The sequence below is a fragment of the Chryseobacterium sp. DZ-32 genome (assembly GCF_059587025.1).
This window is the reverse complement of sequence record NZ_JCAIOM010000027.1, coordinates 1-57671: the sequence shown is the minus strand read 5'-3', so window position 1 is coordinate 57671 and position 57671 is coordinate 1. Positions and strand designations below refer to the sequence as shown.

Below are 57671 nucleotides of genomic sequence, written 5' to 3'. Positions count from 1 at the left end.
TGAATAATTTTCATTCTGAACACGCCAGGGTTCAACTTTACATCCGATACATAAATTGATAGCAATAATTGAAATAACCCAAATTAATACTCTTTTTTTCTTCATAACTTGTAATGCGACATTTTAATGTATTATTCTTAACCTTATATACTACAAAATAGCAATTACAAAAATATTACAATTCTTTTTTTTAAATACCAAAAATCTTGTAGTTTTTCATAAGTAGATTGTAAAATTTTCACTACTTATCTGGTTAAGGATTTAAGTGTTTGCAGATTGATAAACCAATTTAAAAACTGCTTATTACGCTCTAAGTCTGCATAAGAAAAAATAGTTTCTTTGTCACCAGCCCACAGCACTTTACAACGGTCATAAACTCCCTGCATTGCTATAGGTTTATGTGAAATTCCATAATTTAATTCCAGATAATATGAAAGAGACAGGAGAAATTCTACGTCTCCCTGCATTGAATATGAAGTAAAAAGATACTGATTTTTTTCAAGCAAGTCAAGCAAGCGATGTTTCCGTACTGTTGTTAATGCATTGATGCTGAACTGATCAAACAAATCAGCTTTATTAAGCTTTTTGGGAATAAAAGTTTTGGAATGACATGTCTTACAGCCAGGAATTAAGCTGTCTTTATAAAGATTTATCTTTTGCTTTTTCTGAATAATGATGGATTCCAACTGCTCCATTAACACCGTCTACCTTCTGATTTTTTAAAAGTTCTCATTCAGCATCAAAACGATTAGGAAGGTCATAATTACTCACGTCTAAAATCGCCCGAAGCATTTTCAATTCCCAAATTTAAACTAAAGACATTTTCCATATTCCTACATTGATTATGCTGAAAAAGCTTTATCTGGACTTGCAAATAAAAACGACAGTATCAGTAAGCAGTTTTTTTGAGATATTTTTTCAGTTATTAAATTGCTCTATTGTAAGGTTCCCCGTATAGAATGACAACGTTCTTTATTATACCAGATTTCTATATATTCGAATAAGTCTGTTTTCATTTGTTTCTTTGAAATCAATTTGTTACCGTAAATTTGTTCAGATTTTAATGTTTTAAATAAACTCTCAGCAATAATTGATAATATTTACAAAAAAGTTTCTAAGAAAATAAGATTCCCTTTTCATCACTGGAGGGGATTTTTAAAAACCCTGACACCAGCTTAGAAATTTTTTCATTATTGAATTTTGATAATCATGGGATGCAATATAACACCGAAGATGTTCCAATACAACAAAAAAGAAAAAAAATAAAGAGGTCACAATAGAGCTGGCAAAAATTCATAAAAGAAAACAAAGTTATTGTTTCAGATTATTTAAAAGGCAAGTTCAGGTCCAAAGGATATACTAAAAAATCTCCATCTTGCAGGTCGTATTTTTCATCATAAACTTGCTTTTAAAATCTTCTACAATAGATATTAAGCTTTCTTTTTTCTTTTAAAAAATAAATTCTATTCAAAATATCAGGATTCAAGCAATTTTTGATATAGAATAAAAACAATTATAACACGACAATATTTGTCACTTATATAATATAGCTTTGTTCGATATATATTAAAGAAAAATGATAATGAACAAACAACAATTTTTACGTAGATTAAATGTATGTGTTTACAGATTAAATAAGAAGTATATACCCATTGATGATAAGCCATTAACAAAAATTGCAGAACTAACGGCAATACTTCCTGCTTTAGGATTGTTTTTCTTATGGCATTATTTCGAATCTTTTGGAATCAATTATTTTCTCTATTTCAATATTACTGATGCTATTGCTGTTCTATATGAAAATATGATGTTGGTTGTTTTTATTGGTGTACTCCTTTCACCGGGATTGATTGCACTGTTACTTCCTGATTTCTTGAAGAAGAATAAAGGTTTGACTAAGTTGTCAATCATTATTCTAGGTATAATAATAATCAGTGGAATTGGAGTATTTATCGATTTGTACAAATTTGCTACTATTATAAAATTAATTTTTTTAACAATTGCAGCTGTATCATGCTATGTCTACTTTTTTGAAAGTAGAAACCTTGGATTTTGGATGTTATTATCTCTTGCCTTTATTTATATGTATGCTATTGCTACACAAGAAGCAAAATATAAAATGAGCGAAAAGCCAAAATTTACTATTGTTCTTAAGCAACATTCTGATAAGCCGATATTGACATCAAATGATACTACTAAATATTATTTATTTAAAACGTCAAATTATTACTTCATTAAGGATGATAATCTGAACTTAATTTATGCTTATTCAATTTCTACTGATGAAATGACGAGTTTTACTCCTGAAAAATAATGAGATTAAAAGCTGATTTTAATCTTTTGGTAAGAATATTTAGATTTAAAATAATATGAAGAGTTTCTTTGTGTTATTTTATAGTTTCAGAAACAAAATTCATGCATCCTAAAGGCCCTAAATAAGTAGAAATCCTAATGTCGATTAGGATTTTCGCTTGTTTTTATTTTTAAATTCTTTTTTATAAACGGTTAATTTCCGTTTCGATTTCTTTAATTCCTTATTTTCTAGTTTAGTAAAAAGCTTCAATATATCAATATCAAGAAAGTTACAAAGCTTTACAATATTTTCCATTGCAGGATTGGTAAAACCTCTCAATTGACGATCAATAAGAAATTTCAAAGTAAAAAAATCCTAACTATATTCAGTTAGGATTTCTTATCTAAAATATTTTTTTGAAATTCTAAGATACGCTCATCTTTTATATTACAATATTGCTCACCAAAGTCTATCATTGTAAATCCCATTGATTCAACGATAAGAATAATAGTTAACATTGATGATCTTTTCTTACCACTAAACGCATTTGTTACTGTTGCTTTTCTTATATCTGCATTAGAATTGATTGCAATTTTTTCATAACTATCGATGATATCTATTTTGTCATTTTGGTCATAACTTTTGTTACGGCTAAGTAATAGTCGTAAAGCAATCGCAGTTTTGATCATTATAGTTTTCTCAGAATCATTAAACATACTTGCAATTAAAAACTATTAAAATTTTTATTCGGTACGCTTTTGTTTACCGAGTAAATTTTATTATATTTGTAGAATAGGTTACAATAAATGTAACTTTGCGATACTTCAACGAATAATAGAAGCTATTGCTTAGAATCTCGCTATTGAAAACTGGTACTTTTTAACACACGAGGCGATAAGCAGGAAGCTCACGACCTAGGCGTGGGTTTCTCTCTTGTCTGTGTGTACGGTATACCAGTGCCTCAATAGCAGATATTGTAGAGTTTCCCATGCCGTTTTTTTCAATGCAGTTCGCTTTATTTCTACATCATAATCTAAGCCCGCTTTCAAAAATAGTATCAGACTACACGATACAATAGGCCTGTACAACCTATTGCGGCTTTAAAAGCTTACACGGGACACAGATTCACTCATATTAAATTCTTTCCGGTGCCTTGCAGTCACTGTTTAGAACCTCACCAGTCTTTTTCACACCAAAGGGCATCAGGAAAGTCTTTATCTAAAAAATGAATCAAAAAACTACTCAACTTAAAATCAGAAGAAAGAAAAAGCCCCTTCCCATAGAGTTTGCAGACCAACGGGAAAGAGCGTAGTTCAGTAATTAATCTTTAAAAAATTAAAAACCTTTACAAATCTATGAAAAATTCCTATTACAATATAGGAGGCATTTTCTTTGGGCTCATGTTTACCGCTATAAGCATTACTCTAAAAGCCCAGACACGCACCATTTCCGGTACCGTTACCTCATCAGGTAAACCTCTTTCAGGAGTTGTCATCTCCCAAGAGGGAAATGATCAGGTAACTACGACCGGCAACAACGGAACCTATACTTTACAGGTTTCAGCAGAAAATCCCATCCTATTGTTCAGACATCCTGATTATGCAGAAGAAAAAATCACTCTCTCTAATCAGACCGTTATTAATATCAGCTTAGAACAAAAAGTAAAGGGAATCGAAGAAGTTATTCTCAACGCAGGCTACTACAAGGTCAAAGACAAAGAAAGAACGGGTAGTATTGCTAAGATCTCAGCAAAAGATATCGAAAATCAGCCTGTCACTAATGTCCTTTCCACCGCGCAGGGCACGATGGCAGGGGTGAGCATTACCCAGAATTCAGGAGTTCCGGGAGGCGGCTTTGACATCCAGATCCGCGGTAAAAACAGTCTCCGCCGTGAAGGAAATGAACCATTGTATATTGTGGATGGAGTACCTTTGAGCTCAGAAACATCATCCTTGTTTGCCGTCACCATACTGCCGTGGTCTTCGATGAGTCCACTCAATAGTATCAATCCAGATGACATAGAAAGCTTTGAAGTATTAAAAGATGCTGATGCCACTGCTATTTACGGTTCCAGAGGCGCTAACGGAGTGATCCTTGTTACTACCAAAAAAGGAAAGAAAGGAAAAACGGAGTTCAAGCTGGGAACTTCTTATTCCTTAAGCACTGTAGCCAACAGGTTAAAGATGATGAATACGGAGCAGTATTTAGATATGCGCCGGCAGGCCTATCAGAATGACGGCATATCCAGTATTCCTGCTTCAGACTATGATCTTATAACATGGGATGAGTTCCGGTATACAGACTGGCAGAAAACCTTGATCGGTAATACCGCCGATGCTTCTTCGGTGCAGCTTTCTCTAAGCGGAGGCTCTGAGAATTTATCCTATCTACTCAGCTATGGACATCAGGAGCAGGCTACGGTCTTTCCTGCTGATTTCAGGTATACAACCAATAACCTTACCGGAAACTTTACTTTCAGAAGCCCTGATAAGCGTATTGAAGTGAATATGAACAATACATTCTCCTTTCAGAAAAACAATGTCCAGAATGATGATTTGACTAAGAAAAGCCTTCAGCTGAGTCCCAATGCTCCGGCATTGTATGACAGCTCAGGAAATCTTAACTGGGAAAACGATACCTTCAATAATCCCCTGGCCTTACTTAACAGTGAGTATTTAAATTCTACTGTTATGATCAATAACGGAACGAATATTTCCTACAGGCTGTTTCCTTTTCTTTCTTTGAAACTCAATGGAGGAATTACTTATCAGGATTTTGAAGAACAGAGCCTTAAGCCTCATACGATCTACAATCCTGCTTTTGGACTGACCAGTGCTTATTCCAGTTCATCTCAAAACAATCAAACGGTTTTTTCTTACCTCTTAGAGCCTCAGATCTCAACGGATTTCGGATGGAAAGACCATCGTTTCAATGTACTGATCGGTACTACCTTACAGCAATCTGAAACAAAACAAGGCTCGATACAGGGGATTGGTTTTGAAAGCAATGCCCTGATCCGTAATATAGGGGCTGCTGCCACTAAAATAGTTTCAGACCAGATCCGTAGCCAGTACTATTATACTGCTGCTTTTACCAGACTAAACTATCAGTATAAGAAAAGATATATCCTGAATATAACAGGAAGGCGAGACGGCTCGAGCCGCTTCGGACCGGATAACAGGTTCGGAAACTTCGGAGCTGTAGGGACAGCATGGATTATTTCTGAGGAACCATGGATGAAAAAGCTGTCATGGCTTAGTCTTGCCAAATTAAGAGGAAGTATAGGAACCACAGGAAATGATAAAATAGGAGATTATCAGTACCTGAACACCTACAGTGTAACAACAGGTATATACAATGGTACGGTTGGTCTTTCCCCATCCAGACTGTACAATCCTGATTTTAGTTGGGAGAAAACCATAAAGAGGGAAGCTGCTTTGGAATTAGGAATGCTTAAAAACAGATTAAACGTTTCGGCTGCCTATTACCAAAATACTTCTTCCAACCAGCTGGTAGGGATTCCTCTTCCTGCTACAACAGGTTTTCCAACAATTCAGTCTAATCTTAATGCTAGGGTTCAGAATACAGGCTGGGAATTTGAAGTCTCTGCACGGCCTTTCAAATCGACTCAGTTTAAATACGAAACTTCATTTAACCTTTCCATCCCAAGAAGCAAGCTATTGGAATTTCCAAATCTGGAAGGCTCGACCTATGCCAACCAGTATATGATCGGCTACCCGACGTCCCTAGTTAAGGTCTATCAGTTTGAAGGAGTAGACCCTGCAACAGGTTTGTACCGCTTTAAGGATTTCAACGCTGACGGAAAGATTTCCTCACCTGATGACAACAAGGTCATTGAAAAAATGGGGGTACAGTTCTTTGGTGGGTGGAGTAACAATTTCCACTATAAAGGATGGTCTGCGTCTTTCCTGTTCCAGTTTGTTAAGCAGAGGAACTGGAACTATAACCGGAGCATGCTTATTCCGGGATCAATGAACAATCAGCCTGTAGAAGTGCTGGATGCATGGTCACCTTCCAACCCTTCAGGAACCTACATGCAGTATAGCGCCGGAACCAATGCTCAGAAGAATACTCTGCATTCTTACTTCCAGAACTCAACAGCAGCGATAGGAGACGCTTCATTTATACGGCTTAAAAATGTACAGCTGAGCTACAGTATTCCGGTAAAAAACCTCGGAATCCGCGAAGCGATGATTTATTTTCAGGGGCAGAACCTCTTAACCATTACACGTTATTTCGGGATTGACCCCGAGTTTTTAAGCGTAGGCTATCTCCCTCCTTTAAAGACCTATTCTGTAGGATTTCAACTGAGCTTTTAGTATTCAACTTTTAAACCTTCAACCTTAAACTCCATCTAAAAACATGAAAAATTCAATCAAACAACTAATAAAGACAATTCTTTCATTCTTATCATTAACTGCCATATCCTGTGAAAAGTGGATAGAAACCGATTTTCCCACCAATCAGCTTCCTACAGAACTGGTCTTTGAGGATGAGCAGACTGCGGATGCCACACTGGCTGGTCTGTATGCTAATCTCTGGAACAATTCCTTGATATCAGGAGGACAAGACGGTATGGGACTTCTTATGGGATTATATACGGATGATATTGCTACGGTAATACCGGCTGGAAGTAACGGCATTGTTGATCTGTATTATAATCAGCAGATCCCTACCAACCTGATGGTTCTTACAGTCTGGACCAATGCGTACCAGCATATCTATGCTGCCAACAGTATTTTGGAAGGAGTGGGGAATTCAAAATCATTATCACAGGTTGTAAAGGACCGCATCACAGGAGAAGCCCTTTTCATAAGATCGTTGCTATATTTATACCTTCATCAGATCTACGGTGATATCCCATTTGCAGATACCACCGATTATAAGGTAAATAGTAAACTTTCAAAGCTCTCAGGAAATGATATCCTCAACCGTTTGGAGAAAGATCTTTCAGAGGCGGTAGGACTGCTGCCTTCTGCGTACCGGAGTACGGAAAGAATATATTCCAATAAGTCTGCCGGGTATATCCTTTTAGCCAAAGTCAAGATGCTTCTTGGAAAGTGGACTCAGGCGGAAGTATTATTAGGTGCTGTGATGCAGTCTTCTGACTATTCATTCCAGCATGATATTACCAAGGTATTTCAGAAAAACGGAAGCCATATCATCTGGCAGTTAAAACCTAAAAATGAAGGGGATGCCACCAAAGAAGCTTCACTCTATAACTTCTCAGGAATTCCCACCACGTATATGCTTAGTACAGACCTAGTGAATAGTTTTGCTGATTCCGATCTGAGAAAACAGGCTTATCTCTCAAAAGAAACAGCACAGGGACAGGTTAATTATAAATCGGTTAAGTATAAGAACCTTCAAGGCAGCAATACGACTGAATACTCTGTGATCTACAGGTTAGAAGAAGTGTATTTGATGTATGCGGAAACACTGATCCACCAGAACAGGGTAGTGGAAGCAATTCCTTACCTCAATAAGACAAGAGTAAGAGCCGGACTTGATCCTCTTGCGCAGACCATAAACCAGCCCATAGCAATGAATGAACTGATGGAGGAAAAAAGAAGGGAGTTTTTCATTGAGCACGGCATCCGCTTTTTCGACTTAAAAAGATGGGGAATGCTAGGTGAGCTGATGACGGTAAAACCTAACTGGAAGGCTCATTATGAGAGATGGCCTCTGCCTCAGCAGGAAATGCTCCTTAACTCCAACCTTAACCCTCAGAATCAAGGATATTAGAATACCAAATATCATCTATAAAAGAAGAAGGTTATGAAGATAATTGATAAAATACTACAGATCATAATTTTAATTCTGATGTTTATTGCTCAGCAGTTACCCGCGCAGGTTGATCTTCAGAAACTTGAGGAGGCTACAGAGCATTCTGAAGAGATCCGTTTTCTTTCCACTTCGCGAAATGGAAGTTGGAAAGTATGGCAGTCCTCTTATGAAACTAAACCTCCGCAATTGAAAATAGCGGACAGTCATCATCCTGAAACACTCTTTACACAAGAAGAAGTAGGAGCATGGAAGCAGGTTGGGGATAAAGGTCTTCTGATGAAACAAGGAGAGGATCTGAAGTACAGAATTCTGGGAACAAACAAAGAAACTGTTCATCATCATGTCAAAGAATTCGGATATCAGGAATCTCAGGATTTCTTCTGGATTCTTCATAATAAAAAGCTCAGTAAGGCTTTAAAAATCTATAATCACGATTCAAAATTGATTAACATCATATCTGATGTAGAAAGGATATTTGCACTTAAAAACGAACTGATACTATTAATTAAAAAGAATGAAAATAACGAACTATATTGTTATAACGGCAGCAACCTGAAGCTAATCTGGTCAGGCACTGCTGAACTATACCGGATTTATGAATCAGGCCTGGTGACTAAAGGGTATACCTTAATCCTACAGGAAACCAAAGGCTTAACCACGTATTATGTGAATGAAAATGCTCACCTGACAGCACTCTCATTAGATGAAGGGGAGTATTTTGATGATGTCAGTCAGTATCCCTCCGCGGATGTCAAGGCTGTTTATTTGCGGCTGAGCCATAAAAAGGAAAAAGAAATAGAAAAGAGTATGGTAGACATTTGGTATGGAAAGGATTTTGATCTGGAGCAGCACTTCCATGAAAAGCCTTTCCATAGGTATGTTCTCTGGTATCCACTAGAAAACAGAATCGTATCTGCTGACCGCAAACGGTTTGGTAAAATGACAGCTGTAGGAAAGTCAGGGTTATTTCTAACCAAAGAAATTGATTCTACATTGGTAGATCCTCATGATAAGAAAGGGAAGGATTATCCAGAGCGGTTCTTTATTTATAATCCTGAAATTAACAGCCATCTTTTTGTAGACGAAATCTCTCAGGGAATACACATAAGCCCATCTGGAAAATGGTTGTTGTATAGAAAAGACAGCAGGTGGAATGTATACAACACTCTAACCAACCAAAGAAAAGAAATTGATCTGCCTGAGTATTCAACACCATACTACTGTTCATCCGATAAAGTTCTTTGGGTCAGAGGTAATGAAATATGGCTTCAGAATCTTAGGAACTTTGCAAAGTCCAAACAAGGTACTTTTACGGGAACTATTGAAATCCTTAATGCGGAAAAGCAAACATCAGAACTAGGATACAGCATTATATACCCGACTGTGGGTCTTAAGCATGAGCTTCTGTTAAAGATAAAGGAAGACTATTCTGTCAGATCTTCTGTAGTCAGCTGGAAAAACGGACGGTCTTTGTATCTTATCCTTAATACAGACGACCGGATTACCGAGGTTTCCTACAACCAAATTTCAAAATCCTATACCTGGATCAGAGAGAACTATAACAAGGCTCCTGAAATTATCATAAAGAAACCTAATGAACAAGCACGGACGCTCTATGCATCACAGCAGCCAGCTTCTACAAAAATGATAACTATGAAGCGCCTCCATTATAAAGGCCCGAACAATGAAGATTTGAGTGCAATTCTGTATTTTCCTCCTAATTTCAAGGAAGATAAAAAATATCCTGTTGTTCTTTCTATATACGAAATGCAAAGTCAGAATGCCAATAAATATCTTCCTCCTACTTTTAAAAACTCCAGAGGTTTTAATGAAAGATTTTTTTTGGAATCAGGGTATATGATCTTGCTTCCGGATATCAGTCCAGGAGATAAAGAACCTGGATACTCAGCGCTACATTGCGTCAACAATGCCCTCGACCAGCTTGCAACAATACAACAGGCAGATATGAAAAGGGTAGGTCTTGTAGGACAGTCTTTTGGCGGGTATCAGACCAATTTCATTGCTACTCAATCTGACCGGTTTGCTGCCTATATCTCAGGGGCATCCATTTCAGATGTGATAAATACTTCCTTTGCATTTAACTATAATCATTTTTCTGCTGATTACTGGAGGTATGAAGATGGGCAGTTCAGGTTTGGAGATTTTGTGACCCATAAACAAAGGTATATGGATAATAACCCGCTGTATTATGCTCATCAGGTTAATGCTCCCATGCTGTTATGGACAGGGACAGCAGATAAAAATGTCAATCCGGAACAAACCCGGACAATGTATAATGTGCTCCGGAAACATAAAAAGACCGTTATTGCCCTTTTCTATCAGGACGAATTACACGCCTTAACAAGAAATTCTTCCCGTAAAGATCTTAGCATTAAGATGCTGGAGTGGTTTGGATATTTTCTCAAGGATCATCAAGATGTTCCATGGATCAATAAACAAATAAAGAAACACTCAGATCGAGTAGCTTTCAGAATCTCAGAAAAATTCAGTTATTGACTTGTTATTATCAGTCCGGTATTTTGCCGGGCTGATTTCTTGTTTTAGTTTATAGTGGTGAAGTTAAGTTTGAGTTATTCAAAAAGAAATGATGTAATTAGAAGTATATATCATTATTTCTTCCAATTAATTTGTTTTTCAAATGTTGATAATTTTCTAAATTCAGAATTGAGATATAGTAATTATTTTACGTGTATTTCTGTATAAATCTACATTTTCACATGTCTATCTATGAAGTAGAAATTTTAAATTTACAACCTATAAAATAGAGCTTCAAATGTTTTATTATATCTTATTCATAAGAATAAAGACATTAAAATCCCATCAATCTGAATAAAATGTAGAATAAAATTTGACTTAACAGAAAACGTAAAAAAAAGGAAATTTTATTAATAAAACACATCTATTATAACTAATAATTAATCTTTTTAAAAAGCATGTACTGGGCACAACTTTCAGAAAGAATGATAAAAGACAAAGTATTTAAGGCTTTAAATAGTAATTTTAATTATTCGACCGATCTAATATTAGGAATTCCCGGTTCTTATTTAAATCAGAAACAATTTTATAGTACCTCATTTATAAAAGAATCACCTTTTCTTTCTGTTCTGATGCACAATCCCAATCATATTGGATGTCATACCTATAATAAAGGGGAAAAGTATTTTTTAGGGACACAACAGCTGGAAATTGAACTATTACAGATCTGTGCTGAAGAGATTTTAGAGGCAAAAAAAGGAGAGTATGATGGATATGTAGCTACTGGAGGTACTGAAGCAAATATTCAGGCCCAATGGATCTATAGAAACTATTTTATGAAAGAAAAAGGAGCTCTGATCTCTGAAATAGGAATTGTTTTTACTGAAGATGCTCATTATTCTGTGTATAAAGGTGCTAACCTGTTAGGAATATCTCCGATTTGTGTTAAAGTAGATGCTGATAACAGAAGAGTGATTCAGGATGATTTGAAGAATCAATTGAAAAAATCATCTGCTCAAGGTATTAAATACATTATTGTACACCTTTCTATGGGAACAACAATGTTTGGCAGTATTGATGATGCTGATCTTTTTTTAGATATTGTCAGAAAGGATTTTTGTAATTATTTTGTGCACGTTGATGCTGCTTTTGGAGGATTTATCTATCCTTTTTCTTCTTCTAAAAAGGATCTGTACTTTCAAAATCCTGAGATTAGTTCAATTACAATTGATGCGCATAAAATGCTTCAGTCTCCTTATGGCACTGGAATTTTCTTATGCAGAAAAGGGCTGATTGATCAGTCTCAGACTTCGGAAGCTGCCTATGTATATGGTTCAGACTTCACGTTATGTGGGAGCAGGTCCGGCGCCAATGCAGTAGCAATATGGATGATTTTAAAGAGTTACGGTTCTACGGGATGGACCGATGCAATAGCGCAACTGATAAGCCGCACAGACTTTATATGTCATAAACTTGTTAAAATGAAAGTAAAATTCTACAGAAATCCTCATATGAATATTGTTTCCATAAAAGCACCATTTATTTCCAAAGAGCTTGCAGAAAAATACAATTTGGTTGCTGATAACTATCATTCGCCCAAATGGTGGAAGATTGTGGTGATGCCTCATGTCACCACAGCGCTGCTTTCTGAATTTATAAATGATTTGGATAAATTTAATAAGTGTGAGTGTAATTAATGATATTCTTATGATCATTTCAAAAAAATATTTAGAAAGACATTCTAAAGCAATTTGATTATGCAATTCTACTTAATTTCATAAAGTTTAATACTTGATATTAAGTTTATTGCAGGATTTTCTATTACAAATTATTTACATAAATTTGTTTTCACTAACCAATTGTAATATTACTATGTTGTTTTTCCATAAAAGTGCTAAAGTAGATGAAGAAAAGTATAAAGATTTTTTTATGCTTACAACAAACGTGTTTATATATATATCAAAAAAAGTAAAAGACAGAGATACTGTACGGGAGATCATGCAAAATGTATTTATAAGTCTTTGACAATATCGTCCTAAACTTTTAAATCCACAATTGAATGAAAGTATTATTTTCAATATATGTGATCAGGAAATACACAAATTTGATATGTCTTTGTAAATACTTTCTTCGAAACCATTGGGTTTAATAATGATGGCTCTGGAAATTATACCTTCCATTGCTTCAATGATAGTAGTGTCCTTGAAAATCTGGACTATACTCTAAGTTAGGATAATAATTTTATAATAGTGATTAAACTTATTCTTTTCATAAATTGAATTATCTATCAAAATTGTTTTAACTCTATAAATTCAATTTTCTAGTAATACCAGAGCGGATAAACCAATCTTATCTTTACTAATCCATTTGTATGATACTATCTGAATTAATAACTTTTGCAATTTAAATAAAGAAAATAGAAAACGATTACTCAAAAAAAATTAAATTTCTATGATAAGGGAGGATTACTTGTTTTGGATGAAAATTCATTTTAACTAAAAAATATATTTAATAAAATCCAACCGGGACACAAAATCAGACAAGGATAATAAAAACTACTTTGAGTTTGAGAAAAATAGTAAAATAGATCTACAGACAATAAACCTCTGATATTTATCAGAGGTTTATTGTTAGACAGTTGAAACACTTAATTTCTATTACTGCCTTTTTATATAGGTTTTATTTCCGTTTTTATTGATATAATATTTACCGCCTCTAGGGCCTGTCAATATTTCTTCACCATTAGGCCCCTTTAAAGTTCGATCTAAGGTAGGTGTATATACCTTTGTAGTGTTTATGTTTGGAATATTTGGTCTGTTAACAGATTGAGCCTGTGTTGGTGTGGTTTCTGTTTTTTCTTTTGCTGTACTGTAACGTTTATCAGGTGTACCATCCTTTTTTAACTTAATACCACCTGTATTTGAAGTTGCATTTGGAGCGGCAGTTACTTTGTCAGAAATAGCTGTTGAGGTTTTAGTATAGCGTTTATCCGGTGTGCCATCTTTTTTTAGTTTAACAGCATCTGCTGTTTCCTTTTTAGCTTTTGATTCAATGGATTTTGTTGTTGTAATTGTTTGTGCAATACTTACATTGACACAGAAAGTCATAATGCCTAACAATAATAATAATTTTTTCATATGCTTGGTTTTATAGATTAGATTATTGAAGAGGTTAGTTATAGCAGTTTGAATAGCTTTGCAGTCTCTGTTGACTAAGTAAATAAGATCTGATACATAAAATGTAATATCTTTCATTTTCTTAATTGCATGATAAATTAAGTGTTCTTAAAAAGATACAGTTCAAATTTAAAAAAGATATTTTTCATATTTCATTTAACAACAGTAGTGTTATTGCTAATTGATTGTAGTTTTATTACTAATGTTTGCTGTTTTTTATGGCAGCAGCAGCTAAGAAATGTCAATCCGCAACAAACTCGGCCAATGTTTAATGCCCTTCTTAAACATAAAGACCGTTATATCATTTTTTTTTATCAGGATCAATTACACACCTTAACTAGAAATCTGTCCCGTAAAGATCTTAGCATTAAGATGCTGGGAATGCTTTGGTATTTCTCCATAATTATCTAGATGTATAACTAAACAGATGAAGAAGACGAAATAGAGTCATGGAAATTAATTTGTCAGGTTTCAAAAGACTATTCTAAAATTGTAATAAGAAGAGAATAACTTTTTATAGATATATTAATTAACATGTTGAAATCCAAAAAAATAGCCGATTAAATTGTATCATTATAAAAAAGTGATAATGTTGATGTAATGTATCTGTGTGCTCAATATTCAAAAGGTATAAGTGATGTAATTATTATTTTACATTGAAGTCTAAATAAAACTATATTGTTTTATTGGGTATTGCGATATATATGCTTTATGTTTGTAATATACAATCAAGAGGATGTATTTCGGGTTTTAACATTATGTAATTTCTAAGAAAATTGTCTGACAAGAATTGAGTGTACTATTCCAACATTATGTCACTTTAAGTAATGTCCATATATGATGGCAACAAAATTCCTAAATATAGCTGCTAGATTATTTTCGATCAATTGTGATTTCAAATACAACAAAAATCACGTTTAATTTCACTGCTTTTCTGCTTTTATTATCACTTATGAGAGGAAATATGGTTTATAAAATATTTTTTTCTTCTTACAAATACAGTACAATATGAAAAAGAAAAAATTGCCTGTGCTTCTATATGCATTTTTATTATTTTTGTCTAATAATTTGTTTTCTCAGAATAATGAAGATCTGATAAGAAGTTATATTTCAAGTAATAAGCTTGAAGAGTTTAAAAAAAAGGATCTTACCAACTTTATAATTGAGAATGTAGACCGATCAAAATCATTGAATGGAAGTGTTGTTAAATTCCAGCAAGTCTACAATGGAATTCCCATATACAGCTCTGTTGGAACAGCTTTTATAAGAGATAATAATATTCTTTATTATACGGATAATTTTATTAAAGATTATCAAGGAACGATCTCTGAACCCAAAAAAATCATTAATAAGAAAAGTATATTACAAATATTAGCAGATAGCTTTAAAAAACCAGCAATCAGAAATTATACCCTGCTTGGTTTTTATGACTCAAGCCCTGGAAACAGTAGTATAGTAAGAGAAAGGCAGGTATATGCAATACACAATAATGTACTCATCGAGTGCCATGAATTATTAATATCTGAGCCAGGAACTTCTAATTACTGGAATATATTAGTGGATACAGAGAAAGGTACTGTCATTAGTAAGATTAATTTGGCATCTTACTGTAACTTCAGCGCTGATGCATATTCCCATGATTTTGCAGGCAGTAAAAATAAACCTTCTGTTTTTATTGGACCACAACATCAACGGCCTAGTTTTTTATTGTCACCAGATCATGCTTCCTATAATGTATTTAAATTACCTGTAGAAGCTCCTACTTTTGGTAGCAGGATGCTGGTCAATAATCCATGGATTCTCATCGCCTCTCCCGAAGGATGGCATTCTGACGGTACCAATCATTATACGATTACTAGGGGAAACAACGTGTATGCTTATGTTCGCAATGAAATTGCTGATTATTCGCCGGATGGAGGGACTTCAAGAATCTTTGACTACCCATTTAATGTTAATGGGGCTTCTTTGGATAATCGCGATGCTGCCATTACTAATTTATTTTACATCAATAATAAAGTTCACGATATTTTTTATCAGTTTGGCTTTACGGAGTCGGCAAGAAATTTTCAGCAAAATAATTTTAGCAATGGAGGAATCGGAAATGATTATGTATTGGCAGAAGCACAAAGTAATGAAAGTATGAACAATGCTGTTTTTTTTCCTACCCCTGATGGAATTAATCCCACTATGAAAATGTTTTTATGGTCTCCCATTAAAAAATTATACTATAACACACCGCCTCAAGCAACAACAAGGGTGCCGATAGCCAAAGCAGCGTCTTTTGGCCCTGTTTTAAATACTATAGGAGTTACCGGGGATATTCAGTTAGTCCCTGTATCCAATGGTTGCACGGCACTATCAGCCGGCTCGCTTACTAATAAAATTGCATTAGTAAAGGGGTTGACGATGTCAGAAATTCAGCAAAACCCTCCCTGTACATTTACCACCAAAGTAAAGAATATACAAAATGCAGGTGCTATAGGTGCCATAATATATGAAGATCCCGCTTTCGAGAACATAGGCTTTTTTGGAGAGGATAATACAATAACGATACCTTCAGTGTTGATAAAAAACTCTGAAGGAGAATATATTAAAAACTTGTTGCAAGCTGGAACAACAGTAAATATAACTTTAAAAAGCGGTACAGGCGATACTGCTCCGGATGGCAGCTTTGACAGTGGAATCATGAGCCATGAATTTGGCCATGGAGTTTCAAACAGGTTAACTGGTACAGGATATAATTGTTTAGAAACAAGTGAAAGTCAGGAGCAAATGGGTGAAGGATGGTCAGACTTTTTTGCATTGATGTTAACCAATACACAGAATAGCAGTGCGTCAGTTCCAAGAGGCTTAGGTACTTATATAATCGGAGAGCCAACCACCGGCAATGGAGGCCGACCCGCCAAATATTCTCCGGATTTCACCATTAATAATTATACTTATGGAAATACTAATGGCATGGTGGATGGACATTCTATAGGCTTTATCTGGGCTACAATGCTATGGGATCTTCATTGGAAATATGTTGAAAAATACGGATATTCAGCCGATCTGACAGCCAACACTACTAACGGCAGTACAAGAGCTATGCAGCTTGTCATGGATGCTCTGAAACTTCAGGCTTGTAACCCGACATTTATTGACGGAAGAAATGCAATTCTTGCTGCTGAACAAGCAACCACCGGTGGAATAGATAAGTGTATGATCTGGAAAGTTTTTGCTAAAAGAGGATTAGGGGTTAATGCTTCTGCGGGGAGTAAAACAGATATTAATGATCAAACAGAGGATTTTACTGTTCCCTCCGTATGTAATTCTTTGGAATCTGAAGAATTAAATATAAATAGAACTGTAGTTACAATTTATCCAAATCCTGCAAAGAATGAATTCTTTATCAATTTTCCAGATCATGCATTAGGAAAGGTCAATATTGAAATTTATGATATGTCAGGCAAATTGTTGTATTCAGAAAATAAAGTATTAACGGATACAAAAAAAGTAATACCTACAATAGGTTGGGCCAATGGTACTTATATGGTTAATATAAAAGGATTTGGTTTAAAAAGTGTGCATAAGGTTATAGTGAACAAGTAAATGCTATTAGAATATTTTAAATATAAGTAAGGAAAAATACTTCATTGTCAAGTAAAATATTATAACTGCTATCACAATCTAACCAAGTAAAAAATGGAGAATGAATATCAATTTCGAACTCCTTTTTGTTATTGGACCATCCGTACTAAACCCTGTGATGTGCTATTATATATCTTTTCTGATACTCATTTTTACAATTACTATCGAATCAGAAATGTGAATAGACGAGTTCTTTCGTTTAAGGGTTGTAGTAGATAATTTATGAAACTTCAAATCTTTGTATTGAATTCGATTAATTGTAGTTATTGTAATATACGTTTTGCTATATAAAACTACATTGTTTTTGTTTTCTACAATAATTTTGGATATTATTTTTGTAAAAATTTGATTTTTTGAAGCTAGAGGAGCATTGTTATATGATCTGAAAGGAATTGGGAGAGCAGCAATTTACCTTTAAAAAGATACAATCTTTTTTTGAATTAATGAAGTTGCTTTAAATACACGATAAATATGAAAAAAAAAGATGAGTACCAACATTATATGGGTATGAGTAAGCTGCAAATATTCATAGAGATGAATGATCAAGCCAATTACTATATGGCCAACAAATGGGAATATCATATTAATACAAATTTGTTTGGGAAAAAAACTATTCTGATCCTTTTTTTCAGGAAAGATATTGTTTATAAAATAAGGATAAAAAAAACGTACAAAAAAATAGTACCCCAAACACTATATTACGTTTAACTACAGCAATAATAAGAGGTATTTAAAGAAATATATGAGGCATAAGTTGAAATTATGTAAATGTTTTAAATTCAATCAAAATTAGCTCATTATAATCTCGATAAATACTCCTGTTTTATTCCGATATTTAAACAACTTACTACAGTGTTCTGTTTAATTAGGAAAAAACTATAGTGGTATTAGTGATAAAATTACCATAAATAAGAAATTTCATGAACGATAATATCATTTACCTTATTCTCTTATAGGAGGAACTGAAGTTAAAAAATGAATAGAATGCATACTTTGGCTATCCCACAAAATAATATTATAAAAATATATAGCGTAACCCGGACGATCTAAAAGCTGTTTTATTCATGTGTAGGGAAAATATTGAAGTCAAGTACTTTTATGGGTAACTGTTTTAAATATAATTGTTCTAACATTATTTCTAACCTCTTATTTTATATATACAAGATTATTGAGCACACTGTTACTTCAATATTGTTCAATCGTTATTCTGAAACAGCCTTATACCAAAGTAATAGCTGACTTGGTGTTTGAACTGTAAAGGTCATCATTTTGATCAATCTGGAGCATCTGTAAGATAATAAATGTAATCTATAGTTTTTCACTCCAAAATTATGTTGAATAAATATATCATCATTTATGAAAAAAGAACAATTTTTATGGCTCTTTCTTTTTTTTCTTATTTACAGTTGTTCTCAGGAGACAATAAGTGAGCAAGAAAATAAGAAAATATGTAATGGACTATGTTTTAATACTGATTTTGAATCTGGAAGTATAGGGAAAATATCCAAACTTTCTCAGGATGTATGGTCTCTTGAACTTAAAAATGATAATGATAATTCTTCTTTACCAGATTCATATCGTACTTGGTGGAATGTAAAGGTAGAGTACATTCCAAGCTCAGGTGTTAAATTAAGGTTTACCAAACTGGGATTTCCCTATTTTTTTGTTCCGGTATTCTCTATCAATGGTAAAGATTGGAAACACTTTCCAGAATCCGCTGTAAAGCAAATTGATCCAACCACCATTGAAGTGTCTTTATCCGGAGAGCAATCCTCATTATGGATTGCCAGAACTTTTCCTTATACGACTAAAGATTATACGGAGTATCGAAATTCTATCACTACAAATCCAAATGTAAAAATCAGCTCTTTAGGAAATAGCCCTTTCAAAAATACTTCAATTGAATTATTAACAATAACAAATGCCAATCAAAATCCTGATAAGAAAACAATTTGGATTCATGCCAGAACACATGCTGCAGAAGTAGGAAGCTCTTATGTATTGGAAGGTCTTATCAATACTATTCTTTCTGACGGTAGTTTAGGAACTGATCTTCGCCAAAAATATATATTTAAAATAGTACCGATGCATAATCCTGATGGTATTATTCTGGGAAACTATAGAACCAATAGTGCCAGTATCAATTTAGAAAGTCAATGGCTATTTGATAGAACTATCCTTCATCCTATATATCTTCAGGATACTGCACCTGTAGAGAATAAGTTTCTGAATAAAAATGCAATGTCAACAGTAATTGAAGATGAGGTACATCCGGTTGTATTAGCACTAAATCTGCATTCGAGTAATAGCGATATTAATACACCTGCTTTCTTCTTTCCGCATTTTGGACCTGGAAATAATTATGATAGCCAGCAACAAAATCTCTGGAATAAGCAGATTAACTTTATTCAAACTGTAGCCAGCTTTTATGATGGCAGAATAGAAGCTCCGCCAGCAGACGGAGGAAATGGCTTCCTTAATACCTACTTTCCTGAAACTTGGTTTTGGTATAATAAAAAGGATGTAGTCAATGCCATTACTTTAGAAACAACTTACAGTAAAGCTGGGTATGATTATTGGGTAACCCCTAAAGAATGGAAACAACTGGGAGTTGCATTAGCCCATGCCATCAATAATAGCAATTTTAATAAGCCAAATATGATGAAGGATAGTGAGGATAGATCAATGTTTAAATTACCTTCTACAATGACAAAAGAGCAGTTGCAAAAAATGGAGATTAATCATTAATGGTTATTTTCTATTACTCTAAATTGGGTGATCTTTGATAGTATTTATAGCGAAAAGAAGAGTCCTGTAGATCACAGGACTCTTTCTCTTTAATAATTTTATTGTTTATACTGTTGAATAGTTAATTTATTTCTGGTTGAGTTTAATCAGCTTATTTCCCGAGAATCCCTCTGAAGTAAAAATTTATAGATCAATCCTCCTACAATTCCACCTAAAATTGGTGCTACCCAGAATAGCCAAAGTTGTGATAGGGCAAGCCCACCTGTAAAAACAGCCTGAGAAAGTGATCTTGCAGGATTTACGGATGTATTTGTAATCGGAATAGAGATCAGGTGGATCAAAGTCAGGACAAGACCAATAGCAATACCTGCAAATTTACTATGAGCCCACTTTTCTGTAGCTCCCATGATCACAATAAGAAAAAGTGCTGTTAATAAAAACTCGGCCAGAAATGCTGATCCCATACTAAAAGCTTTTCCATTGTATACAGGTACATCGTAAAAGTTGGTTGCAAAAGCTCCTGGTTGTGAAAAGTCGAGTGTGCCGGCACCATTCAGTATAGTATACAGGCATCCTGCGGCTGTAACTGCTCCAAGGCATTGGGCTCCGATGTAAGGAACCAGTTCTTTTGCAGAAAACCTGCCACCTGCTAAAAGTCCGAATGAAACTGCGGGGTTAAAATGACCTCCGGAAATATGCCCTACAGCGTAAGCCATTGTGAGAACGGTGAGACCAAAGGCTAAAGAAACACCTAAAAGTCCAATGCCAATATCGGGAACACCGGCAGCAAAAACAGCACTTCCACAACCTCCAAAAACGAGCCAGAATGTGCCGAAAAATTCAGCTAAAAGTTTTTTTATCATGTTATTGATTTTTAATGTAAACCAAATGTAGAATTTAAATTTCAAAGTAAAAACACAAGTTGTGTAGTTAAAAATCTGATTTAATTAGTTTTAATACTATAGTTATGATTTTAATATGGGAATGAAGATTTAATGAAGGAGAATTCTATGCAAAGAAATCATAATAAAAAACGTAAAAGGATGCTGAGAACCACAAATTCAAACTATTGCTGAAAGAGTATCCCAATTTGATGAAAGGTCTTAATTACGGATTTTTTGGTAATCACTTACAAAAATATGTATTATATGCATTAAAACCAATACGGGGGCATAATTGGCGAAATTAAAGTACAAAAAACAATCATTATGCCAACCTAAACAAATGAAGGATGCTGATCAGCATCCTTCATTCTTAATTATGGAACTCTAAATAATACATTGAGACAGCCTTCTTTAAAAAGGTTATGTTCTTGTGAACCATCCACATAAGTACAGATATCACCTGATGGTATTGTACTGCAAGAGGTTGTGGTTACATTACATTTCATGCCCGGTGGTGCTGAAGGATTAAAGCGGTACCCGAATTCAATGGTTTTTGCTGTTTCTTTTTCCGCTGTTGTAGCGTACGCACTTCCAATGCCTAAGGCAAATACTACAAAAGGCAGTGCGATTTTTCTCATTTTTTTCATGATGTTAAAATTGTTTTTTATGCCTACTCTTTGTTCAGGTTTTCGGCTTTCCCTGAAATGAAATGTTGAGTGATGTTTTGCGCAAAACTATATCTGATCAGTTCATTTCCTATAATGGTAAAAAGTGTATTATCCGAGATTGAAAATTCTGTTTTGTATTCCCCGGCTTTTTTGGGAACATAAAAGCTTCCCAGATATTGCTGTTTGCTAGTAGAGTACATGTCAATGACCAGTGAACTTTTCTGATATGCTTTATCTTCAAATTTTCCTTTACGCGGAGATTCTATAAAGAGGATACCCTTATAAACAAATGCATTTTTATTAACGATAATAGGAGGGTTTTTCATCTTCTTACTCCCGTCAGGAAGCTTTACAACTTCAATACCAGTTGCACTTATGTCATCAATAGTCTTATAGATCTTCTTAGATTCCAGATTAGTATCAAGGACAATAAATTTATTTTTGTATGTATAGACATAAATAATTGTATTATGGGCAGGATCATATAAAAGTTTACCATCAGTATCAAAAACCCCATCATGTATCTTTTCAAGGATTTCAGGTTTAACAATAGTATTCTTTTGATAGGTAAACATTAAGCCTAGCGACTGTATATTTTTTTGCTTCGAATAGGTAATTACTGCGAAGGAATTATTATTTGTAACCTGTAGCTGGGTGAAATAATTCTGCATATGACTTACTGTTTTAGCACGCTGTTTTCCTATTTCACCTCTGTAGATGATAGGAACTGTGCCATCATAAAGGTAATAATAGGGAGGATATACCTGTACCTTTGAACTTTTGAACAGAAAATCATATTGATCAGGAGTAATTTGATATTCTTTCATCTTCTTAAATGTTGCATCTATAGCATACAGATCAAATGGATGTTCTGTATTTCCCAGATAAAGTGAATCTTCTGTATTTCCTGAAAAATAATAAAAATCAGATGTCAGTATGAAGCGTTTTTCAAGATCAACAGGATGCTGTAAAAACCGACGGGTAAAATTATTTTCTTTCTGGATCATATATTCAGACCTGTCATAAAGTATAAAAAGTATAAAAGTACTCAATAAGGAGAAAGTAAGGAGAAGGAATATTGTTATTAATATATATTTTCTGCCTGGCTTTGTCATCAAAATAATGGCCGTGGCTGCGATGAATGCCGTAACGATATTAAAAATAAGGTGAGTTTGCCAGTCCATTTTTTCAAGAATACCGCCACAGGAGCATGGAACGGATTCACTGTAATGAAGGGTCATATAGATATACATGCTAAATAAAAACATCAGTACAAAAGAACAGTAGAGGCCAAGGAGTCTTGTTCTTTCAAAAATCAGCAGTATACAGACTACGAGCTCTAATGCAAGGATGCCATGAGAAATGGAGCCTGCAAAAGTACTTAATAAGGGAGATTGCGATATCTGTGTCGTAAAGTTTTCAAAATCCATTATTTTACTGATGGCTGCATAGCAGAACAGAAGAATAAAGAAATATGATATTACTTCAACTGTGATAATCTGTAATTTTTTCATGGTTTGTTTTATGTGTTTTATCCTGGAATCAGTAATTTCCAATAGGTTTTAACGCCACAGTATTCAGGCATTATATCTCCTTTTAGCAGAGGAACTGTAGTTTTGAAATTCCCCATACTCTCCCAGATGCCACTTGCAGGACATGGTAAGCCGGTGAAAACTGATATGGAGGTATGAGGATCCATGGATTATTAGTAACATTTAAATTATTTGATTAGGTCGCCAGTTGTCTCCGTCCCGTACCGGGGGATCTTTTTGCGGATCTTTTATCTGTTCTGATAATTTTGCAGAATCCTGCCGCATTATCAATTGCTCACTAATCTCATTATGTGATGTATTATGAGTGTCAATATCTTCATCTCGAGTTATGCAGTTTTGCACACAAAGTGCCCCTATAACTAGACTTAAAATTGGGATAAGCTTTTTCATGGTAATAATTTTATTGGTTATCCCGGCCGGATTAAATTAGAATTCTGATCTCAAAGTTATCGTGCTGGTTGATGAAAAAAAACTGCTATTCGGATCAATTTTGAAATTGGCACGTCTCAATTTCAAAATTGAGACAATTATTAACGCGTTTTTAACAGTTAATGTTCAGTCTTTTATAAGAAGTTGAGGTGATATTTTTTTCATTTCCCATAAATATGATTTATTTCAGAACAAATGTTTACTTTTGAGATGGTGAGGTTCTAATAATCAGTATATGAAAAAGTTAAACTACTTTCTCGTCTTATTTTCTGCTATTTCTCAGTTATTCTTTTCAAAGGATAAAAATGATAAGACTTTCAATGAAATTAGAAAAGTTTACGAAAAAATGGCTATAGACGACATTAATGCAATGCCGTCTGTGAAATTATATATTGAAAAGGCTAAGAAAGAGAATAATTTTGAGAAACTGATTCAAGGCTACAGAGATGGAAGACAGTTTGACTACCATAATAAAATTAGATATGCTGACAGTGCTATAAGTGTTAGCTTAGTGTACGGCTCTTCCGATGATGTCGGCAAAGATTATCTCAGCAAAGGTATTATTTATTACTTCTATCAAAAGAAGTACAAACTGGCTTTAAACGAATATCTTAAAGCGTATCAATACTTAAAGGGATCAAATGATAAGTATCACCATTATAAAGTGGTCTACCATCTGGGAATTGTTAAAGGGCATTTGGGTTATTATGATGAAGCTCTAAAACATTTTAACGACTGTATCTCGTTTTATAGTACGAAGATGAATGGACAGCTGCATGAGAATGAACTATTTAATTACAACAAAGCATATCTAAATTGTCTACATCAAATGACGGTTATCAACCGATACCAAAAAAATTTTGATAAGAGTGATAGTTTAAGTGAATTAGGTTATAGGCGCACTCTGAATAATAACGATTTTGCTTTGGAGAAAAGTTATTTTCTTAAATGTATTGGAATTTCAAAATATCAGAAAAAAGAATATTCAAAGGCTGCTAAAGTCCTCCAAGAATCCTTACCAACCATTCTAAAGAGAAATGATTTTGCCTGGGCCTCTGTTATTTATTATTATTTAGGAAGATCTTCAGAGGCTCAGAATGATATACCTCAAGCAATTCGCTATTATAATAAAATTGATTCTATTTTTGTAAAAGATGAGTTTATTCAGCCTGAAGTTTATAAAAGCTATAGTTTTCTGATCAATTATTATAAAAATAAAGATATTAATAGACAGCTTTATTATACCAATCAACTTCTTAAAGCCGACAGTGTGATCAGTAAGGACTACGTTTTTCTATCTTCTACACTGCATAAAGATTATGACCGGAGGAGATTAATAGAAGAAAAAGAAGAACTACAAAAAGCTGGCAGCAAGAAAATGAAATTTGCCGGGGCTTTAATTTTCTCGGGAAGTCTAATTCTTACTTTTTTTGTAGTCAGATACAGAAAGGATCAGGAAATTAAAAAACAATATGATCTTCTGCAAAAAAAAATATCTGAAGGTTCTTACCAAATAAACGATCTTTTGAAAGAACAAACTGACAAATATTCAATGAGGAAAACATTTCTTACTCCCGAAATGACATCGGAAATCAGGGAAAAACTTAACAAATTTGAACAAGAATTACAATTTAAGAAGAAAGGTCTTACGCAGCAAAGTATTGCGACTAAGTTAGGAACCAATTCTCACTACTTATCAATATATATTAATGAGAATAAAGGAATGAATTTCAATAAGTATATGGCGGAGCTCAGAATTAACTATATTACCAATCTCCTCAATACTGATAATAAGTATCTCCAACTTAAAATTGATGCTTTAGCTGATGAGTGCGGAATTGCTGCCCGCCAAAATTTTTCCAACCTGTTTTTTGAAATTAACGGAATCCGTCCTGCTGATTATATTAAAAAACGTAAAGAGGAGTTGAGAATCAGCTGAGTAGATTTCTAGTGCTTTAAATTTTGTAAATTTCTAAAAAAAGGCCATGGTAACAAAAACAATTTTTAGAAAAACTACAGAATTATACAATGATCTGGAGTTAAAAATTAATGAAGTATGCGATGATGACCAGGATATGGTAAAAATTTCTGAAAAGTCTTTACTGCTGATTGATACCTCTATCAGAACCTTGAAGGGACTGGTTTCAGACCATCATTTTGAGAATCTTGCTGAAGAAGTTTACTTTTTTAAAAAGCTCAAGCCTTTGTTTATTTCAAAATTTATTTACTATTCCTCTATTTTGAATATTGAATCGTACAAACCCAACGCTACAGCCAAAATTTTGAAAAAATACTATGAGACAGAGCAGGAAAAGTTAAAGTCATTTTATTCTACGCAGTCAGAATTTTACAGCTATTACCGGCGTGATGCTACGTATCTTGATCATAAGATATTTGTCCGAAATTCCTATGATTTAAAAATGAAATTATCATTTGGCTTCTACAATTTCGATACGAATTTTACTACTTCTCATGATCACATGATTTCGAGAATTATCGCCAATCAACAATTAGGTCAATATCTAAAAAGGCAGATTGAAAATATTTCGGATCGCTTTAAACAAAATATTTTGTCCCCGCTAACATGGTCTTCCTCCAAAGTTGGTCTAATCGAACTGGTTTATGCTCTGTATCATATGCGCTGTTTTAATGGTGGAAATATTGAGTTAAGCGAGGTTATAAAATTTGTTGAGAAATCTTTGAATACTGATCTTGGAAACTTTCATAAGACTATATTTGAAATTAGGAACCGGAAACAGGGGCCAACCAAATTTCTTCAATTGGTTAGTGACAATCTTAATCAGCATTTTATAAATAATGAAGCTGAGTAACCTAATACCAATAAAACCTCAAATCGTATGGTATTTGAGGTTTCTCTATTTAATCTTTTTTAATTAAATGCTGTAAGCCAGGGTCATTTTTTATTCTAATCATTTCATGCCTGATGATGGTAAGAATATCTGCCTTAATTCCTTTATAATTGTCTTCAATCTGCTTACTCATCGAATCATTTCCGTTTTCATCAATAAAGGATCGAATCTGCGGTATTTTGTGATAGTTTTTCGTTTCCTGAAATAACTTAATAGTGTCCACAATGATTTCTGAATGAAAAATCTTCTGTTGAATCCTTTCATCAAAGTTATCAGATACAGCACCGACAAAAAATCCCTGTGTCAAGGTAGAAATCTTCGAAGCAGGAATCAAACTGTCCAATTGGGTGGAGATGGAGGTGGAAGTGTCATTCCTATTGATGGATATACTCTGTCTTTTTTGCAGTACTTTTCCAAAACGTTCAGATAAGGTTTTTGCTGTTTCCCCTACTACCTGACCGCTGAAAATATTGCCGACTGTATTCTGAATAACTTTACTTTCTTTATCTCCGTAGTCTCTTGTTAATTGAGAAAAATCCTGAAATCCAAGACATACAGAAACTTTATTACTTCTAGCAGTAGCAATTAAATTATCTAAGCCTCTGAAATAAATAGTGGGAAGCTCGTCAATAATGACAGAACTTTTTAACTGTCCTTTTTTATTGATCAACTTAACAATTCTTGAATTGTATAGTCCAAGAGCAGCAGAATAAATGTTCTGACGATCAGGATTATTTCCAACACATAGAATTTTTGGTTCATTTGGATTATTGATATCTAATGAAAAGTCATCTCCTGTCATTACCCAATACAATTGTGGTGAGATCATTCTTGACAAAGGAATCTTTGCCGATGCTATTTGTCCTTGCAATTGATCTTGTGCACCGCCTTGCCATGCATCCATAAAAGGAGAGAGGTAGTTCTCTAATTCAGAATAAGAGGTTAATATAGTAAAGACATCTTCATATTTTTTGTTCAATAGCTCAATAGCATGTGGAAAAGTACAGTATTTCCCGTTGTCATAAATTTTAAGAAACCATATAATTGCAGCTAACAATATGATAGGACTTTCTACAAAGAAATCGCCCTGTTTCTGAATCCAGCTTTTATTCAGATTCAGCATTATGGTATAAGCAGCTTCATATGCATCTGATATATCCGACATAAAATTGGGGTTTAAGGGATTACATCGATGACTTCCTCTGGGGTCGTCAAAATTGATAATATAGAATTTCGGCTTTATTTTATAAGCATCTGAATGATTTAGAAGATGGTTGTAAGCAATTGTAGACAAATCATCGAATTTAAAATCATAGATATACATGGAAAACCCTTTTTCGATATGTTGTCTGATATAGTTATTAACTACAGCGTATGATTTTCCTGAACCGGGTGTTCCTAAAACAATGGTGGCGCGAAAAGGATTGACAATGTTAATCCATCCCTGATGCCAGTTTCCTTGATAATAGAACCTTGTAGGAAGGTTAACTGAATATTCATTATAGAGTAATTTAGTCTCCTGCTGAAAACTTTCATTCTCATTGTTAAAAACATCGGTCATTAAGTTCGTTTTTAGTAAGCGGCTCATCCAGATCCCTGCCTGCATTAGGAGAATGTATCCGGAGCCAGTAGATAGAATATAAAGTATAGGAGTAAAGCTGGTAGCAGATTGTAATAGGATTGAGTTTAAAAAGAATAGTACAAAACCAATAGAAAAAGCAGCAGTAATTTTTTTCCAAGTGATCTTTTCATTTTTGACTCCCTTTGTGCCGAGACAACTCAGACCCAACAAAACAACTGCGAACAGCTTAGAATAAAGAGTATGAGAAAAAAGGTCTGTTGTCTTGTTAAAATTATGAAGTATCTTATTGATCAGTTCTAATGTCCATTGTTGCTGTTCAAAAAATCCGTAACAAAACCAGTAAAAATGCATTAGCACTAGAATAATGCTGACAGTTCGCATAAGTGCCATGATTTTGGCAAGCCCTCTCAAATCGTCTTCACCCTGCATATCATATTTTAGAAGCATAGATAAATGACTATACATTCTTAAAAATGAATACGACATTGCAAACATTAATTGGCTGGCTTTGGCTCTCAGAACATAGTTATAAAGCCATTTTTTTACAAAAGGAGGTCATTTTTTTCTTCTTTTTCTCTGCTTTTTTTTCATTTGTGATTCGAAAATTTGTTCCTCCTGCTCTCCATTTGTATCTGACGACAATAAACCATTAAAGCATCCTTCAAATATTTTGTGGATGTTATTGGTAGAAAAGTGTTCTGTAGATTTTTCAAATGATAAATCCTCTTTAGAATTACTGTATGAATGGGTTTCAGGCTTTGTTTCTAAATTATTCCACAGTTCATTGAATGAGTTTGCTGAAAGCTCTTTACCAAACTGTGAGCCATTCCAGACTAATTTAGAGTTATGGTCTATGAATGTAATTCCGTAAATCCTTCCAGTATCATTTTTTCGAATGACAGTCGCAATTCCCTGTGCAAGCAGTTTTGTTTTAAATGCAGCTTCAGATTTACTGGTGCCCATTGCCGTTTCAATGGTTTTTTTGAGAATTAGTTTAGAAGGATCTTTTTTCATTTTTACTCTTGATTTCTCAATGAGCGCCAGAATATTTTCCAATCCTGCGTGTTTACCAAAAAGGGATGATTTAAAAGGGGGACTTATTTTTTTTCCATTTTTATCCGTAGCAAAATAAACCAGCCCCTTTTTCATCTTGCCATGAAGCTCTCCGCTCACCTCCTCAGAGGTTACATTGAATTGAGAGAGTAAAGCGTTATATGCACCCATACTTTGAAAGCAGTAGGTTTGAGGCATATTCCGAAGTACCGATGATAATTGTGCCTTAATATTCCCTCTAGTATATTCAACAGGTTTAAATATAAAGTTTTGATATGAATTTCTATTCTTCTTGGTAACTCTTAAGTTGTATTGTTTTTCCAATTTTCTGCAGGCTTCCATTGACAGATGATGGTCATAACGATCTGATATTTTGTTTCCGTTAAGCTGGACACAGGTAGTGACAATATGAATATGCGTCCTATCAATATCAGTGTGTTTAAAAACAATATACGGTTGATTGCCATAACCCATTTCCTGCATATATTGCTGAGCTATTTCCCGATAATCTTTGTCATCAACCTTATCTTCGGGATCAGGGTTAAGTGAGATATGCCTTACGGGTTTTTCAGTTTTGTTATTGGCAATTAAGTAGGGTTCAAAGTATTGATGAAAAAATTTGACAGAATAAGGTCGATCCCACACATCCGGAATCTTGTTGGTGAATAAAACGATCCCATTTTCGTTGTCCACTTTTTGTTGATTGTAGGTAAGAGTACCCCAAAGATTTTCACCTTTTCCAATTTTTGCAATCATTTTTCAGAAGTTTTTTGAATATGCTTTTGTTCAAATTCTTTAGTGAGTTCTATAATCTGCTTACAAACTAGGGCTAGTTCTTTGGTCTGATTTTCTAGTTTAAAGAGATAAAAAGAAGCTTTTTTCTCAGTGAAATTTCGATATAAAATTTTTACAATCTGATTATAATTGTTTCCAATCGACTGGAACTGGTAGAAGAATTTAGTGAGTTGTGTATGGTAATCCATTGTTGAGACATCCACTTTAACAATCTTCAATTCTTTCTGAAACAAAATTGTTGTGATAAATTTTGCTTTGTTGTTCAATCCTGAAGCGTCATATAATTTTAAAAAATTAGCGTTTTCTTCATCCGTTAGTCGAAATACATACCTGTTTTTACTGGGGTTCAGCTTAGGCTTACGTCCACCTTTGTTGTTTTTATTTATATCCATAGCATCCAATTTAATATGATCAAAATCGCGACTTCGGAGTGGTTTTTAAAGCCCCAGCCAGGGCAAGTTGTTTTGAGGTACAAAAAAAGTTATGAGGCACTCAAAACATAACTTGCCCCTTTCGGGTGAAAGGAAATTTCAGTAAGAAAGCAGATTTAATACTGCATATTTTAAAACAGTTTAATTTCCCCAGACTCCTCAACCTTCTGGAACAAAGTAAACCACAATGATTTATAGAGATAGTACTAGATAGAATGCCAAAGACAGGCACTTAAAGCCAAAAACTACCATTAGGAATATCCCGAAAAAGAAATACTATTCATTTGTGTCTGATTGAGGGCGGGACTTCCTGACTGCGGATATAACAGAAATTTTGAGAAGCGGAAATCCAGCTTTCCAGCCTTCTGGAAAACCAGCCTTCACGATAGCATTTGTGAGAGATAGAAATCAGTAAGCCAACTTCTAAGGAATGAAAGATGGATGGTATTCAGTAAGTATCTATAGAAGTCGATACAGGTATTGGGAATTCCAGCCCTTATTAGTGAAAGCAATACAGAGAAACTGAAGTAGCTGCAGTTCAATGGCCTTCACTCAGCCGTTCTTTCAAATTAAGTTTAATAAAATTCAAGCAAAATGAAAACAAAAAAACAACCCACAATTATTGCATTTTCCACTCAAAAAGGAGGCGTAGGAAAAAGCACATTTACAACACTGATGGCAAGTATTCTTCATTATCGGATGGGCTATCAGGTTGCTGTCTTTGACTGTGACTTTCCACAGTATAGTTTATTCCAGATGAGGGACCGGGATTTGAAAATGGTGATGCAGAATGAGATTTTAAAAAAGATGGCTCACAAACAATTTACGAGAATCAATAAAAAAGCTTATCCCATTTTCCAGAGTAAAGCTGATCAAGTTTTAGAAGAGATCGAGGTTTATGTTGATGGCTCCGAAACAACTCCAGATGTCATCTTTTTAGATTTACCGGGAACTGTTAATACCGCCGGTATTTTAAAAACATTGACAAATGTCAATTACATTTTTTCTCCTATTACTGCGGATCGGGTCGTACTGGAGAGTACACTGAGTTTTACCAATGTTCTGATCAATGTATTGATGAAAGAAACGCAAACAAGGATTCGAAGCATTCATTTATTCTGGAACCAAGTGGATGGAAGAGAAAGAACAATGTTATACAAAAATTACAGTAAAGTGATTTCAGACTTAGGACTGCAGCTTATGGAAACAACCATTACAGACAGTAAAAGATTTCGGAAAGAAGGTGAAGCGGTAGCAAAGACGGTTTTCCGATCGACATTACTGCCGGCAGATCCTAAGCTGTTAACTCAATGCAGGCTTGATAGATTTGTAGAAGAATTTTTAAAAATTGTCAAATTGTAACAGTATGGAAAATGAAAAAAAGAACAATGAGAAAAATGGTATCGATGAACAATATCTGATGTCCATTATGGCAGAAAGTCCAAAGAAGGAACAACCAGCAAATAATGCTGATCCGCCCAAGGAAAAAGGTGCAATAAAAAATAAGTTGAAGAGTAAGAAAACTACAGATCTAACCTATGTGGAACACTTTCTGACCCATCATACGATGACTAAGCGTGGTGATAGAAGTATATATATCCGTCCGGAATATCATGAGCGTCTTTCACGCATTATTCAAATCATTGCAGATGACAAAATTCCTTTGTATGCTTATTTAGACAATATTTTGGCTTATCATTTCGAATTGTTTGAAAAGGAAATCACAGATGATTTCAATAAGAAATACCGGCCAATCTTTTAATACATAACGTTATGGAACAAATTATTATAATCGGGTTGTTAATCATTATTGTTCTGATTCTTTTAGACAGAAAGTTTTCAATCAATATTCAGGGAAAAGATTGTAATGATGCAAATAAGAATTTGCCTTCTTTCATGGGAGGTACGAAGCAATTAGAGAGACAGGCTTTGCCTATTGATGTCAATGGAGGACAAAATGAATCTATTTTACTGACAGAAGATAATTTTGAATCAGAAACCAGAAAAGAGGAATTTGGCTCTATTGATCCGACTAAAAATCTCAATGATATTCTGACCAGAGATAATGATTGGGAGCAGGAGGATGAAGATTGGAAATACGAGAATTCTACTATTGAAAGCGGGTTTGCTACAGGGGTTACCTTCCAGGAATTGAGTACTGCGGGTCAGCTGCTTCAACAGGACGTGCTAGAGCCTGACTTAGAACAACAAACAGTCGATATTATTCAAAAAATTCAGGGAACCGAGCTTTTTGATCTATTAGAGAATTCATTAGGAGATGCTTCAAGAAGAATCGCTGCTTTGTTAAGCGAGAGTATTTCAAATGATGATAATACCATTTCTTCTAAGCACAATAATTCTGCAGATGGTTTCGACATTGGGGAGTTTGTGTAGACTTCCTAATGTTTTTTTAAAAAGATAAGTAAGGAGAATGAACAATCAAATTTTTTAATGCTGTGGATTTAACTGAAAAAAATATCAACGAAGAGGCTTATGATTTACGTGTCAACAAAGGGCAGCTTCCGACAATAATGATTGCAGGACATACATTTTTTGTAGACATCCGTATGGATATGCTGAGACCTAAAGATGATTTTCTATCTAAGGGTATCGTCTTTTCGGATATACAGAATTACTATGATGAAGACCAAAACAGCTATATTATACCTTACAATCGCAGGACACACGAATTTCAGGATATAGACTTTAGTATGATTAACGAATTTCCTAAAGATTTAATCGCCGTACAGTTTCCTATTGAAAATGAACTTGACAGGATCGGATGGAACCGACATCATGGCTTTGAATTGACAGAGGGATTATCAAAGCAAGGTTTTAAAATGCAGTTTGAGGCAAAACAAATTTCGTGGGAGGATACTGTTCTTGCAGATATTATCAAAAGCAATTTGAAGTATGTAAAAGTCTTGGGAGATTGTATAGAAAAGCCGAATAAGAATAAGTCGAAAGGAAGAAAAATATAAAGTCCGCTCGCAGAAAGCTCAACGTCAAAATTACAAAAGTTTGGCGTTTTTTTTATGTGGAAATTTTAACTAGAACGCCGCTTAAAGCCAAGCGATTCCCCCTGCTGACATTTTCCAATAAGCTTGTTTTTCCAAAGCACATTTGCTTCTGAGTACTGTAGAGAGCAGTTCTCATTAACAAAAAAAATATTTACTAAATGGAAAAACAGACAAAAAAACTGATGTATGGAATACTGGTAATTTTGATAGCTCCATATGCTTTTTCACAGGGTAATGGTAGTGCCGGCATTAACGAGGCAACACAGATGGTCACCTCTTATTTTGAACCAGCGACTCAGCTCATCTATGCGATTGGTGCTGTTGTCGGATTAATTGGAGGAGTTAAGGTTTATAATAAATTTAGCAGCGGTGATCCTGACACCAGTAAAACCGCTGCGAGCTGGTTCGGTGCATGTATTTTCTTAATTGTTGCAGCAACAATCCTTCGCTCATTCTTTCTTTAAAATAATGATTATGAATACCTATCATATCAATAAAGGAATAGGACGGACTGTCGAATTCAAAGGACTGAAGGCACAATACCTGTTTATTTTTTCAGGTGGTCTGCTGGGATTACTGATCTGCGTTATGATCATGTATATGGTTGGTGTCAATACTTATTTGTGCTTGGTCACAGGTGGAGTCAGCAGTGGTCTTTTGATCTGGCAGACCTTCGCATTGAATGGAAAATACGGAGAGCATGGTCTGATGAAAATGGGAGCTCAAAAAAAACATCCCAGTTATATCATTAGTCGCAAGAGCATTTACCGCTATCTGCAAACCAACCGTCAAAAAGCTTCAGCATGAGAAATTCCTCTAAATCAGCAACGTTGGAGAGTAAGTTTCCACTGCTCGCTATAGAAAGTGATTGTATTATTTCAAAAGATGCGGACATCACGGTTTGTTTTAGGGTTAAACTTCCAGAATTATTTACGATTGCCTCAGCTGAGTATGAAGCTATTCATTCAGCATGGTCCAAGGCGATTAAAACGCTTCCTGACTATACGGTCGTTCATAAACAGGACTGGTTTATCAAAGAAAATTATAATCCTGACCTTTCGAGAGAAGATCAAAGCTTTCTTTCAAAATCTTTTGAAAGGCATTTCAATGAAAGACCCTTTTTAAATCATTATTGTTATCTGTTTATTACGAAAACCAGTCGGGAGAGAATGCGGATGCAGAGTAATTTTTCATCTTTATGCAAAGGCAAACTGATTCCAAAAGAAATCAGAGATAAAGAAGTGATTAGTAGATTTATGGAAGCGGTTGATCAGTTCGAAAGAATCATGAACGAAAGCGGCTATGTTTTTCTTGAAAAAATGAATTCTGATGAAATAACGGGTACAGAAAAACATTCCGGGGTTCTTGAACAATACCTTACTCTATCCAAAGAAATCAATCCCTTCCTTCAGGATTTGAACTTAGGTTCAGAAGAAATGCGGATAGGCAACAACCGTCTCAGTATGCATACCTTATCAGATACAGATGACTTGCCAGGTACCGTTTCATCTCACAGCAGATATGAAAAGCTCAGTACGGACCGCAGTGACTGTTTGTTGTCTTTTGCATCTCCGGTGGGGTTGTTATTAAGCTGCAATCACATTTATAATCAATATTTGTTTATTGATAATAGTGATGAAAATCTGTCTAAGTTTGAAAAATCAGCAAGGAATATGCATTCTCTGGCAAAATACAGCAGAGCCAATCAGATCAATAAGGAATGGATTGAAAAGTATCTGAATGAAGCACACTCTTATGGTCTGCAATCTATCCGTGCCCACTTTAATGTGATGTCATGGTCGGATAATCCCACTGAATTAAAGCAAATAAAAAACGATACGGGAAGTGCCTTAGCACTCATGGAATGTAAACCCCGTCATAACACAACGGATTTAGCAACACTGTATTGGGCAGGAATTCCCGGAAATGCAGGTGACTTTCCAAGTGAGGAAAGCTTTTATACATTCATAGAACCTGCTTTATGTTTTTTTACTGAAGAAACGAACTATCAGGATTCTCCTTCGCCTTTTGGAATCAAGATGGCTGATCGCTTAACAGGAAAACCTATTCATTTGGATATTTCCGATCTTCCTATGAAGCAAGGGATCATTACGAACAGAAACAAGTTTATCCTTGGACCTTCAGGGAGCGGTAAATCATTTTTTACCAACCACATGGTAAGACAATATTATGAGCAGGGTGCTCATGTCTTACTGGTTGATACCGGGAATTCCTATCAGGGATTGTGTGAACTTATCAAGGGAAAGACAAAAGGTGAGGATGGAGTATATTTTACGTATACGGAAGACAATCCTATTGCTTTTAATCCTTTTTATACAGATGATGGAATATTTGACATTGAAAAAAGAGAAAGCATTAAAACGCTGATTCTAACCTTGTGGAAAAGAGATGATGAACCGCCCTCACGTTCCGAGGAGGTGGCGCTGTCCAATGTGGTCAGCGGATATATTGAAAAGATTAAAAGCAGTGAAGAGCACCCTTCTTTCAATGGTTTTTATGAGTATGTCAGCAATGATTATCAGAAAGTGCTGGAGCAAAAAAAAGTAAGAGAAAAGGATTTTGATATTGCCAATTTTTTAAATGTTTTAGAACCATACTATAAAGATGGTGAATATGACTACCTGCTGAATTCCGAAAAGCAGCTCGATCTTCTTTCCAAACGTTTTATTGTCTTTGAAATTGATGCCATTAAGGATCACAAAATCTTATTTCCGATTGTCACCATTATCATCATGGAAGTTTTTATCAATAAAATGAGAAGGCTGAAGGGCATCCGAAAACTGATTCTCATTGAAGAAGCATGGAAGGCAATTGCTAAAGAGGGTATGGCAGAATACATCAAATACCTATTCAAGACCGTAAGGAAGTTTTTCGGAGAAGCCATCGTAGTAACTCAGGAAGTCGATGACATTATTCAGTCACCTATTGTGAAGGAAAGTATCATCAATAATTCAGACTGTAAGATTCTTCTTGACCAGCGTAAATACATGAATAAGTTCGATGACATTCAGGCAATGCTTGGACTAACGGATAAAGAAAAATCTCAGGTATTATCTATCAATATGAACAATAATCCGAAACGATTGTACAAAGAAGTTTGGATCGGATTAGGCGGAACACACTCTGCGGTCTATGCGGCCGAAGTTTCTACTGAGGAATATCTAGCGTACACCACCGAAGAGACAGAAAAGATGGAAGTAATGAATCTTGCATCAGAACTTGATGGAAATATGGAACATGCCATCAGGAGAATATCTCTTAAGAGAATTAAACCCACCAAAGAAAATTAACTAATTAATATTTAAAACAATGAAAAATCTAATTATTACTACGGTTATAGCAGTTGCTATATCCTTTACATCATTTGCGAAAGCACAATTTGTAGTTACAGATCCTGCTAACCTGGCATCGGGTATTCTTAATTCCGCTAATGAAATTGTGCAAACTTCTTCAACAGTTTCCAACGTGGTTAAAAACTTTAATGAAGTCAAGAAAGTTTATGAACAGGGAAAAGAATATTATGACCAGCTGAAAGCCATCAACAATCTGGTGAAAGACGCAAGAAAGGTGCAGCAGACAGTTTTGCTTGTGGGTGATGTTTCAGAAATGTACGTCAATAACTTCGGAAAAATGCTTAATGATCCGAATTTCAATGCCCAGGAACTAACAGCTATTGCCAACGGCTATTCAGCTCTGCTTACCGAGAGTACTGAGCTTTTAAAAGAATTAAAACAAATAATTACGTCTAATGGTCTTTCTTTAAATGATAAAGAAAGAATGGATATTATTGACAGAGTATACAAAGAAGTGAAAGAGTATCATAATCTGGTACGCTACTATACCAATAAAAATATTTCGGTAAGCTATCTCAGAGCAAAAAAGCAGAATAATACGCAGAGGGTGCTCAATCTCTATGGAACTTCTAACCAAAAATACTGGTAAGATGGAGCCTATTAATTTACATGAAGTTTTAAAATCAGTATACGAGGAAATGATGCCGCTGTGTGCAGACATGGCTGCTGTTGCCAAAGGAGTTGCAGGATTGGGAGCGTTATTTTATGTTGCCATCAAGGCATGGCAGTCGCTGAGCCGTGCTGAACCTATAGATCTGTTTCCAATGCTCAGGCCTTTTGCTATTGGGCTCTGTATTATGTTTTTCAGCACTTTGGTCTTAGGCGGTATTAATGGTGTTCTCAGCCCAATCGTTCAAGGAAGCCATTCGATGCTTGAAAATCAAGTGTTGGATCTCAATGGGCTGCAGCAGCAAAAAGACCTTTTAGAGAGGGTAGCTATGCTAAGAAACCCTGAAATGGCTTATCTGATTTCCAATGAAGAGTTTGATAAAAAACTTGAAGAATTGGGCTGGTCACCTTCTGATCTGGTTACAATGTCGGGTATGTATATTGAAAGAGAAATGTTTGAGATTAAAAAAAGCATAAGAGACGGTTTCCGTGAATTTCTGGAAATTCTCTTCCAGGCAGCTGCTTTGGCTATTGATACCATACGAACTTTTTTTCTGATAGTACTTTCCATATTAGGACCTATTGCATTTGCAATATCGGTTTGGGATGGATTTCAGACAACATTAACGCAGTGGCTCACCCGCTACATCAGCGTGTATTTATGGCTGCCTGTTGCAGATATATTCAGTTCTATTCTTGCCAAGATTCAGTCGCTCATGATAGAAAGAGACATAGAAATGCTTGCGGATCCTGACTTTATCCCTGATACTTCTAATACAGTGTACATCATTTATATGGTGATCGGTATTATAGGCTACTTTACCGTTCCAACTGTCACCGGATGGGTGATCCAGGCGGGAGGTGGAGGAAACTTTATGCGCAATGTCAACCAGACTGCCACAAAATCAAGCAATATTGCAGGAGCGGCAGCAGGTTCTGCTACCGGTAATATTTCAGGCAGATTATTAAAATAAAAATAGTACCCTATGGAATTTAAAACTTTAAGAAATATTGAAAGCAGTTTCAAACAGATCCGTTTGTTCTCTTTTATTTTTGCTGTTTTATGTTTTGGTGTAATGGGTGTAGTGGTGTTTAAATCCTACCAGTTCGCTGAAAAACAGCGTGAGAAAATTTATGTACTTGATAACGGCAAGTCTTTGATGCTCGCATTATCCCAGGATATGTCAATCAACCGGCCTGTAGAAGCCAGAGAACATATAAGGCGTTTTCACGAACTTTTCTTTACTATAGCGCCGGATAAGAATGCTATTGAGAGTAATGTCAAAAGAGCATTTAATCTCGCCGACCAGTCTGCATATAACTATTATAAGGATCTTTCTGAGAAGGGATATTACAACAGAATGATTTCCGGTAATATACAGCAGCGGATTGAGATTGACAGTGTCATTGCCGACTTTAATCATTACCCTTATCAAGTAAAAACATTTGCAAAACAGTTTATTATAAGATCAAGTAATCTTACAACCAGAAGTCTATTTACCGAGTGTTCTCTTGTTAATTCTGTCCGTTCCGACAGTAATCCTCAGGGATTTATCATAGAAAAATTTACTGTTGTTGATAACAAAGATGTAGAAACTGTGGAACGTTAAAAAACAAAATAATGAAAACAATAATCCACACAATACAATGTTATGCCTTATGGGTAGACAGAAAATGGAAATTTTTGCCCGTGAAACGGCAGAGAATACTTACCAAATTTTTTCTCGTAGGGTACACTGTTCTTACAATTCTGATGATTGTCAGTATATGCGCATCGACAGGAAATAAGACCAATACAATGTTTATCGGTCATGTTAGTGCGATTTCAGGTCATGCTGCTTTGAAGAAAATCAGCGAAAATAAAGATTCTGTTAGCCAGATTAAAAAAAAGAACTATAATGAGAGATTCAAATAAAATTAAAATAACGGAAGGTGGGTCACCTGAGACAGAAAATGAATCAAACAGCGTTAAAAAATTAAAATGGGAGAGAGCTAAAAAGCCTGTCATTTATTTTTTAATGACCATGGTATGTGCTTGCTGTTTCTATCTGATTTTTAGACCCAAAGAAAGTGAAATTATTGAAGATTCTGGCTTTAACACAGGTGTCCCGCAGGCAAAAGGAGATCAGCTTCAGTCTGATAAGCAGAAAGCTTATGAGCAGGAGCTTTTAGAAAAGAAAAGTGAGGAAAAAAAGAATGCGATGGCAACGCTTTCTGATTATTGGACTGATCAGATTAACGTACATTCTAATGGGAAGCCAGCCAGAGTATCAGATAATACAGGTGGACATTCCTATTCTGATCGGAATGCTCTTAATAGTTATAGGGATGTCCAGAGTACCTTACATTCTTTCTATCAAAAGGATGATCAGCAGGTCAATCATCTTAAGAAAGAAATCTCAAGATTAAAAAATGAAGCTTTACAAAATAATCAGCCATCTACAGCATTCGGAATCAATGATCAGCTCGCATTGATGGAAAAATCCTATCAAATGGCTGCGAAGTATCTCCCTGCATCTTCTAAATCGGAAGAGCATACAGGAAAAGTTCAGGAAGATAAAAAACCTGAAGAGAAGCAGATTTTTATAACATCTGCAAAACCTGTCAGACGAAATATTGTTTCATCATTATACAGGACACTCTCTGACAGTTCTTTTGTGGCGGGACTTTATCATAATAGGTTTGAAGGTATTCAAAATGATTCAGACAGGCAGTTCCATTCCAAAAATGCGATCAAAGGCATTATTCATGAAACAAAAGTCTTGACCAATGAAAGTACAATATTAATCAGACTTTCAGAAGCTATGATTATTGGGCAAACAGAAATACCGGCCAGAACACTGCTTACTGCTTCTGGAAAATTTCAGGGTGGAAGACTACAGCTTAAAATATCGTCCATAGAATACAAGGAAAATATTTATCCGGTTGAGATTAATATTCATGATAATGATGGTCAGCCTGGAGTTTACATTCCTTATTCACCGGAACAAAATGCGGTTAATGATATTGTTGCCCATATGAGTCAAAGCTCAGGAACCAATATTATGATGACACAGTCAGCCGGACAGCAGATTAGTGCTGATTTGAGCAGGGGAGTCGTTCAAGGATTATCAGGGTATTTTCAAAAGAGAGTGAGACAGTCTAAAGTCCTAGCAAAGGCTGGGCATCAGGTATTTCTTGTTTCAAAAAATAATTAATCACAAAACCACTACATTATGAATTCAAAAATACGTAATCAAACTTTCATCTTCATTTTTGTATTGCTCATAAGTAAAATATGTGCTCAGGATTCTACAATAATAGATAGTTTACCGGATGAGGCTAAAGTACAGTCATACCGAATTGAAGTTACCTACCAGAAAACTACCCATCTCCTATTTCCTTCATTAATTCGTTATGTTGACTTGGGGAGTGATCTTCTTATTGCTGGTAAGGCTGAAGATGTTGGGAATGTTCTAAGGCTTAAATCGTCAGTACGTGATTTTGAGGAGGAGACTAATTTCTCGGTAATTACTGAAGACGGAAAATTTTACAGTTTTGAGGTTGTCTACAATTCGCATCCTAATACGTTGAGCTATGATTTTCTGAACTTGCAGCGAATGCAAGAAAAGGAAAATTTCACAGAGGTTTTCTTTGAAGATTTGGGATCAGGAACGGTTGTACAAAGGTTTCTTGAAAACCTGTACCAGTATCCTAAAAGGATCTTTAAACATATCAGTACGAAAAGTTATGGAATTCAGTTTTCGCTGAGATCCCTATACGTTGATGAAGGAAAAATATACTTTGTTATTGATATTAAAAACAGTAGTCCAATGGATTACGAAATTGATTTTATTCAATTTAAAATAGCTGATAAGAGAAGCCTGAAGAGGACTATTGTACAGGATAAGTTGCTTAAACCGATTCGTGCATATCCGCAGATTGACTATGTTTCTCATCAATCTGAAAACAGGATGATTTTTCTGCTGGATCAGGTGAGTCTGCTGGATGGGAAGGTATTGAGAATCGAGATGTTCGAAAAGAGTGGAAATCGTCATCAGAAACTGCAGATAGAAAATGATGATCTTATTCAAGCCAGAGTTTTAAAAGATTTACCCATACAAATGAAGTAAGATGAAAAAGATAATAACTATTATATACCTGTTGCTTATTTTCAGCAACAGCCTGACAGCTCAGCGTATGTTTCCCAACCAAATAGGAGTAGAATTTAATACCGGATTACTGCAGCAGGAAATAATCAAAAATTATTATGTAGGGGTAGGAATGGTTATTCATTCTGGGAAGGGGGATTACAGTACCTACTCATTTGAATACGTTAGGAGGATAATTGATTACAAGGATACGGTTATTTCTGTAGAAACTTACATGGGACTGGGTGGATATAGTTTCAATCTGATATCCGATAGAAGCAGAAATTTTGTGATTAACGCTGCATTATATGGCATAGGCGGATATGAAAAAAATAACAGTGGGAATACGGCATTATATGACGGTGCTCAATTGATTAGTGAATCTTCTTTTATTTATGGTGCTGGCGGTGGATTAAGCCTTGAAACCTACCTGTCAGATCGCTGGGTACTGATTGTTTCCGGAAGAACGAAACTGCTCTGGAACACATCTGGAAAACTACTAAACCCATCTTTGGGAATAGGTATAAGATTTAATTTATAAAAAACAACAATCATATGAATACTATAATAAAAATAACAAGATCTAGTCTTTCTACTTTATTTATACTGCTTGTTTTACTGGTAAGTGAACTCGGCCTTTCCTCATGTGCACAGAATGATCTTGAAATCCGGCAGAATTTCCCTTTTGAGATTTCAGTTATGCCTGTTCCTAAGAATATTGCCAAAGATGAATATGTTGAAATTCGTATTAAAATTCATCCTGAAGGTAACTTTGAAGATACTCAATATCATCTCCGATATTTTCAGTTTGAGGGAACAGGAAAATTGCAGTACTACAATACTCAACCGTATTTTCCCAATGATTCTTATAGGCTTTTTGAGAGAGAATTCAGACTGTATTACACATCAACTTCGGACGTTTCACAGTCATTTACGGTGTGGATTTCCGACACTTTCGGAAATGAGAAGAAAATTGAATTTCAGTTTAACAGCAAAAAAGCAAACGGAGAAAGCCATGCCATTGAGTTAATGAATATTTAATTAATGCGTATCCCGGCCGGCTGTAATCTTTTATCAGGATTATTAATAAAGGGAGAAGTATTGTTTTTAATGTTTGCGAAAAGGTGACCAGCCTTCGAAGGCTAATCATCTTTTCGCGACGCCACAAGAATCCAGGTCATTAGTTGGCTCTGGATTCTTATTTTTCAGCAGATTAAGATCATTTATAATAATCCTTCATCTGAGAAAGAGAATGAGTCCGCTGAGGTCATTATACAATGATCCAGCAGATTAATATTCAATAATTGACCTGCTTCTTTTATTTTCAGGGTGATGTTGATATCTTCATGGGAAGGTTTCAGGTTACCCGAAGGGTGATTATGGGCTATGATAAGCGACACTGCATTGCATAGCAATGCACCCTGCATAATAATTCTGATATCAACCAGAGAAGAGGTAATTCCGGATTCTGATATTTTTTGTATTCCTAAGACCTTATTGGCCTGATTCATATATAGGGCGTAAAATGATTCCCTGTAATCGATCTGATCAATATCAAAATGTTCCCGAAAAATATCGCTGGCATCTCTGGAGCTCAGTACTGTTTTTTCACTATTCCCTTTCCTTGTATAGGTCAGTTTAACTTCGTTTACTATGTTAAATTTCATCGTTGGTGCTCTGAATACGGCAGAGACTTGCATTTCCCGTACTTTAATTAAACATTTTTTCAATTTCTTCTCCCACAATTCTGCTCATTCTTTTTATTTTTCAAAAGAAAAACCGGAAAAAAGAAAGCAGCCAGGAAAGGAGGTCAAAAGAGAAGGCAAAAGGAAACTGAATAATGGAAGGGCCCCCTTGGGGAAGTAGTCCGTTATGCGGTAGTCTTTTGACAGGCCAGGCCAGGGATGCCCTCCATACCTTAGCTGCCTTTTTACCGGTTGAATATGAAAAGTTCCATTATATTACAGTAGTAATTATACTATGTTCATTTCCATATAAAACTATGAGTATTGTGAAATACTTATAAGGCAGAAGCTTTACATTTACAGTAATAAGTAGAGAAACTATATTTTTCACGGCGCACTTTGTTGTTTGATAGTAATAGAGGTACTCCTTCTCCATCCAAGGGAAGTCAAAATAAAAAGTGAGAATAGTTTCGTACTGACAGTTTGAAATTACTATTAACAAATATGAAAACAAATGAACATAAAATCAGGAGAGTTCTTGTCTGGACCCTTACGACTATTATCATGATAGCTGCAGGTATTTTTATTTTTAGCCAGATAAGTCCGTGGCCTCGTTCTCTGTTGATCCGTCACGAGCTTAACGAGAATGGCAGACGGCAATCGGAAGAACTTGAACCATTTCTACATTCTGAAATCAGTACTGTGTATGATCTTAATTATAGGGAGAACGATAAAGAGGCTTTACTGGATGTTCATTTCCCTGATTCTATTTCAACCACCGTTGAAAAGCTTCCTACCATTGTGTGGATTCATGGAGGGGGATGGGTTTCCGGGAGCAAAGAGATTGTGGGTAACTACTGCAGAATGTTGGCTGGTAAAGGATATACTGTTGCAGCGATAGATTATTCGGTTGCTCCTGAGTATACTTACCCTACTCCTGTAATTCAGGCTAACGCCGCATTGGATTATCTCAATAAAAACTTTGCTACCCTTCATATTGATTCAGGCTCTATGATCATCGCAGGTGATTCCGGTGGTGCACAAATTGCCGCACAGCTGGCCAACATCATCTCTGAACCTGCTTATGCTGCGAAGTTTAACATTAAATCTGCGCTGAAAAGAGAACAGCTGCGTGCTGTATTGTTATTTTGTGGTGCCTATGATCTCAATGATATCAAGCAAGCTGATTCGCGTGGTCCTGGTAAGGATTTTCTGAGAACAGTATTCTGGGCATATACCGGAACCAGGAACTTTATCCATGATCCTGAAGTAGCAACTGCTTCTGTTGCTGATTATGTTACTCCTGCATTTCCTCCTGCATTTATCAGTGTGGGAAATGCGGATCCTCTGGCTAGCCAGTCTTATATGTTTGCAAGAAAACTTGCACGACTGAATGTTAAGGTTGATACCTTATTTTTTCCCAATAACTATAAACCGCTACTTCCTCATGAATATCAGTTTGATTTTAATAACGCAGCCGGAAAAATGGCATTGGAAAAAGCCACTGCTTTCCTGTCTTCAACGGTTAAAAACAAGAGCAGTAAAAAACAATAAAAAACATGTACCATGAAAAAACTGTCTTTATTATGTCTTCTGATCGTTGTATTTATGAATGCTCAGAGTGTAGAGCTGGTAAATGGTGATTATATGTATACAAAAATAATCAATACGTCAAAAAAGAAAAAAGATATCTATCCGATGTTAAAAAAGTGGCTTACAGACAATTCTCTGCAGTACTTCATCAGAACAGATGATCGGGATCTGGGTATATTGTCTTTTGATGAGCGATTATCCCTGATGCATTATAATGACACCCAATCTACCTTTCCTTCGTTTAACAGTACCTTTGAAATCCAAAACAGAAAGGTAATCTATAAGGCTGGCCATATTGTTTTACAGGACAATTACGGGGGGATGACCAACATCAAAAATGATTATAAAAGCCTTTTGGACAGAATTACGAATTTAACATTGCATATCAATGAATTAAAAGATCAGCTTACCACGGAGAGAGATGAAAAGAGAAGATCTGATATAAGGAAGGAAATTGATATAGAAAACAAAAAGCTAAACCAGAGTAATGCTGTCAAAATAAAATTAACCGATTGTTTTGCAAGGAATGTTGATATGATCATAAAAATGCTGAACCAGAATTAGCAACATTAAAATTGATTAATATTTTTGTGCGTTTTTTGATAGCGGTGTTCTCTCACTATTGATTTTACATCAGTAGCTACTATTTGTAGCTGTTTTTTATATGAATCGACTACCAACTATTGTAGCAGTACAGGTTGTATTAATATTATTTACAAATATGAAAAAAATTGGTATTCCCATTTTTAATTGTTGGGTTGCTGGTAGTAATAGAATTCCATATCTGGTGTATGCATTAAGTATGGGTTTTATAAGTTCTTGCCATCAGCTTAATACTGTTGAGAAGAGTAATTCTGATATGTTATATGTAGGTACTACAGGAGATTATCCTCCATTTACGCTATATGATAGCATTACGCATCAGTTTAGCGGAAAGGATATTGATCTGATGAGACGATTTGGAAAAGACACAGGTCAGGATATTATTTTTTTGAAAACAAGCTGGAAACAGCTGTCGAAAGATATGCAGAACGGGAGATTCAGAATAGCGGTCGGGGGGATTTCTGTAAATAAGGAGAGAGCTCAGTTATTCAGTTTTTCTATTCCTTTACATGTAGACCGCAAAGTGGCACTTTTCAGAAAAGCAGATTATGCACGGTTTACTGACTTTAGAAGTATAGACGAGATCGGAGTAAGAGTCGTTGAGAATATTGGAGGAACCAATGAAAGTTTTGCTAAAAAGAATATTAAGCATGCAACTCTGGTATGGGTTGCCAATAATTCTGAAACTTTCCATCTTTTGCTTTCTGATAAGGCGGATATTATGTTTACTGATGAATCAGAAGCTCAATATCGTAAAGAACTGGAACCCGCACTTTCATGGATGTCACTTGATAAAAAAATCAGTCCTTCTTTTGTAAAAGCTATACTATTTAACAAAAAGGACAGTTTGCTCCGAATACAAATCAATAACTGGCTGAAAAAGCAAAAACAAAATTGATTTTTTTAATGATGTTACTGATGATTATCGGACATTTATTGATTTAAAGAGATCACAGAATGATAAAAAGTATTTGGAAACTATTTTCCTGTTTCTATAATATTTTAGTGAAAGAACTATGTTCATGAGTGATAATATGACTGAATGTGCTTAACTTAAAATGACCGCTTACTAGTCTCTAAGAATTTAGGATAGCGTACAATTTGATATATAAACATAAATTTTATGGGAGTAAACATGGTAAGAAATTTTTATATTCTCTGGATTTTTTATAAAAAATCTTTTTTCCACCCTGCTGCTGTGTACTATCTCTTTGAGTTTTATTGCAAAAAATGATAATGTTGTTCCTATGAATAAGCTTCTTATTGACATTGTGACAAAGTCTTTCGTTTTGCCGGTAATGGTATTTTCTCATCATGAATTTTATATCAAGAACTGAAATTTTTAATAAGTAGGGTGTCAAAGAATAGTAAGGGACTAAACTGTGCTTAAAGTTAATTAAAACTAGATTTTTAACAAATAAAATCTGGAATTTGCTATTCACAATATACCAGCGGCTTTATATTGGATGATTAGGAATAATAAGAGTATAGTTCTATTTTTCTGCCATTGACTCAGTGACCCTTTTATGTTTTCAATTTGTATTTACATTGTAAATATATTATATTTACAATGTTCATTTAAATCTTGAATATCTATGCAGATTAGTACTTTTAATGATTACTACAGTAAACTGACAACCGTTGAGAAAAAAAACAGCCCCAAAGAATTATTCTACAAAGGGGATTTTTCTTTATTGGAAAATGGAAGAAGAGTAGCAGTCGTAGGCTCACGTAAGGTTTCTGAACTTGGCCTGAAAAGAACACATAAGATTGCTAGATTCTTGGTAAAAAACGATATCACTGTTGTGAGTGGCTTAGCAGAAGGTGTTGATTCTATTGCACACAGAACCGCCATCGATTTTCAAGGTAATACCATTGGGGTAATCGGAACACCGCTTAATAAATATTTTCCCATTGAAAATAAGGATTTGCAGGATTTTATTGCTGAAAAACATTTACTGATTTCTCAGTTTCCGGAAAACTATCCCGTAACACCTAAAAGTTTTCCTATAAGAAACAGAACCATGGCATTGATTAGTGATGCTACAATTATTGTTGAAGCCAGTGAGAAGAGCGGAACAAAACATCAGGGATGGGAAGCACTTAGGTTAGGAAGGCAGCTTTTAATCATGGAAAATGTCCTTAATGATAACATTTCCTGGGCAGAAGAAATGCTTAGCTATGGTGCACAAGTTCTGACCCAAGATAACTTTGAATTTCTGATTGAAAGCATTCCTTTTTTAACAACAAAAAGAGAGTATGTCTTTTGAGTTTCTTACCTTTTTGGCATATTCCCCAAGAGGTAAATCTGAGATTGAGATTAATTCACGCACTGTTGCCGGTTCCTGTAAAAATGGTGATGTATATTTCAGTACACGATTAAGCCAAAGATTAAAAGAGGCTGATTTATCCGATTATTTTGAAAGCTCAGCTTTAGTACCTGTTCCCAGAAGTACACCTCTGATTGATGGTGCCGTTTTTCCAGCACAAATTATATGTGAGACTCTTGTTAATAACGGATTAGGGGAGATTGTTGCAAATTGTCTAAACCGTGTACACGCAATACCTAAATCAAGCGGTCAATTTAACGCAGATACCAGAAATACAGTACAAACTCATCAAGATAGTTTAAATGTAAATCCACTGCTTATTGCTGAGCCGAAGATTATTATAGTTGATGATATCCTAACGTTAGGAAGGACCTCCATGGCATCTGCATTAAAGCTTCATAAAGTTTATCCGGATAAAGAAATCAAAATATTTTGTGCTGTAAGAACCAGAGGATGGAAAAATCTGGAGAATATTATAGATATTAGTAAGGGACGTATGCATCTTACCGCTAATGGAGGTGTTCAATTACCAGATTAGTAGCCTGCCAGGAAAGAATAGCGTATAATTATTAGAAAGTTCTAAAATAAGTTAAAACATGTGGGAAACTCAGTTTTGAAGTAATACTTTATGTATTTACATTTGTAAGAAACTATTTTGCATGAATACTGTAAAACTCGGAAATGAATTTGAAGATAAATCATACAATATTATTGAACAGGCATTAAAAAGTAATGAGTTAGGACTTATACCAGAATATTGTAAAATTTACAGGAAAAAGCCCTACTACTCTTTTAGAAGAAAAGCAGATATAATTTTTGACCTGGCCATTGAAGTTACTCCACCAAAAGCTAAGAATCCCACTTTAGTATATTTAATAGAATGTAAAAACTACACAAGCGCAGTACCTGTATCGGATGTTGCTACATTTGCTGAATATATCAGCCAAATAGAAGGTTTTGCTACAAAGGGAGTGTTTATTTCTAATAACCGGATGCAAAGTGGGGCGTTGGCAACAGTTAAATCATATGGAATGATGTTGATTGAGGTAGATGATAATGACTACAACATCCTTTTATATAGAACAGAAAAACTTAAAGAGCAGAATGAAAAGGAAATAGAACTTGATGAGAAAGTTAGAAAACCATTGAAAATGCTATACTTCCTAAAAAAATAGAAGGCCTTAAGCAGCTTTCAACTCAACAAATACAAAATTTAGCAAATACCTTTTTAAATGAGTTTGATAGTTCTATTTTAGCATATGCAACGAAATTGGATCTAAAACTGCTTACCCATTATTTAGAAAGAAAATATCAGCTAAGAATTGAATATGTTAATCTGTTGAATAATGATGGAACAAAACTACTAGGTTATTTTGATTCTCAAAATAATAAAATCTTAATTGACTATACAATCATTGGGACGGAGCGTTTCGCTTTCACTCTGGCACATGAAATTGCACATTTCGTTTTACATAGAAATTTGAAGATAAATCAACTGGTTTATAATAATTTTAAAGATTCGGTTCACAATGTGTTTTCTCAACAGTATGAATTGAAAAATGATAAAAATTGGATTGAATGGCAGGCTAACTGTTTTGCATCTTCAATTTTAATGCCTCATACCTCAATACTTGCAAGGTTAATACAAGTTCAAAGAACAATAGGAGTAAACAGGAATCAAGGATCAATCTATGTTGATCACCAAGAACAAAATAGAAAAGATTTCCACACTTATATAAGTTATTTATCCAATCATTTTGGAACGAGTAAACAAAGTGTTGAATACAGACTAAAATCACTAGGGATTATTAAAACGCCGAAAGAAGTAAAACTTAATTATGCTAGTGACCAAGAAAGAGTAAGACAAGAATCTATTAGAAGAGCGAATGAATTTATGAATAAAAACTTTTATGATTAAAAATTAAATTTTCATTTTCGCAATTACTGAAAACACTTTAACTAATAAATATAGAAATAATTTTTTAAAAGCCGTCCCTATATGTAAATATGAGTAATTTGTTGAATTACAGATTTTTAAAAAGAATATAATGATTATGAAATCTTAATCATTCGTTTTTTTTTCTGCAAATTTATTCAGTTTCATGCTGATAGAGAACATGATATATCTTTTCAGAATCAGATCTTCGCGGTCTTCGAAATAGGAATCTGTGATCGTTCTTTTTATGCTTTGATTTTGATTTAATACGTCATAGATCTTCACTTTTGCCGTAAACTGTTTTTTGTAGAATGAATAGCCCAGACTGGTATTCCAGAAGTAGAAATCTTTTTTAAAGCCTGGAGCAATATTGGAATTGGTGTTATATTCAAAGTCATTTCCAAATACAAATCTGCCCTTCAGTATGTAATTGGTCAGTTCGAGTTTTAGTGACTGATTCTCTGTATTTACACTGGTTACATTGTAATTAGTATAATTGGAGAAACTATATCCAAGTTTATAAGAAGGTTTGATTGTCATTTTATCCTTAATCTCATAGATAAGATTAAGACCCGGATTAAGATTATAAGAGTTGCTGGTAAAAGCCTTTCCGTCAATAAGACCATTATTGTAGGCGTAATTCATTTTGAATGTAGGGCTGATAGTAAGTTTGCTGTTTTTCCATTTCAGGGTTTTACTGAAACCTCCGCCGGCATTGATGCTTTTATTTCCGCTTACGTTGTTATAAGCGACCACTTGTTTTCCTGCATTATCATAGGTGGAAAAATTGACGATGTCATTATTCCTGTACGTAAAGCCAATACTGAAATAATAACTCAGATCTTTTACTTTATTAAAATTGTTGAAATACAGATAAAGATTGTTGGTCCATGTATTTTTCAAATCAGGGTTTCCTTTATAAGTAATCAAGGGATTGGATTCATCTTTATATGGAGTCAGCTGCTCTGCCGTAGGAATTGTGTAATTGGAATAGTTATAAATACTTAAGTTTTTTCCTTCACCCAGCTGATAGTAAAGGTTTAGATTATATTCAGGCAGTATAAAGTTTTTCTGCAGGTCATATTGCTGCCCGTTATAGATGGAGTTTACTTTCATATCCGAAATATTAAGATTCACCGAAGCCCAGAAGTTGAGTTTGTTTTTGTTGATCTGATAGTTGATTTCAGGAGAGATCTGATTGATTCTCTGCTTCATATTATTGGATAAAAGCTGGTTGAATTTAGTATAATCTCCGGTGGTATTATCAAAATCGTTCACATTCCTCGAAACTCTGGCAGACCTGGTTTCATACTTTACTTCAAAGCTTACGCTTGACGAATCGGAAACAGGCTCTGTATACCCGGCACTGAAATTAAAATTGCTGTTCTGATTTTTATTTTGGGCTAATTGATCCCGGTTGTCTACTGTTGTTCCGTTTGGCTGATAGAAGGTATTCTGAGATTGGCTTAGGTTATCTCTTTTAGATTCAGAGATCATACTATTTATATTGGCTGAAATCAAGCGCCCTTTTTTCTTGAATTTTCTAGAGAAATAAATGTAAGGATCAAATGAATTACTTTCCGAATCATTACTTGAGTAAACATTACTTTCATTCAGAAGACCGGCGTTATTTAAAGTGGAAGATCTTGAATTATTAAAGCTAAAACTGCTGTTTTTAGTAAACATCGGAGAAAGATAAATACTGGTCATAGAATCCAGTTTGATTTTGGCTGAAGTATCAAAACTGTATTGCTTAGATTCACTCTCTCCGTTACTTTCAGAATTCGTCTGTAAAGTATACATGGGTAAAAGGGTAGATCTCGAAACTTTCGACCTAGTTTCCGTATTGGAATCTGAATTCATCAGACTGAAAGAATCCAGATCAGCATTCCCCCCCATTTTATCACTATAATTCAACCCTATGATTGTAGAACGTTGGATCCCTTTTATTTCATCTTGGCTATTATAATACGTCATATTTCCTACTGTAGATAGAGATTTTTCCTGCATTATCCACGCATTCCGGCCGTTCCCCATACTGTCAAAAACCTCATCCCTGGAAAATCCCTGTGAATTGATATTATTGGAAGAGGCTAGAATACTTACTTTCGTATCACCTTTAAAATAACTCGCAAGGCCACTTGTTTCATACCGTTTGTCCGATCCATAACCGACAGTAAGTCTTGTCAGTAAACCTTTATTTTTCTTTTCGTCAATATTAAAGTTGATGGTGGTATTCTGAGATTTGGCTGCTTTCCCACTAAGTTCCTCTTCCTTTGTTTTAGTTGTTGTAAACTGAATGTTCTTAATGATATCTGCGGGTAAGTTTTGAAGGGCAATTTTACCATTTTTCTCAAAGAAAGGCTTCCCGTTGATCATGATCTGATCCACTTCCTTCCCGTTGACCGTAATTTTTCCCTCATTGCTGATCTCTACACCGGGAATCTGCTTCAGAAGTTCCTCTATTTTACTGTCAGGACGTACTTTGATTGCTGCTGCACTGAATTCAATGGTATCTTTTTTAATTTTTACCGGTGATGCCGTGAGTTTTATCTCATCGATATTGTTAACAATACTTTGTTTCTCAAGCTGAATATCTCCTAAAGATAAGGAATGATCTATTTTTTCAAATTTTTTCGAATAAGAAAATAATTTATCAGCATCAATTTTAAGGATTGACGGTTCTTTTACATTATCAATCTTCAGAGAGAATTTACCTTCTCTATTAGTGGCTGTATAATTGATGATAGTGGAATCTTTTTCTTTCAAAAGATAGACAGTGGCATTTTCTATCGCTTTCTTCTCAGAATCTGATATTTTTCCGTCAATGTGTAGTTTTTGAGCGTGCAGAATAATGACTGTGAACATCAAAGTAACTAACAAAATAGTTTTCTTCATGACCTATTATTATAATAACAAATCTAAATTGGTTTAATGTAATTCTGTCTTAATCTATAGTCATATCATCACTAATCTGTTGTAGGTTTTTGTTTAATATACAGTGTGTTAATTGATTATGTGTGATAGTTAAGGCGGGCAGAATGCATTCCACATTTTAGGCTATACCAGAATCTGAAAATATTTATGACGACGTATAGTTCAATACCACGAGACAAATATCAACCCGGGGCAGACCACACTGGACAAAAACTCGAACTTAATATTTGAAAATTTTTGACTCTGCAAAGCTACAATTATAATAAAACAAAGCAGAAACTTACTTAATGAAAGTTGATTATCGCCATAAACACCGAGCTTGTTTGACCACTTACTGGCCAGTATAGTGTAATCTTAGATTATCTGTCAAAAGAACATTGAAATGGCTCTTCACATGGAAAGTTTTATTGATTAATTCCTAAAGTAAAATACTACTTTACTCAATAAATGAACAGTTTTATTTTATTACTTTGGATCCGGTTTTTCAATAACAATGTGTCATGACTAGAAGTTAATCAGTTTGACAATTAGGAAATCGAATATTAGTCCTGTATTATTTTAAATTTCTATACTCGTTGAGTATTTTCCAATTTTTTTTTTGAAATCTTTAAATATATCCGTGAAACATTGACTCCAGATTTTAAGATGATTTTACTTTTTGTTTTTTTTACGGGAAACCGTAATCATTGTGTGCTAACACTTTATATTTTTGGGAGATCACTATTACTGAGCAATGATATAAGTTAGATAATCAAAATCTAAAGTAAATAAATCGTCGGAATTTTCATTATATTATCAAATTCAAGTTATTCAATTGGAAGATTACGAAAATCTCTCGTTGCTAAAAAATGGTATTACTTTTTTATATTATAATTTTAAAGAAAATATTACGTATGAATAACTTGTATTTCTCAATTTTTTTATATGATGCCACCTTATTTCATTTAGGTAACTAAACTTAATAATTTGTAATGTAACTGAGAAAATTAGTTAATATTGAATATATTTGAAAGAATAAACTAAAAACCACAAGAAAAGAACGTGAGTAAAGATAATAATAAAGGAACACCTGCAGGTTTTATTTTTCAATTTGAAATTGCTTTATTAGAATTATCTAAACTAAGTATTACTGATTCTATTTCATTAGAAAAAGTTGATGATGTAGCAAAAGAAGATAAAAATGGAATTTATAACTGCACAATTCAAGCAAAGCACAGCATAAAAACATCAACAACCAATTTTGGGAATACATCTACTGACTTATGGAAAACACTTAACATTTGGATCAGAAAGTTAGTTGATAAAATTGTTAATCCTGATAATAAATTCATTGCAATTACTAATAAAAGCATCCCTAAAGATTCTATTTTAAAAGAAAAAAATTTTAATGACTTTTTTAATAAAATAATTAAAATCCTAAATCAACAAAAAATTGACTACAATGCAAAAACTAAAGCCGAACAAAATAGAGGAGTTAGTATAAAAGCAACAATTGACCGTATTGAATTTGCAATAAAATATAAACCAGAGTTAGAGGTCATTTTTAACAATTTTGAAATAAAAGAAAATTTGGATGTAAAAGAGGAATTTCTTAATAATATTTTTGTCTCTACAAAAGATCCAAGTGTCAAAGACAGGATTTATGATGAATTTCTTGGCTGGATACAAGTCATAAGCAAGAATAATTGGAAAAATAAAAAAGAAGCGATTTTTTCCAAAAAAGATTTTGATTTAAAGTATGATCTTATTAGAGAAAATCCAACAATAATTAATTCATTATTTCGCCATAAGAAAGAAATTTTTGCAGATAATATTGATTTTAACAATAGGGATGAAATTTACATAAAACAAATTGATGGTTTTGATAGGTTTGAAAAAGAAGAAATAATAAAGAATGCAATATTGGATTTTGTTTATTGTGATATAGAGATTACAAGATTAATAATTAATAAAGATTGCAGTTCTTTAACCAGAATAGATTATGAAGAATTTGAAGAAAATTGCGAAGAATCTTGGAAAAGAATTAAAAGAAAACATATTCTTAAACCAGATTTAAATCAATATACAGATGATGAATTAAATGAAATCGGATGTAAAATCTATGATGAAATAATTTCTGACCTAAGATTGAAGTTTCTCGATAATTGGGAGTTTAATGATTCTATTAAATACATTCAAAATGGTACTTTCCTGAAATTATCTAATACACTCAAAATTGGTTGGCATCCAAAATGGGAAGAAAAATATAAAAAATGAGTAAAAACCTGAATCTTTTTGAAATTTTGCAAAATCCTGCAATTGGAGTAATTGCAATTCATAGTTTTATTATTGGTTATAATAATGTAGCAAAACATAAAGATGGAAAAGAAAATTATCCTCCTTTAAATCAACTGTTTTATATATTGCCTATCATTTATGATATAAGTGCTATGAAATCTATAAAAAATGAACTATATACAACATTAACTGAAAATAAGAATTTGACATTAGAACTTGAAGAGAGAGCAAGAAAGATGTCTGGACAAACTTTTGAAAGTTTAAATTTAGGTTTCAGTAAATTAATATTTAAACTAAATAGAAAAAATTTTACTGTAGAGATTGAAAAAGAATATGAAAAAAATATTTTAGATATGATGAAAATTGGAGTAGAATCATTAAGAAATATTCAAACTTATTCTAAAAGATTGGGAAATATATTCGCAAAAAAAGATGAAAAAAGGCTACAAATTGATTTGAAAATCAGATTTTAATACTACAAATGAATTTAAAAATAAAAAATATAGCACTTTATCCTATAAATAGAAAATTAAACCCCAAATTTATTTCTTTTGATGGTGATAAAATAAATATTATAACAGGATTAAGTAAAAGAGGGAAATCTTCTATAATTGATATTATTGATTATTGTTTAGGTAGCAGTGATTGTAGTATCCCAACTGGATATATTAGAAATTTTGTAGATGTTTTTGCATTGAAAATAAGCATAAATGAGAATGATTATTTTATTGGAAGAGATTGCCCAAAAGATTCTGCACAAAGTTCAAATAACATGTATTTCATAGACATCTCAAAAAAAGGTGAATATCCAGAACTTAATACAAATAAATGGTTAGGAAATAAAGATGAATATAAAGAGAATAGAGATAGTATAAAATCTATTCTTGATGCGTTTGCAAAATTTAAAAATATTCAAGTATTAAAAGATAACAAAGAAAAAGAAAGTGGATTTACAGTTGGGTTTAGAGATACTACCGCATTTCAATTTCAATCACAAAGCATAATTGCTAACAATACTACTATTTTTTATAATACTGATGAATTTCAGTATGTAGACAGATTAAAGATACTTTTTCCTTTAGCTCTGGGTTATAAATCTTATGAAATGCTTTTACTTGATGATGAAATTAAAGATTTAGAAAGTGAAGTTTATAAGCTAAACTCTAAAATAGAAATTGCGAAAGAAAAATATGAATATAACAAGACTAATCTATATGAATATTATAGTGAGGGAATTAAACTTGGATTAACCAACAGTGATATTAATCTGGAATCATCTAATGTTGAAGCAATAAAATCAGAATTACAAAACATCTTAAAAAATGTTAAAAAAAATACTTTTTTTATTGAAGGAAATAGTATTCGATTTTCTGAAAAATTAGAAGAATTTGAAAAACAACGATTGGAATTGAATAGAACACTCCAAACAAAAAGAATGGAGTTTAATAAAATTCTAAAATTTGAAACTGCACAAAATGATTATTTAAATATTGTTCATGTTGAAATTAAAGATAAATTAAAACCAATAGAATGGTTTTTAAATAGAAATGGTACAGATATTTGTCCATTTTGTGATTCAAAATCCGATAAGGCATTGATTCAATTACAAAGATTAAAAGAAGTTAATACAAATAATCAAAAATTATTGGGAATTAAAAATAATCATAATCTAACATTTGAAAATGAAAAAAAAAATTTAAAAAAAGATATTCAAAAACAAGAAATAGAAATAAAAGAATTTGATAAAAATATTGACATTTTACTTAATGAAACAAAAGACAATCAATTTACTTATCAAAAAATTTATGAATATATTGGTAAAATCAAACTACTTTTAGACAGTTTAGTTTCACCCGACAATAAACTAATCCTAGAACTAGAAGCTAAACAACAAATATTAAATTCAAAACGAATTACCTTAAATAATTTAAATAAAAAATTCGACAAAGATTTTGTTCTTTCTAAAGTAACAAAATCAATAAAAACTTATATTGATTTATTACCCATCGAAAACAAAGAACATTGTAATGTATTATTAGATCCAACAAAATATATTGGCATTAAAATAAAAGATGATTTCAACAAGTCTATAACTTTTTTGAATAAAATAGGAAGTGGATCTAATTATATGTGTTATCACTTAGCTACAATGTTAGGATTGCATGAATATTTTTATAAACTCAAAGAAGAAGGAAAAATTAATTATGTTCCATCATTTATAGTTTTCGACCAACCTAGCCAAGTTTATTATCCAGATATTGACTACACTGAAAAATTGCAAAAGAAAAGAAAAGCAAATCAGAAATTAGAAATAAAGGAATCAGAAGATATTGAAAATACTCGAAAAATTTTTGAAGTTTGTTCTACATTTATGGATAGAACTAATAATGAAATCCAAATTATAATTTTAGAACATGCTCCAAAAGAAACATGGACTAATATTAAACATATTCAATATAAAGAATGGAGAGGGACAGAAAAAGATGGAGTTTTTAGTGAGGATTATAATGCCCTGCTTCCTAAAGAGTGGTTCCTAATTTGAAATGGTTTTATGACGATTTAATTTACATCAATTAGAAAAAATAATTCAAATTTGTAATATCGTATTTTATTATTGGCATCTTCCATAAGAAAAAGGAATTAAAGTTCAATTACTACAAATCTTTAAGTGAATTAGTCAATACTTAATCTGACAGTTATAATCAAATTAAATAACTTTAAAACAGATTAAGTATTATGACAACACAACAAAAAATCATCA

48 protein-coding genes are annotated in these 57671 nt (G+C 34.0%); 34 read left to right on the top strand and 14 right to left on the bottom strand.

Going from position 1 to position 57671, the window contains the following annotated elements; all coding sequences use genetic code 11:
- Positions 1-245 precede the first annotated feature (245 nt).
- Positions 246-695 (bottom strand): hypothetical protein, encoded by a 450-nt coding sequence (locus AC59HC_RS21740; RefSeq protein ID WP_496559345.1) that lies wholly within the window; start codon positions 693-695, stop codon positions 246-248.
- Between the two features lie 240 nt (positions 696-935).
- On the bottom strand, positions 936-1088 hold the full coding sequence (locus tag AC59HC_RS21735) for an IS3 family transposase (protein WP_496559348.1): 153 nt from the start codon (positions 1086-1088) through the stop codon (positions 936-938).
- A gap of 494 nt (positions 1089-1582) precedes the next feature.
- On the opposite strand from AC59HC_RS21735, the gene AC59HC_RS21730 reads away from it, so the two are divergent.
- Positions 1583-2314, top strand: a complete 732-nt coding sequence (locus AC59HC_RS21730) for a hypothetical protein (RefSeq protein WP_496559344.1) — start codon at positions 1583-1585, stop codon at positions 2312-2314.
- Positions 2315-2682: 368 nt separating this feature from the next.
- Here AC59HC_RS21730 and AC59HC_RS21725 read toward each other — a convergent pair whose 3' ends face one another.
- Positions 2683-2982, bottom strand: coding sequence for a hypothetical protein (locus tag AC59HC_RS21725; protein WP_496559343.1), 300 nt, complete (start codon positions 2980-2982; stop codon positions 2683-2685).
- 666 nt (positions 2983-3648) lie between these two features.
- Here AC59HC_RS21725 and AC59HC_RS21720 point away from each other — a divergent pair.
- From AC59HC_RS21720 to AC59HC_RS21705, 4 genes are all read left to right on the top strand, one after another.
- Positions 3649-6633 (top strand): SusC/RagA family TonB-linked outer membrane protein, encoded by a 2985-nt coding sequence (locus AC59HC_RS21720; RefSeq protein WP_496559342.1) that lies wholly within the window; start codon positions 3649-3651, stop codon positions 6631-6633.
- Positions 6634-6676: 43 nt separating this feature from the next.
- Entirely contained in the window at positions 6677-8059 is a 1383-nt protein-coding gene (locus tag AC59HC_RS21715; RefSeq protein ID WP_496559341.1) for a RagB/SusD family nutrient uptake outer membrane protein, read from the top strand.
- 33 nt (positions 8060-8092) lie between these two features.
- On the top strand, positions 8093-10618 hold the full coding sequence (locus tag AC59HC_RS21710) for an alpha/beta hydrolase family protein (RefSeq protein ID WP_496559340.1): 2526 nt from the start codon (positions 8093-8095) through the stop codon (positions 10616-10618).
- Between the two features lie 437 nt (positions 10619-11055).
- Positions 11056-12294 carry a pyridoxal-dependent decarboxylase gene (locus tag AC59HC_RS21705; RefSeq protein ID WP_496559339.1) on the top strand — a complete coding sequence of 413 codons (1239 nt, stop codon included), beginning with the start codon at positions 11056-11058 and terminating at the stop codon, positions 12292-12294.
- A 960-nt stretch (positions 12295-13254) separates the two neighbouring features.
- Here AC59HC_RS21705 and AC59HC_RS21700 read toward each other — a convergent pair.
- Positions 13255-13734 carry a hypothetical protein gene (locus AC59HC_RS21700; RefSeq protein WP_496559338.1) on the bottom strand — a complete coding sequence of 160 codons (480 nt, stop codon included), beginning with the start codon at positions 13732-13734 and terminating at the stop codon, positions 13255-13257.
- A gap of 1047 nt (positions 13735-14781) precedes the next feature.
- Here AC59HC_RS21700 and AC59HC_RS21695 point away from each other — a divergent pair.
- Both AC59HC_RS21695 and AC59HC_RS21690 read left to right on the top strand, forming a co-directional pair.
- Entirely contained in the window at positions 14782-17364 is a 2583-nt protein-coding gene (locus AC59HC_RS21695) for a T9SS-dependent M36 family metallopeptidase (protein WP_142718429.1), read from the top strand.
- A gap of 1395 nt (positions 17365-18759) precedes the next feature.
- Positions 18760-20151 (top strand): M14-type cytosolic carboxypeptidase, encoded by a 1392-nt coding sequence (locus AC59HC_RS21690; RefSeq protein ID WP_142718428.1) that lies wholly within the window; start codon positions 18760-18762, stop codon positions 20149-20151.
- 146 nt (positions 20152-20297) lie between these two features.
- Here AC59HC_RS21690 and aqpZ read toward each other — a convergent pair whose 3' ends face one another.
- The 5 genes from aqpZ to AC59HC_RS21665 form a co-directional block, all read right to left on the bottom strand.
- Positions 20298-21011 carry an aquaporin Z gene (aqpZ, locus tag AC59HC_RS21685; protein WP_142718504.1) on the bottom strand — a complete coding sequence of 238 codons (714 nt, stop codon included), beginning with the start codon at positions 21009-21011 and terminating at the stop codon, positions 20298-20300.
- Between the two features lie 398 nt (positions 21012-21409).
- On the bottom strand, positions 21410-21673 hold the full coding sequence (locus tag AC59HC_RS21680) for a DUF6520 family protein (protein WP_142718427.1): 264 nt from the start codon (positions 21671-21673) through the stop codon (positions 21410-21412).
- Positions 21674-21705: 32 nt separating this feature from the next.
- A complete protein-coding gene (locus AC59HC_RS21675) occupies positions 21706-23217 on the bottom strand; it encodes a MauE/DoxX family redox-associated membrane protein (protein WP_496559337.1) in 1512 nt (503 codons plus the stop codon).
- Between the two features lie 17 nt (positions 23218-23234).
- Complete coding sequence (locus tag AC59HC_RS21670) at positions 23235-23402, bottom strand: hypothetical protein (protein ID WP_167498867.1); 168 nt, start codon at positions 23400-23402, stop codon at positions 23235-23237.
- 16 nt (positions 23403-23418) lie between these two features.
- Positions 23419-23646: a hypothetical protein gene (locus tag AC59HC_RS21665; RefSeq protein WP_142718425.1), complete on the bottom strand. Its 228-nt coding sequence runs from the start codon at positions 23644-23646 to the stop codon at positions 23419-23421.
- 409 nt (positions 23647-24055) lie between these two features.
- On the opposite strand from AC59HC_RS21665, the gene AC59HC_RS21660 reads away from it, so the two are divergent.
- Positions 24056-25624 (top strand): helix-turn-helix domain-containing protein, encoded by a 1569-nt coding sequence (locus AC59HC_RS21660; protein WP_496559347.1) that lies wholly within the window; start codon positions 24056-24058, stop codon positions 25622-25624.
- Between the two features lie 46 nt (positions 25625-25670).
- On the top strand, positions 25671-26516 hold the full coding sequence (locus AC59HC_RS21655) for an RteC domain-containing protein (protein WP_496559336.1): 846 nt from the start codon (positions 25671-25673) through the stop codon (positions 26514-26516).
- A gap of 49 nt (positions 26517-26565) precedes the next feature.
- On the opposite strand, the gene mobC is transcribed toward AC59HC_RS21655, so the two are convergent.
- The 3 genes from mobC to mobA all read right to left on the bottom strand — a co-directional run bounded on the left by mobC (position 26566) and on the right by mobA (position 30377).
- Positions 26566-28566 (bottom strand): conjugal transfer protein MobC, encoded by a 2001-nt coding sequence (gene mobC / locus AC59HC_RS21650; RefSeq protein ID WP_496559346.1) that lies wholly within the window; start codon positions 28564-28566, stop codon positions 26566-26568.
- A gap of 126 nt (positions 28567-28692) precedes the next feature.
- Positions 28693-29946, bottom strand: coding sequence for a conjugal transfer protein MobB (gene mobB / locus AC59HC_RS21645; protein ID WP_496559335.1), 1254 nt, complete (start codon positions 29944-29946; stop codon positions 28693-28695).
- The gene (gene mobA, locus AC59HC_RS21640; protein ID WP_142718421.1) at positions 29943-30377 is read right to left on the bottom strand and encodes a conjugal transfer protein MobA; all 435 of its coding nucleotides are present in this window, start codon (positions 30375-30377) and stop codon (positions 29943-29945) included. The genes mobB and mobA overlap by 4 nt, the downstream gene beginning before the upstream one ends.
- Before the next feature lie 633 nt (positions 30378-31010).
- Here mobA and AC59HC_RS21635 point away from each other — a divergent pair.
- The 15 genes from AC59HC_RS21635 (at position 31011) to AC59HC_RS21565 (ending at position 42590) form a co-directional block, all read left to right on the top strand.
- Positions 31011-31778: a ParA family protein gene (locus AC59HC_RS21635; protein WP_142718420.1), complete on the top strand. Its 768-nt coding sequence runs from the start codon at positions 31011-31013 to the stop codon at positions 31776-31778.
- 4 nt (positions 31779-31782) lie between these two features.
- On the top strand, positions 31783-32178 hold the full coding sequence (locus AC59HC_RS21630) for a DUF3408 domain-containing protein (RefSeq protein WP_142718419.1): 396 nt from the start codon (positions 31783-31785) through the stop codon (positions 32176-32178).
- Positions 32179-32189: 11 nt separating this feature from the next.
- Positions 32190-32810, top strand: coding sequence for a hypothetical protein (locus tag AC59HC_RS21625; protein WP_142718418.1), 621 nt, complete (start codon positions 32190-32192; stop codon positions 32808-32810).
- Positions 32811-32872: 62 nt separating this feature from the next.
- Complete coding sequence (locus AC59HC_RS21620; protein WP_496559334.1) at positions 32873-33397, top strand: hypothetical protein; 525 nt, start codon at positions 32873-32875, stop codon at positions 33395-33397.
- A 197-nt stretch (positions 33398-33594) separates the two neighbouring features.
- Positions 33595-33900, top strand: coding sequence for a DUF4134 domain-containing protein (locus tag AC59HC_RS21615; RefSeq protein WP_142718416.1), 306 nt, complete (start codon positions 33595-33597; stop codon positions 33898-33900).
- A gap of 10 nt (positions 33901-33910) precedes the next feature.
- A complete protein-coding gene (locus tag AC59HC_RS21610; RefSeq protein WP_496559333.1) occupies positions 33911-34243 on the top strand; it encodes a DUF4133 domain-containing protein in 333 nt (110 codons plus the stop codon).
- On the top strand, positions 34240-36747 hold the full coding sequence (locus AC59HC_RS21605) for a TraG family conjugative transposon ATPase (RefSeq protein ID WP_142718414.1): 2508 nt from the start codon (positions 34240-34242) through the stop codon (positions 36745-36747). The genes AC59HC_RS21610 and AC59HC_RS21605 overlap by 4 nt, the downstream gene beginning before the upstream one ends.
- Before the next feature lie 19 nt (positions 36748-36766).
- Positions 36767-37399, top strand: a complete 633-nt coding sequence (locus AC59HC_RS21600) for a DUF4141 domain-containing protein (protein WP_142718413.1) — start codon at positions 36767-36769, stop codon at positions 37397-37399.
- A 1-nt stretch (position 37400) separates the two neighbouring features.
- Positions 37401-38393: a conjugative transposon protein TraJ gene (gene traJ, locus AC59HC_RS21595; protein ID WP_142718412.1), complete on the top strand. Its 993-nt coding sequence runs from the start codon at positions 37401-37403 to the stop codon at positions 38391-38393.
- Positions 38394-38405: 12 nt separating this feature from the next.
- Positions 38406-39029: a conjugative transposon protein TraK gene (gene traK / locus AC59HC_RS21590; RefSeq protein ID WP_142718411.1), complete on the top strand. Its 624-nt coding sequence runs from the start codon at positions 38406-38408 to the stop codon at positions 39027-39029.
- An 11-nt stretch (positions 39030-39040) separates the two neighbouring features.
- A complete protein-coding gene (locus AC59HC_RS21585) occupies positions 39041-39334 on the top strand; it encodes a hypothetical protein (RefSeq protein WP_496559332.1) in 294 nt (97 codons plus the stop codon).
- Complete coding sequence (gene traM, locus AC59HC_RS21580; protein WP_496559331.1) at positions 39318-40616, top strand: conjugative transposon protein TraM; 1299 nt, start codon at positions 39318-39320, stop codon at positions 40614-40616. Before AC59HC_RS21585 ends, traM begins: the two co-directional genes overlap by 17 nt.
- 18 nt (positions 40617-40634) lie before the next feature.
- Positions 40635-41531 (top strand): conjugative transposon protein TraN, encoded by an 897-nt coding sequence (gene traN / locus AC59HC_RS21575; protein WP_496559330.1) that lies wholly within the window; start codon positions 40635-40637, stop codon positions 41529-41531.
- Position 41532: 1 nt separating this feature from the next.
- The gene (locus AC59HC_RS21570) at positions 41533-42090 is read left to right on the top strand and encodes a conjugal transfer protein TraO (protein ID WP_496559329.1); all 558 of its coding nucleotides are present in this window, start codon (positions 41533-41535) and stop codon (positions 42088-42090) included.
- A 14-nt stretch (positions 42091-42104) separates the two neighbouring features.
- Positions 42105-42590 (top strand): DUF3872 domain-containing protein, encoded by a 486-nt coding sequence (locus tag AC59HC_RS21565; RefSeq protein WP_496559328.1) that lies wholly within the window; start codon positions 42105-42107, stop codon positions 42588-42590.
- Between the two features lie 182 nt (positions 42591-42772).
- On the opposite strand, the gene AC59HC_RS21560 is transcribed toward AC59HC_RS21565, so the two are convergent.
- Positions 42773-43216 (bottom strand): JAB domain-containing protein, encoded by a 444-nt coding sequence (locus tag AC59HC_RS21560; RefSeq protein WP_142718405.1) that lies wholly within the window; start codon positions 43214-43216, stop codon positions 42773-42775.
- Between the two features lie 522 nt (positions 43217-43738).
- Between AC59HC_RS21560 and AC59HC_RS21555 the strand changes: the two genes are divergently transcribed.
- From AC59HC_RS21555 to AC59HC_RS21525, 7 genes are all read left to right on the top strand, one after another.
- Positions 43739-44788, top strand: a complete 1050-nt coding sequence (locus tag AC59HC_RS21555) for an alpha/beta hydrolase (protein ID WP_142718404.1) — start codon at positions 43739-43741, stop codon at positions 44786-44788.
- A gap of 12 nt (positions 44789-44800) precedes the next feature.
- The gene (locus tag AC59HC_RS21550) at positions 44801-45391 is read left to right on the top strand and encodes a hypothetical protein (RefSeq protein ID WP_142718403.1); all 591 of its coding nucleotides are present in this window, start codon (positions 44801-44803) and stop codon (positions 45389-45391) included.
- Positions 45392-45548: 157 nt separating this feature from the next.
- Positions 45549-46328: a transporter substrate-binding domain-containing protein gene (locus AC59HC_RS21545; protein ID WP_167498866.1), complete on the top strand. Its 780-nt coding sequence runs from the start codon at positions 45549-45551 to the stop codon at positions 46326-46328.
- A 697-nt stretch (positions 46329-47025) separates the two neighbouring features.
- Positions 47026-47700 (top strand): DNA-processing protein DprA, encoded by a 675-nt coding sequence (locus tag AC59HC_RS21540; RefSeq protein ID WP_142718401.1) that lies wholly within the window; start codon positions 47026-47028, stop codon positions 47698-47700.
- Positions 47690-48298 carry a hypothetical protein gene (locus AC59HC_RS21535; protein ID WP_142718400.1) on the top strand — a complete coding sequence of 203 codons (609 nt, stop codon included), beginning with the start codon at positions 47690-47692 and terminating at the stop codon, positions 48296-48298. The genes AC59HC_RS21540 and AC59HC_RS21535 overlap by 11 nt, the downstream gene beginning before the upstream one ends.
- Positions 48299-48419: 121 nt before the next feature.
- A complete protein-coding gene (locus tag AC59HC_RS21530; RefSeq protein WP_142718399.1) occupies positions 48420-48935 on the top strand; it encodes a restriction endonuclease in 516 nt (171 codons plus the stop codon).
- Positions 48936-49030: 95 nt separating this feature from the next.
- Positions 49031-49678 (top strand): ImmA/IrrE family metallo-endopeptidase, encoded by a 648-nt coding sequence (locus AC59HC_RS21525; protein WP_167498865.1) that lies wholly within the window; start codon positions 49031-49033, stop codon positions 49676-49678.
- 144 nt (positions 49679-49822) lie between these two features.
- On the opposite strand, the gene AC59HC_RS21520 is transcribed toward AC59HC_RS21525, so the two are convergent.
- Complete coding sequence (locus AC59HC_RS21520; RefSeq protein WP_496559327.1) at positions 49823-52594, bottom strand: outer membrane beta-barrel protein; 2772 nt, start codon at positions 52592-52594, stop codon at positions 49823-49825.
- A gap of 1080 nt (positions 52595-53674) precedes the next feature.
- Between AC59HC_RS21520 and AC59HC_RS21515 the strand changes: the two genes are divergently transcribed.
- From AC59HC_RS21515 to AC59HC_RS21505, 3 genes are read left to right on the top strand one after another with little or no spacing between them, the layout of a single operon-like run.
- A complete protein-coding gene (locus tag AC59HC_RS21515; protein ID WP_142718396.1) occupies positions 53675-54889 on the top strand; it encodes an ABC-three component system protein in 1215 nt (404 codons plus the stop codon).
- Entirely contained in the window at positions 54886-55383 is a 498-nt protein-coding gene (locus tag AC59HC_RS21510) for a three component ABC system middle component (protein WP_142718395.1), read from the top strand. Before AC59HC_RS21515 ends, AC59HC_RS21510 begins: the two co-directional genes overlap by 4 nt.
- A gap of 8 nt (positions 55384-55391) precedes the next feature.
- Positions 55392-57452, top strand: coding sequence for a DUF3732 domain-containing protein (locus AC59HC_RS21505; protein ID WP_496559326.1), 2061 nt, complete (start codon positions 55392-55394; stop codon positions 57450-57452).
- Positions 57453-57671 lie beyond the last annotated feature (219 nt).

Coding starts and splice junctions, on each gene's coding strand:
- AC59HC_RS21740 (WP_496559345.1), bottom strand. CDS start 695: ATGGAGCAGTTGGAATCCATCATTATTCAGAAAAAGCAAAAGATAAAT.
- AC59HC_RS21730 (WP_496559344.1), top strand. CDS start 1,583: ATGAACAAACAACAATTTTTACGTAGATTAAATGTATGTGTTTACAGA.
- AC59HC_RS21725 (WP_496559343.1), bottom strand. CDS start 2,982: ATGATCAAAACTGCGATTGCTTTACGACTATTACTTAGCCGTAACAAA.
- AC59HC_RS21720 (WP_496559342.1), top strand. CDS start 3,649: ATGAAAAATTCCTATTACAATATAGGAGGCATTTTCTTTGGGCTCATG.
- AC59HC_RS21715 (WP_496559341.1), top strand. CDS start 6,677: ATGAAAAATTCAATCAAACAACTAATAAAGACAATTCTTTCATTCTTA.
- AC59HC_RS21710 (WP_496559340.1), top strand. CDS start 8,093: ATGAAGATAATTGATAAAATACTACAGATCATAATTTTAATTCTGATG.
- AC59HC_RS21705 (WP_496559339.1), top strand. CDS start 11,056: ATGTACTGGGCACAACTTTCAGAAAGAATGATAAAAGACAAAGTATTT.
- AC59HC_RS21700 (WP_496559338.1), bottom strand. CDS start 13,734: ATGAAAAAATTATTATTATTGTTAGGCATTATGACTTTCTGTGTCAAT.
- AC59HC_RS21695 (WP_142718429.1), top strand. CDS start 14,782: ATGAAAAAGAAAAAATTGCCTGTGCTTCTATATGCATTTTTATTATTT.
- AC59HC_RS21690 (WP_142718428.1), top strand. CDS start 18,760: ATGAAAAAAGAACAATTTTTATGGCTCTTTCTTTTTTTTCTTATTTAC.
- AC59HC_RS21680 (WP_142718427.1), bottom strand. CDS start 21,673: ATGAGAAAAATCGCACTGCCTTTTGTAGTATTTGCCTTAGGCATTGGA.
- AC59HC_RS21675 (WP_496559337.1), bottom strand. CDS start 23,217: ATGAAAAAATTACAGATTATCACAGTTGAAGTAATATCATATTTCTTT.
- AC59HC_RS21670 (WP_167498867.1), bottom strand. CDS start 23,402: ATGGATCCTCATACCTCCATATCAGTTTTCACCGGCTTACCATGTCCT.
- AC59HC_RS21665 (WP_142718425.1), bottom strand. CDS start 23,646: ATGAAAAAGCTTATCCCAATTTTAAGTCTAGTTATAGGGGCACTTTGT.
- AC59HC_RS21660 (WP_496559347.1), top strand. CDS start 24,056: ATGCCGTCTGTGAAATTATATATTGAAAAGGCTAAGAAAGAGAATAAT.
- AC59HC_RS21655 (WP_496559336.1), top strand. CDS start 25,671: ATGGTAACAAAAACAATTTTTAGAAAAACTACAGAATTATACAATGAT.
- mobC (WP_496559346.1), bottom strand. CDS start 28,566: ATGCAGGGTGAAGACGATTTGAGAGGGCTTGCCAAAATCATGGCACTT.
- mobB (WP_496559335.1), bottom strand. CDS start 29,946: ATGATTGCAAAAATTGGAAAAGGTGAAAATCTTTGGGGTACTCTTACC.
- mobA (WP_142718421.1), bottom strand. CDS start 30,377: ATGGATATAAATAAAAACAACAAAGGTGGACGTAAGCCTAAGCTGAAC.
- AC59HC_RS21635 (WP_142718420.1), top strand. CDS start 31,011: ATGAAAACAAAAAAACAACCCACAATTATTGCATTTTCCACTCAAAAA.
- AC59HC_RS21630 (WP_142718419.1), top strand. CDS start 31,783: ATGGAAAATGAAAAAAAGAACAATGAGAAAAATGGTATCGATGAACAA.
- AC59HC_RS21625 (WP_142718418.1), top strand. CDS start 32,190: ATGGAACAAATTATTATAATCGGGTTGTTAATCATTATTGTTCTGATT.
- AC59HC_RS21615 (WP_142718416.1), top strand. CDS start 33,595: ATGGAAAAACAGACAAAAAAACTGATGTATGGAATACTGGTAATTTTG.
- AC59HC_RS21610 (WP_496559333.1), top strand. CDS start 33,911: ATGAATACCTATCATATCAATAAAGGAATAGGACGGACTGTCGAATTC.
- AC59HC_RS21605 (WP_142718414.1), top strand. CDS start 34,240: ATGAGAAATTCCTCTAAATCAGCAACGTTGGAGAGTAAGTTTCCACTG.
- AC59HC_RS21600 (WP_142718413.1), top strand. CDS start 36,767: ATGAAAAATCTAATTATTACTACGGTTATAGCAGTTGCTATATCCTTT.
- traJ (WP_142718412.1), top strand. CDS start 37,401: ATGGAGCCTATTAATTTACATGAAGTTTTAAAATCAGTATACGAGGAA.
- traK (WP_142718411.1), top strand. CDS start 38,406: ATGGAATTTAAAACTTTAAGAAATATTGAAAGCAGTTTCAAACAGATC.
- AC59HC_RS21585 (WP_496559332.1), top strand. CDS start 39,041: ATGAAAACAATAATCCACACAATACAATGTTATGCCTTATGGGTAGAC.
- traM (WP_496559331.1), top strand. CDS start 39,318: ATGAGAGATTCAAATAAAATTAAAATAACGGAAGGTGGGTCACCTGAG.
- traN (WP_496559330.1), top strand. CDS start 40,635: ATGAATTCAAAAATACGTAATCAAACTTTCATCTTCATTTTTGTATTG.
- AC59HC_RS21570 (WP_496559329.1), top strand. CDS start 41,533: ATGAAAAAGATAATAACTATTATATACCTGTTGCTTATTTTCAGCAAC.
- AC59HC_RS21565 (WP_496559328.1), top strand. CDS start 42,105: ATGAATACTATAATAAAAATAACAAGATCTAGTCTTTCTACTTTATTT.
- AC59HC_RS21560 (WP_142718405.1), bottom strand. CDS start 43,216: ATGAAATTTAACATAGTAAACGAAGTTAAACTGACCTATACAAGGAAA.
- AC59HC_RS21555 (WP_142718404.1), top strand. CDS start 43,739: ATGAAAACAAATGAACATAAAATCAGGAGAGTTCTTGTCTGGACCCTT.
- AC59HC_RS21550 (WP_142718403.1), top strand. CDS start 44,801: ATGAAAAAACTGTCTTTATTATGTCTTCTGATCGTTGTATTTATGAAT.
- AC59HC_RS21545 (WP_167498866.1), top strand. CDS start 45,549: ATGAAAAAAATTGGTATTCCCATTTTTAATTGTTGGGTTGCTGGTAGT.
- AC59HC_RS21540 (WP_142718401.1), top strand. CDS start 47,026: ATGCAGATTAGTACTTTTAATGATTACTACAGTAAACTGACAACCGTT.
- AC59HC_RS21535 (WP_142718400.1), top strand. CDS start 47,690: ATGTCTTTTGAGTTTCTTACCTTTTTGGCATATTCCCCAAGAGGTAAA.
- AC59HC_RS21530 (WP_142718399.1), top strand. CDS start 48,420: ATGAATACTGTAAAACTCGGAAATGAATTTGAAGATAAATCATACAAT.
- AC59HC_RS21520 (WP_496559327.1), bottom strand. CDS start 52,594: ATGAAGAAAACTATTTTGTTAGTTACTTTGATGTTCACAGTCATTATT.
- AC59HC_RS21510 (WP_142718395.1), top strand. CDS start 54,886: ATGAGTAAAAACCTGAATCTTTTTGAAATTTTGCAAAATCCTGCAATT.
- AC59HC_RS21505 (WP_496559326.1), top strand. CDS start 55,392: ATGAATTTAAAAATAAAAAATATAGCACTTTATCCTATAAATAGAAAA.